Annotated in this window: 45 protein-coding genes, 1 rRNA gene and 1 pseudogene (1 of these 47 running past the window's edge); 28 read left to right on the top strand and 19 right to left on the bottom strand. The window is 61.8% G+C overall.

Features of this window, described 5'->3' with window-relative positions; all coding sequences use genetic code 11:
* From FVP60_RS10900 to FVP60_RS10880, 5 genes are all read right to left on the bottom strand, one after another.
* Nucleotides 1–1,436 carry the 5' end (the start) of a protein kinase domain-containing protein gene (locus FVP60_RS10900; RefSeq protein ID WP_147826321.1) on the bottom strand. The gene continues 2,593 nt to the left of window position 1, outside the view, so 1,436 of the gene's 4,029 nt are visible here — the first part of the coding sequence; its start codon is at nucleotides 1,434–1,436; the stop codon falls past the left edge of the window.
* Nucleotides 1,437–1,610: 174 nt separating this feature from the next.
* The gene (locus tag FVP60_RS10895; RefSeq protein ID WP_147826320.1) at nucleotides 1,611–2,648 is read right to left on the bottom strand and encodes a sigma factor-like helix-turn-helix DNA-binding protein; all 1,038 of its coding nucleotides are present in this window, start codon (nucleotides 2,646–2,648) and stop codon (nucleotides 1,611–1,613) included.
* 189 nt (nucleotides 2,649–2,837) lie between these two features.
* Nucleotides 2,838–3,281, bottom strand: coding sequence for a helix-turn-helix domain-containing protein (locus FVP60_RS10890; RefSeq protein ID WP_147826319.1), 444 nt, complete (start codon nucleotides 3,279–3,281; stop codon nucleotides 2,838–2,840).
* Between the two features lie 54 nt (nucleotides 3,282–3,335).
* The gene (locus FVP60_RS10885) at nucleotides 3,336–4,625 is read right to left on the bottom strand and encodes a vWA domain-containing protein (RefSeq protein ID WP_147826318.1); all 1,290 of its coding nucleotides are present in this window, start codon (nucleotides 4,623–4,625) and stop codon (nucleotides 3,336–3,338) included.
* A gap of 115 nt (nucleotides 4,626–4,740) precedes the next feature.
* Nucleotides 4,741–11,373 (bottom strand): DUF4011 domain-containing protein, encoded by a 6,633-nt coding sequence (locus FVP60_RS10880; protein WP_147826317.1) that lies wholly within the window; start codon nucleotides 11,371–11,373, stop codon nucleotides 4,741–4,743.
* A gap of 274 nt (nucleotides 11,374–11,647) precedes the next feature.
* On the opposite strand from FVP60_RS10880, the gene FVP60_RS10875 reads away from it, so the two are divergent.
* Together FVP60_RS10875 and FVP60_RS13160 are read left to right on the top strand one after the other, a co-directional pair.
* Nucleotides 11,648–12,844 (top strand): hypothetical protein, encoded by a 1,197-nt coding sequence (locus tag FVP60_RS10875; protein WP_147826316.1) that lies wholly within the window; start codon nucleotides 11,648–11,650, stop codon nucleotides 12,842–12,844.
* A gap of 155 nt (nucleotides 12,845–12,999) precedes the next feature.
* Complete coding sequence (locus FVP60_RS13160; RefSeq protein ID WP_222705929.1) at nucleotides 13,000–13,152, top strand: hypothetical protein; 153 nt, start codon at nucleotides 13,000–13,002, stop codon at nucleotides 13,150–13,152.
* 172 nt (nucleotides 13,153–13,324) lie between these two features.
* Here FVP60_RS13160 and FVP60_RS10870 read toward each other — a convergent pair whose 3' ends face one another.
* Entirely contained in the window at nucleotides 13,325–15,166 is a 1,842-nt protein-coding gene (locus FVP60_RS10870) for a DUF262 domain-containing protein (RefSeq protein ID WP_147826315.1), read from the bottom strand.
* Between FVP60_RS10870 and FVP60_RS13360 the strand changes: the two are divergent.
* From FVP60_RS13360 to FVP60_RS10855, 3 genes and pseudogenes are all read left to right on the top strand, one after another.
* Nucleotides 15,143–15,616, top strand: a pseudogene (locus tag FVP60_RS13360) (ADP-ribosylglycohydrolase family protein); the annotation flags it as partial. The gene FVP60_RS10870 and the pseudogene FVP60_RS13360 overlap by 24 nt on opposite strands.
* A gap of 179 nt (nucleotides 15,617–15,795) precedes the next feature.
* The gene (locus tag FVP60_RS13240; RefSeq protein WP_147826313.1) at nucleotides 15,796–16,248 is read left to right on the top strand and encodes a protein-tyrosine phosphatase family protein; all 453 of its coding nucleotides are present in this window, start codon (nucleotides 15,796–15,798) and stop codon (nucleotides 16,246–16,248) included.
* Between the two features lie 14 nt (nucleotides 16,249–16,262).
* On the top strand, nucleotides 16,263–16,586 hold the full coding sequence (locus FVP60_RS10855; protein WP_147826312.1) for a hypothetical protein: 324 nt from the start codon (nucleotides 16,263–16,265) through the stop codon (nucleotides 16,584–16,586).
* Here the strand turns inward: FVP60_RS10855 and FVP60_RS10850 are convergent, their stop codons facing one another.
* From FVP60_RS10850 to FVP60_RS10810, 8 genes are all read right to left on the bottom strand, one after another.
* Entirely contained in the window at nucleotides 16,587–17,342 is a 756-nt protein-coding gene (locus FVP60_RS10850; protein ID WP_147826311.1) for a DUF4839 domain-containing protein, read from the bottom strand. It lies immediately after the preceding gene.
* A 141-nt stretch (nucleotides 17,343–17,483) separates the two neighbouring features.
* On the bottom strand, nucleotides 17,484–17,792 hold the full coding sequence (locus FVP60_RS13290) for a helix-turn-helix domain-containing protein (RefSeq protein ID WP_222705927.1): 309 nt from the start codon (nucleotides 17,790–17,792) through the stop codon (nucleotides 17,484–17,486).
* An 820-nt stretch (nucleotides 17,793–18,612) separates the two neighbouring features.
* The gene (locus tag FVP60_RS10835; protein ID WP_147826310.1) at nucleotides 18,613–21,981 is read right to left on the bottom strand and encodes a DUF499 domain-containing protein; all 3,369 of its coding nucleotides are present in this window, start codon (nucleotides 21,979–21,981) and stop codon (nucleotides 18,613–18,615) included.
* Complete coding sequence (locus FVP60_RS10830) at nucleotides 21,981–24,653, bottom strand: DUF1156 domain-containing protein (RefSeq protein ID WP_187240645.1); 2,673 nt, start codon at nucleotides 24,651–24,653, stop codon at nucleotides 21,981–21,983. Before FVP60_RS10830 ends, FVP60_RS10835 begins: the two co-directional genes overlap by 1 nt.
* Nucleotides 24,650–28,138, bottom strand: a complete 3,489-nt coding sequence (locus FVP60_RS10825) for a helicase-related protein (protein ID WP_147826308.1) — start codon at nucleotides 28,136–28,138, stop codon at nucleotides 24,650–24,652. The genes FVP60_RS10830 and FVP60_RS10825 overlap by 4 nt, the downstream gene beginning before the upstream one ends.
* 70 nt (nucleotides 28,139–28,208) lie before the next feature.
* Nucleotides 28,209–28,391: a helix-turn-helix domain-containing protein gene (locus FVP60_RS10820; RefSeq protein WP_147826307.1), complete on the bottom strand. Its 183-nt coding sequence runs from the start codon at nucleotides 28,389–28,391 to the stop codon at nucleotides 28,209–28,211.
* Between the two features lie 216 nt (nucleotides 28,392–28,607).
* A complete protein-coding gene (locus FVP60_RS10815) occupies nucleotides 28,608–28,841 on the bottom strand; it encodes a GIY-YIG nuclease family protein (protein ID WP_147826306.1) in 234 nt (77 codons plus the stop codon).
* The gene (locus tag FVP60_RS10810; protein ID WP_147826305.1) at nucleotides 28,838–30,895 is read right to left on the bottom strand and encodes an ATP-dependent nuclease; all 2,058 of its coding nucleotides are present in this window, start codon (nucleotides 30,893–30,895) and stop codon (nucleotides 28,838–28,840) included. Before FVP60_RS10810 ends, FVP60_RS10815 begins: the two co-directional genes overlap by 4 nt.
* A gap of 288 nt (nucleotides 30,896–31,183) precedes the next feature.
* Here FVP60_RS10810 and FVP60_RS10805 point away from each other — a divergent pair, with 288 nt between their 5' ends.
* Together FVP60_RS10805 and FVP60_RS10800 are read left to right on the top strand one after the other, a co-directional pair.
* Nucleotides 31,184–32,086 carry a class I SAM-dependent methyltransferase gene (locus FVP60_RS10805; protein ID WP_147826304.1) on the top strand — a complete coding sequence of 301 codons (903 nt, stop codon included), beginning with the start codon at nucleotides 31,184–31,186 and terminating at the stop codon, nucleotides 32,084–32,086.
* Nucleotides 32,087–32,128: 42 nt separating this feature from the next.
* Nucleotides 32,129–33,295, top strand: a complete 1,167-nt coding sequence (locus FVP60_RS10800; protein WP_147826303.1) for a PDDEXK-like family protein — start codon at nucleotides 32,129–32,131, stop codon at nucleotides 33,293–33,295.
* Nucleotides 33,296–33,303: 8 nt separating this feature from the next.
* On the opposite strand, the gene FVP60_RS10795 is transcribed toward FVP60_RS10800, so the two are convergent.
* Nucleotides 33,304–34,068: an SDR family oxidoreductase gene (locus tag FVP60_RS10795; RefSeq protein WP_147826302.1), complete on the bottom strand. Its 765-nt coding sequence runs from the start codon at nucleotides 34,066–34,068 to the stop codon at nucleotides 33,304–33,306.
* A gap of 142 nt (nucleotides 34,069–34,210) precedes the next feature.
* Between FVP60_RS10795 and FVP60_RS10790 the strand changes: the two genes are divergently transcribed.
* The gene (locus FVP60_RS10790) at nucleotides 34,211–35,008 is read left to right on the top strand and encodes an enoyl-CoA hydratase/isomerase family protein (protein WP_147826301.1); all 798 of its coding nucleotides are present in this window, start codon (nucleotides 34,211–34,213) and stop codon (nucleotides 35,006–35,008) included.
* Complete coding sequence (locus FVP60_RS10785) at nucleotides 35,005–35,988, top strand: 3-hydroxyacyl-CoA dehydrogenase family protein (RefSeq protein ID WP_147826300.1); 984 nt, start codon at nucleotides 35,005–35,007, stop codon at nucleotides 35,986–35,988. Before FVP60_RS10790 ends, FVP60_RS10785 begins: the two co-directional genes overlap by 4 nt.
* 95 nt (nucleotides 35,989–36,083) lie before the next feature.
* Here FVP60_RS10785 and FVP60_RS10780 read toward each other — a convergent pair whose 3' ends face one another.
* Nucleotides 36,084–36,653: a PIN domain-containing protein gene (locus FVP60_RS10780; protein WP_147826299.1), complete on the bottom strand. Its 570-nt coding sequence runs from the start codon at nucleotides 36,651–36,653 to the stop codon at nucleotides 36,084–36,086.
* 3 nt (nucleotides 36,654–36,656) lie between these two features.
* A complete protein-coding gene (locus FVP60_RS10775) occupies nucleotides 36,657–37,205 on the bottom strand; it encodes an excisionase family DNA-binding protein (protein ID WP_246132575.1) in 549 nt (182 codons plus the stop codon).
* Between the two features lie 239 nt (nucleotides 37,206–37,444).
* Between FVP60_RS10775 and paaZ the strand changes: the two genes are divergently transcribed.
* A complete protein-coding gene (paaZ, locus tag FVP60_RS10770) occupies nucleotides 37,445–39,541 on the top strand; it encodes a phenylacetic acid degradation bifunctional protein PaaZ (protein WP_147826298.1) in 2,097 nt (698 codons plus the stop codon).
* 129 nt (nucleotides 39,542–39,670) lie between these two features.
* Nucleotides 39,671–40,069, top strand: a complete 399-nt coding sequence (gene paaI, locus FVP60_RS10765) for a hydroxyphenylacetyl-CoA thioesterase PaaI (RefSeq protein ID WP_147826297.1) — start codon at nucleotides 39,671–39,673, stop codon at nucleotides 40,067–40,069.
* Nucleotides 40,070–40,107: 38 nt separating this feature from the next.
* Here the strand turns inward: paaI and FVP60_RS10760 are convergent, their stop codons facing one another.
* Nucleotides 40,108–40,533, bottom strand: coding sequence for an HNH endonuclease (locus FVP60_RS10760; RefSeq protein WP_147826296.1), 426 nt, complete (start codon nucleotides 40,531–40,533; stop codon nucleotides 40,108–40,110).
* Between the two features lie 162 nt (nucleotides 40,534–40,695).
* On the opposite strand from FVP60_RS10760, the gene FVP60_RS10755 reads away from it, so the two are divergent.
* From FVP60_RS10755 to FVP60_RS10685, 15 genes are all read left to right on the top strand, one after another.
* The gene (locus FVP60_RS10755) at nucleotides 40,696–42,312 is read left to right on the top strand and encodes an HNH endonuclease signature motif containing protein (protein ID WP_147826295.1); all 1,617 of its coding nucleotides are present in this window, start codon (nucleotides 40,696–40,698) and stop codon (nucleotides 42,310–42,312) included.
* A gap of 454 nt (nucleotides 42,313–42,766) precedes the next feature.
* The gene (paaA, locus tag FVP60_RS10750; RefSeq protein ID WP_147826294.1) at nucleotides 42,767–43,732 is read left to right on the top strand and encodes a 1,2-phenylacetyl-CoA epoxidase subunit PaaA; all 966 of its coding nucleotides are present in this window, start codon (nucleotides 42,767–42,769) and stop codon (nucleotides 43,730–43,732) included.
* Nucleotides 43,729–44,034, top strand: coding sequence for a 1,2-phenylacetyl-CoA epoxidase subunit PaaB (gene paaB, locus FVP60_RS10745; RefSeq protein ID WP_147826293.1), 306 nt, complete (start codon nucleotides 43,729–43,731; stop codon nucleotides 44,032–44,034). Before paaA ends, paaB begins: the two co-directional genes overlap by 4 nt.
* Entirely contained in the window at nucleotides 44,031–44,900 is an 870-nt protein-coding gene (paaC, locus tag FVP60_RS10740) for a 1,2-phenylacetyl-CoA epoxidase subunit PaaC (RefSeq protein WP_147826292.1), read from the top strand. The genes paaB and paaC overlap by 4 nt, the downstream gene beginning before the upstream one ends.
* On the top strand, nucleotides 44,894–45,391 hold the full coding sequence (gene paaD, locus FVP60_RS10735) for a 1,2-phenylacetyl-CoA epoxidase subunit PaaD (protein ID WP_147826291.1): 498 nt from the start codon (nucleotides 44,894–44,896) through the stop codon (nucleotides 45,389–45,391). The genes paaC and paaD overlap by 7 nt, the downstream gene beginning before the upstream one ends.
* 1 nt (nucleotide 45,392) lies before the next feature.
* Nucleotides 45,393–46,529: a 1,2-phenylacetyl-CoA epoxidase subunit PaaE gene (gene paaE / locus FVP60_RS10730; RefSeq protein WP_147826290.1), complete on the top strand. Its 1,137-nt coding sequence runs from the start codon at nucleotides 45,393–45,395 to the stop codon at nucleotides 46,527–46,529.
* A 7-nt stretch (nucleotides 46,530–46,536) separates the two neighbouring features.
* Nucleotides 46,537–47,307 (top strand): enoyl-CoA hydratase/isomerase family protein, encoded by a 771-nt coding sequence (locus tag FVP60_RS10725; RefSeq protein ID WP_147826289.1) that lies wholly within the window; start codon nucleotides 46,537–46,539, stop codon nucleotides 47,305–47,307.
* Nucleotides 47,308–47,446: 139 nt separating this feature from the next.
* Entirely contained in the window at nucleotides 47,447–47,662 is a 216-nt protein-coding gene (locus FVP60_RS10720) for a hypothetical protein (protein ID WP_222705926.1), read from the top strand.
* Nucleotides 47,659–47,865 carry a hypothetical protein gene (locus FVP60_RS10715; RefSeq protein ID WP_147826287.1) on the top strand — a complete coding sequence of 69 codons (207 nt, stop codon included), beginning with the start codon at nucleotides 47,659–47,661 and terminating at the stop codon, nucleotides 47,863–47,865. Before FVP60_RS10720 ends, FVP60_RS10715 begins: the two co-directional genes overlap by 4 nt.
* A gap of 226 nt (nucleotides 47,866–48,091) precedes the next feature.
* Nucleotides 48,092–49,093, top strand: a complete 1,002-nt coding sequence (locus tag FVP60_RS10710; protein WP_147826286.1) for an SIS domain-containing protein — start codon at nucleotides 48,092–48,094, stop codon at nucleotides 49,091–49,093.
* 13 nt (nucleotides 49,094–49,106) lie between these two features.
* On the top strand, nucleotides 49,107–50,390 hold the full coding sequence (locus FVP60_RS10705; protein ID WP_147826285.1) for an ABC transporter substrate-binding protein: 1,284 nt from the start codon (nucleotides 49,107–49,109) through the stop codon (nucleotides 50,388–50,390).
* 95 nt (nucleotides 50,391–50,485) lie between these two features.
* Nucleotides 50,486–51,364, top strand: a complete 879-nt coding sequence (locus FVP60_RS10700) for a carbohydrate ABC transporter permease (RefSeq protein WP_147826284.1) — start codon at nucleotides 50,486–50,488, stop codon at nucleotides 51,362–51,364.
* A gap of 1 nt (nucleotide 51,365) precedes the next feature.
* Entirely contained in the window at nucleotides 51,366–52,301 is a 936-nt protein-coding gene (locus FVP60_RS10695; protein ID WP_147826283.1) for a carbohydrate ABC transporter permease, read from the top strand.
* 4 nt (nucleotides 52,302–52,305) lie between these two features.
* Nucleotides 52,306–53,211, top strand: a complete 906-nt coding sequence (locus tag FVP60_RS10690) for a PfkB family carbohydrate kinase (RefSeq protein ID WP_147826282.1) — start codon at nucleotides 52,306–52,308, stop codon at nucleotides 53,209–53,211.
* 18 nt (nucleotides 53,212–53,229) lie between these two features.
* Nucleotides 53,230–53,958 (top strand): GntR family transcriptional regulator, encoded by a 729-nt coding sequence (locus tag FVP60_RS10685; protein ID WP_147826281.1) that lies wholly within the window; start codon nucleotides 53,230–53,232, stop codon nucleotides 53,956–53,958.
* Nucleotide 53,959: 1 nt separating this feature from the next.
* On the opposite strand, the gene FVP60_RS10680 is transcribed toward FVP60_RS10685, so the two are convergent.
* The gene (locus FVP60_RS10680; RefSeq protein ID WP_147826280.1) at nucleotides 53,960–54,658 is read right to left on the bottom strand and encodes an IclR family transcriptional regulator; all 699 of its coding nucleotides are present in this window, start codon (nucleotides 54,656–54,658) and stop codon (nucleotides 53,960–53,962) included.
* Between the two features lie 134 nt (nucleotides 54,659–54,792).
* Between FVP60_RS10680 and FVP60_RS10675 the strand changes: the two genes are divergently transcribed.
* Together FVP60_RS10675 and FVP60_RS10670 are read left to right on the top strand one after the other, a co-directional pair.
* Nucleotides 54,793–56,667, top strand: a complete 1,875-nt coding sequence (locus tag FVP60_RS10675) for an FAD-binding monooxygenase (RefSeq protein WP_147826475.1) — start codon at nucleotides 54,793–54,795, stop codon at nucleotides 56,665–56,667.
* Nucleotides 56,668–57,554: 887 nt separating this feature from the next.
* Nucleotides 57,555–57,671: ribosomal RNA gene (locus FVP60_RS10670) — 16S ribosomal RNA — on the top strand; the annotation flags it as partial.

The raw sequence follows: 57,671 nt of genomic DNA, 5'->3' as shown, positions 1-57,671 counted from the left end.
ATGATGCGGTGCAGTTCCGAGAATGCGGTTGCCCGCAGGATCACGTCGGCGTAGGCGTCGGAGATCTCGGGCAGCACGGCTCGCGGATCGAAGCCAGCCGCCTCAGAGTTTAAGAGCGCTTCGAGCGCAGCGTGGTTTACGGCTGGTGGTCGACCCGTAAGTATGAGGAAGGCAAGCGCCCCCACGCCATAGACGTCAAGCGCCTGCGGGGACGACGAATCGGAGGCGTTCCTGAGCGTCTCGGGCGCAAGGTAACAGAAAGCGTCTTGGCTGACTGCCGCGGCGACGTCGGTTACGCCGCGAGAGATCAAGGTTTCGGTAGTCGTGCCTTCGCCCGGGCGCTTTCCGAGATCCCAGTCCCGGATTCGGACCTCCCGCCCGCCCGCATCGCTCGAGTGAACGCGAACGCTGCTGGGCGAGAGTGCTCGATGCGTAAGCCGCTGACCGTGGGCAAACCGCACCAGTTCCGCAAGATCTTGGGTCAGGGATTCCCGGTCGGCGAACGTGAGCGAGTCGCCATTTTGAGCGAGGTAGTCGGTGAGGCTTAACTCGTGCGCGTCGTAGTTGAAGACAAGAGCAGGACCCTCGTCTGTGGTCAGAAGATCGGCTGGGCCGATGATGCCGGGATGCCTGATGCCGTCGGTTAGACGGAATTCACGAGTCGCCCGCCGATCCGTCTCACCGCGGCTCTCTTTTGAAGCGCCCTTCGGATAGGGGAATAGGCGGATACGGCGCTTGGTCTTTGCTTGCGGATGCGTGACAAGGAAGTCTTGCCAGCCGACACCCTCGTCAAGCGTTTCGCTGGAGTCGAGTGCATACTGGCCAATCATGCGTTGCTTGGCGCGAGGCATCAGACCGGCGCGGTTCATGAGTTGGTCAATGTTGTTCGCGCGCGGGATGTCGATGGGATCCCGGAAGGCGGGCTGCGACACCAGGTCGGAGAAGTTGTGGCCGGCGCCAAGGCCTTGTACTTGGAAGCCGTCGAGTGCGAAGACTTGTTCAGCACCGTACTCATCGAGACGAACCGTTGATCCTTGACCGTGCAGGACGATCGCTTCGCCAACGAACGGAACAATGCGGTCGTCAATGCGATTCCGGCGAGCCACGTCTTTCAGCACCGATGCAAGGCGCTTTGCCTTAAGGTTCGCCAGACGGCGCGGATTACGCTGAACCCGTCCAGCGTGAACCCAATCCTGCTGGTTGCCATGGATCTCTCCATGCCAGCCTTTGAGCTCCACAATGTACATGCCGCCACTCGTAATGAGCAGAACGTCGACTTCATTGAGGCGGCCGCTGGCGTCGGTGAACGTCACGTTGGCCCACGCGCGCGCAATCCCGTCTTCGGGCAGTAACTCGCACACGCGGTCTAGCGCGGCAGCCTCCTGTGCTTGGGCCGCATCCCCCATGACACGCCAGAGCGGCGAACTACGCTTCAAAGTGCTCCCTGATCGCGTCCAAGTGCCCGCCCGAAAGGGCGCAACACGCTAATAACCGATTCTTGCAGACGGATGCCACCTTTTCGGGTGTTTGGTGCGGTGGCATACCAAACAGCCGCACCATGGTTCCGGTACCCGCTCATTCGGTGTTGAGATACAGCCGGAGGTACGAAGTCACTCGACCGAGAGGTTTGCCTCGGCGCTTCGCGCTGCCACGACCGCGTTGGCTTTGCGGAGTGCGGGGAGCCAGCCGTCGTAGAAGTTGCGCACAGATGCAGGCGAAGGGCGGCGCGTGCCATCGGCGGCCTGCTCCTTGACCCACTCGCCGTAGAACGCAAAGGTCGGCTCGGCTCCAGCGGCCGCCGCAGCCGAGATGAAGTCGATGACGGCGTTCGCGTAGTCGTCTTCGCTGAACGCCAGAAGCCCCTTCGGGCGGCCGAGGGACGCGGTTGCGAGGCCCATGGCTTCGAGCGCGTCGCTCCACCCCTGGTAACGCTTTTGAAGCGTCTGTCTGGTGGGCGGCCAGGGCTTCGTGCCCGTGGCAGACTTCAAGCCGATGGCGTCGAGGAGTTCGCTACGCAACTCGTTGTATCGCGCGCCCGTGATTGTGAGGGTGGGGTCAGACATGGCGGCGTTCTGAGCGGCGCCAATGATTCCGAGAACGGTGGCAAGCTCATCGGGCGTGACGGAGGCTTCACTCAAGTGCGTGCCCAACTCGTCGAGTAGCTCCTGCGGAAGATTCACGGCTGCCCATGCATAGTCGGGCTTGAGACGCAGTTCAGACCCGAGGAGGAACCACACGCCGGCCTCGAGGGCGACATTGGAGAAGACGTCGGTGTCGTTGTTCTGGTCGAAAACGATGTTCGACGCGCGCAGTGCCTCGTCGGCGACGTCGACATCGATGCTTGGGTAAAGCACCGAAATACGCGAAACGGTTTCAGCGCGTGTGAATCCCTGGTGGGCGAGGTTCGACGCGATGGCTTCGTACTCAGCGAGGAACTCAATCTGGGCGCGTTGTTCACCCGCTTCCTTGGCGGCTTGGCGGGCGGCGCGTGAAGTTTCGGCGTCGGCGCCACCGTGCTTGCGAACGATCTGACGCACTCGCTCGCGGGTCAGGTTGATGCCGTCGGCGATCTCCTGGAGAGTAGCGCCATCGGCATAGCGCTCAATCACATCACGGTCGCGGTCTGTGATCATAGGGGGCGGAGTCATGAGGTTTCGCTTTCGTTTGGTGCGCGGGACCCGTGCTGCTCTGCAGTGAGCCGGCGCGCAAAAGTTGGGAGATTGAGCCCGCAGATCATTGGGCTTGAAGGATTCGGCTCGTCACTAGGGACGTGCGCTTTCAGGAGTTGGCTTGCTGTCGTGGGGTATCCCACCCCGTCGCGGACCGAAGTCCGGCTCCTATCGCTGGGTTCGGCTCCGGTCTTCAACCACGCCCGCCATGACTTCCATCTGCACGCGGGAGAGCGCCTCGAGGCGGACCGACGCGGGGAGGGTCTCCAGCTCTCGTACGGCTCGATCGATCGCTTCATCGATCGATGGCCGCACACTCCGAGCGGGAGCTACCGCAGCACGCAATGCGGGGAGGGATTCGGCGGTGCCGAAAAGATCGTCGAGCGAGATTCCGAGCACCCGAGACAGTGTGAGTTGGTGCTTCGCAGACGGAAGTCGGTACCCCGTCTCGATCTGGGCAATGTGAGGGTACGAAAGCTCTGTCGCCGCGGCGAGATCCTTACGGCTCATACCCAGCTCCTCGCGGCGCGCGGCGATGCGGCGACCAAGCGCCAGATCACCCGTGCGCGGGGAAGAGCTGTTCGACGGAGGCGTCTGACTTTCGGGGGACATATTTCTATGCTTTCAGAACAGTTCACCTCATGCAATGCGAACTGCATCGGTGCATCAGTGCGTGCCAGCGTCCTCCACGTTTGGTTCCTCCGAGCGCCCGCGCTTGCGGTTCATCTCGTGATACGACGAGCGGCTGAGCTTCGACATGTACCGGGTGGACTGCCGATCTGCCATGTGAATCATCTGCTCCACCGTGGCAATCTCTCGACGAATGTCATCTGACGAGCTCGCCGGCGCGGTAGAAAGCGCACTGACGAGATGTGATTTCGCGCGTGCGAGGTGATCGCGCGCGGGGGAGACATGGTCGTTCTCGAATGCCTCGGAAGCCAACTTCTTGCACTCCTGTGCTTCCTGGAAGAGCGTCTCCGACACGACAATCGGGTTCGAGAGCCGCTCGGCAGCTTCACTACCGGGCACGACGTTGACCGCGATCGGGAGTTTGGCGACATGCTCGATGAGCGCTGGCAGCTCGATGTACTCCAGGGCAAGCGTTGCAACCTTGGCGGGGCCGAGCGTCGACTTTCCCGGCACCTTGAGCTTCAGAAGCAGGCGCCGCTTCTCATCGGCGTACAGATCTCCAATCTCGATCATGATTCGCCCGCCGGGGAGAGCGGCCGCGGGAAGGTCGTTGTAAAGACGGACCATCTTCACGCTCGGCTCGAGCTCAACGGTGAGAGTCATCGCTTGGAGCGCTTTGGTGAGAAGCCCCGTGACCTCGCGCGAAATTTCTGCGCCTGCATCGTCGGGGTTGCTAGCAAAGACGTGATTGCCAGCGCCGGCCTTGGCGAGCGCGGCCAGCAGCGTCTCGTCGTAGTGCTCGCCATATCCGAGCGTGGAAATGACAATGCCGTCACCGTAAGCACGGGCAGCGACGCCGGAGAGCTCGCCAGCGTCGCGGATGCCCGCGTTGATGTGCCCATCCGACACCACGAGAAGAGTGCCGCCCGCCGTGGCCACCCGCTTGATCTCTCGGAGTCCGCGAAGGAGGCCAGCGCCGAGATCTGTGCTGCCGCCGCTGGCGACCTGCCGGATCTTCGCGATGACGGACTCCTTGTCAGTGAGCGGGCCGGCCGGAACCACGACTTGCGCTTCGTTGTCGAAGGTCACGAGTCCGAAATTGTCGGTTGGTGCGAGACGCCGAACAAGCGCGATGAGTGCGTCCTTCGCGCCCTCAAGTGGTGCGCCCGACATTGACCCGCTCCGATCAAGGACGACCTGCAGTGAAGCGGCGGGTCGCACGAGATCTGCGGCGAGCGGAGGTGCCTCCAGGTCGAGCATGACGGTGACTTCATCGTCAGTGTCAAGCGCGATCAAATTGACGTCGAGCTGGGTCGTGATGTTCATGATGCCTCGATTCGCAGAGAAGAATGTATGCGCTGAGCATAGCACCAGTCTAACGCGTAAAGCAACGGGGAGATTATGCGCTTTGCATAATCTCCCCGTTGTGAGGAGTGTCCCGCTAATTGTCGGCGTCGTGCGGGAGTCGCGAATGAACGGCTAGCAGTCGCGTTCTGACGTGCGCGCCCAGCCGGGAAATTCCGAAGATCTCGGCCGTGCCGCGAATGAGCGCGTCGTCGTCAAACCCGGGATTCGCGCTCCGAACAGCCAGCATCGCGTTGCGAATCTCCTCAGGCGCGATTTCCTCGAGCGATCGCGAACCGTCAGCGTCAGCGGTGCGATAAGCCGTCCAGGTCGCGGGGTCGATCGACTCGGGCCACGCGAAAGTACCGAGGTCGCTCTTCTTCACGTGTCCGCGAGGCACGATCTTTGTAATGTGCTCGGCTCGCGCGGCGCGCACCGCATTCAGGCCAAAGCGTTTTGCAACGATGCGAATGAGGCGCCCGAGTTCGATCGGTCCTTCGAACTCAATGACATCGACAATTTGCTCCCGAACCTTCGCCACGGAGGCTCGGCGAGACAACGAATCGAGCACCTCGCGCGGGCCAACAACTTCGGTGTTCGCGGGCTCGAAGACGCGGACAACGTCAGTGACCCGCGGCTGGGTGTCGCCGGCGGGCGGCGCGCTCGCGATCGGTTGACGAGGTTCCACTACCCCGACTGAATCGGTGGCGTCTGTTGCTGCCGCTGCGAGGGATCCCGGCGTGGGCGCAGCCACGCGGAATGCCTCGACCGGCGATTCCAGAGAAGTAGGAGCCGCGCGGAGTGCTGTCGCGGGAGCGACCGCAACCTCGTCGACAACCGTCGCGTTTACGACCTCCTCGGTGCCAGCATCGTTTTGCCCAGCCTCAGCAAGTCCAAATGCCTGTTCCGCTTCGTCGACCTGAGACAGGATCTGAGCCACGACAAGGTCGCGGTTCTGCAGCCACATGGGCCACCAGATACGCGCAACGGCAGGCCATCCCATCAGCCCCGTGAGAACTTCCAGCGGGAGCACGTCGCGATCCGACACCGTGATGCGCCGGGTCCAGCTTTCGCCGTCGAGGAGGATGGGAAGCAGGAGGCGGTCGGGGGCATCGGGTCTCGCCAGCACCAGATCCAACCGGAAGTTGGACATGCCAACGTCGGTCAGAACGTGTAGTCCTGCCTCACGCAACGCCGACGCGATATCGTCGCGGTGGCGATCACGAATGGCGGTTCGGCCAGCGATCTCCGTGCTTGCGCCGGTCGCGCGGGCAGCTTCGAGGAGGAAGTCCTTGAAGTGCTTGGGGCCGTCATAGGCAGACCCGGAGACATCCAGGTCGGATGGATCGAAGCTACAGAACACGATGTCCTTGCGGCGGGCTCGCGTAACGGCAACGTTTAGGCGGCGCTCCCCGCCGCTATTGGAAAGCGGGCCGAAGTTCGTCGGAATCTTTCCGTTGGCCTGTTTTGAGAACGCCACCGAGAAGATGATGGTGTCTCGTTCATCGCCCTGCACCTGTTCCAGTGCCTTAACGAAGAGCACGTCGTTGCGCCCCATCTTCAGTTCATTCATGATGGTGCGGATGCCGGGGTCATCGCTGGCGATGAGCAGGTCTTCGATGAGTTCGCGTTGGCGCTCGTTGAACGTGACGATGCCGATTGATGGGCGACCCTCGGGGTCAAGACGGACCAGCTCGCGCACGGCATCGACGATCGCAAAGGCCTCAGCAGGGTTTGTATTAGCGCTCGCCGAAATGTTTCCGCCGAGGGAGATCGCCTTGCTGCCGGCGCGAAGGTAGCGGCCGTCATGGAAGCCTTCGGGCTTCTTGCGGTAGCCGCGCGCCTTCTCATGGGCGTCCTCGCCGGGCATTGCCACGCGCCGAAACTCGATTCCTGTCTCGGTCGACATGAGAGTCGGTGTCGGGAAACTGCTGAGATCGCCCTTGTAATACTTGTGGTTGCTGAACGCGATGAGTTGCTCGTCCTGGCTGCGATAGTGCCAGCTAAGGCTCAGCGCCGGCACGCGTGCCAACTCGCTCTCGGAGAGGATGGACTCCTGATCCTCAAACACCTCTTCGATGTCGGCGTCTTCGACCTCTTCGTCGGTGGCGGAACCGCCGACGCGTCGGGTGGGAGGCATCTGCTTGCTATCTCCCACGATGATCGCCGCGCGCGCCCGACCAAGGCTACCGATCGCTTCCGGCACCGTGATCTGCGAGGCCTCGTCAAAGATGACAACGTCGAACTCCATGAGCCGCGGATCGATGAGATCGACGACGGAGGCCGGGCTTGCCAAGACGAGCGGCGTGAGTTCTTGCACGACATTGCCGTACTTGCGCAAAATGGCACGGGTGCCCAGTCTCCGCGTGGTCTTCTCAAGCTCGCGGGCAAGGCCGCCGGTCTTAGTCCCGCGACCAGCGCCGCCCCGTTGCTCCAGGAGTTGAGCGGGAACGGCTGTCGACCATTGCTCCCGCACCTCGCTCTGAGCCGCCGCGTAGGACTGCGCGCGATGATTGTGCGCGACAGCATCAAAACGATCGAGGCCTGCGGAACGTACTCGCTCGCTCAATGAGGCGCGAGCGATTCCGCGCGCGAGTGCGTCCTCCGCATCCTCGGGGTGGAGGCGCCCTTCGAGAAGAGATGCGCGAGCGTCTGTCAGGCCAGCGACGCGCATGGACTCGACGCGGCGGACGAGGGCGCACCACTGCTGCAAACCAAGAAGTCGGTTGAAGCGTGCGTCCCGCGCCCACTCTTCCGCGTGTTGTGACGCAGTACGGAGAAGGGAGGAATCCCCAACCCAGGCACGGAGATCGTCGTCCTGCACATCGAGCTCCTGCACGAGGGCTACCCAATCGCGGGCGAGCTGAACGAGTTGGTCGCGGTAACCGTGCAGGTGTCCGCCGCCAGCCAGTTGTCGTACCTTCATGGTCCAGGAATCGGTGTTGCGGAGAACTTCCGTCTTCTGACGCAACTGTTCGATGCGGCGGTACGCAGCATCGAAAGCACCCGGACTGAACGGGTTGGCGGGCGCGGTTTGCGCAAGCCCAGGCATGTTGACGATTGCGGCCCGAATCTGACCGGCGACATTGCGTGCTGCGAGCAGGTCGCTCAGGATCTTTGGAGCGGATGCTGGCGTTACCTCCAGGCCCGCGGGGGCGGCTTCAACGAGCGGCGCTATGGCGGCGGCCTGACGGTTCTTGCGCCCGAGGAATCCTGAGGCGTTCGCAGCTTCGAGGTCTCGTGAGATCCCTTCGAGATTCATGTGGATGGTGTCGGGGGCAAGCCCGTGCAGTTGGTGGCGCCATCCATCAGCAGACTGTGCGCAGGAATGAATGGTGCTGGGGGCTCGGTCAAGCCACGCGGAGTCGAGGATCCATGCCAACTCGTCACCGATCGGTAGCCCGGCATCGGTAGCGGCGGCGAGAACGGTCAGCTGTTGCGGGTGAGATGCCTCTTCGAGGGCGGCCGCAAGCGGTGCCGGCACGTCCGTCCAGGACGTGGCTGCGAGGATCCCTTCGACAGCAAGACGCGTTCGCTCGACATTGAACGGTTCGCCAGCGCCTGGCCCGGCAAATCTCCAGGGGTGGTTCGGTCGCACACCCGCGGCGCTCGTCCATCGTTGGAGGTCCGCGAACACCTCCTTGACCTCGCTGAGTGCTGACGCCAGGCGGTCAACGGAATCCGTAGGAACGTCGACAGAAGGCCCGTCTCCTAGGACGAGCAACTCATCTTGCGCACTGTAGGCGGAGTGCCCGGCTGCATTGCGCGAGTGGAGCGCGGTTGGGTACTGCGTCAGTTCGAAGCGCGCATTTCGTAGCCGACGGCGCGCACTCTCCATGGCGAGAGCATCTGGAGTGACGCTGGCGGTGAGGGCGCGCTGCAACGAGGCGCGCACCTCCACAGAATTTGACCCTTCGTGGTGAAGGTTCAGCGCGAAAGGCGCAAGCCCGATGGAATCCAACCGACGTTGTACGACGGAGAGGGCGGTTCCCTTCTCCGCGACAAACAGCACACGGAGCCCAGCGAGAACGCATTCTGCGACCATATTGGTGATCGTTTGAGACTTCCCAGTTCCAGGAGGTCCCTGCAGAACGAAGGTGCGGCCCTGCGACGCCCACAACACCGCGCGCTTCTGTGTGGAGTCTGCGGGAACTGGAGTTTCAACCTTCTCGATATCCTCCGGTGTGATCTCCGGGGCAGCCGCGATCGCTGCATCGACGAACTCTTCAGCCGGGGTCTCCACAAGGTGGCGGATGAGCGGTCGTTCGAGATAGATATCGGCATTGGCATTCAGGTCTTGCCACATGCGGAACGTTGAGAGATCGAGCGTCGCCAAACGTGCTTCAGCGAGTACCTGCGCGCTGAGGTCACCATTGTGCCCCAGCAACGCGTTGCGAGCTTCGGAGAGAACCGCGTTCACGTCGATTCCCGCGTGGTCAGCAATCGGTTCCGCGAGACCGGGAATGGACAGACCGTGCTCTCGACGAAGCCACTCGATGAGTGCCGCGTTGGTCGTTGCTTGCTGCGTTGTGTCTAGTGAAAGCGTGAAGTCGCGACCACCGCGGCTTCCAACGAGGTTCACAGGCACAAGAATGATCGGGGCATCGGCGAGTTTGCCAGGACCGGGACTCCAGCGGAAGACACCGAGGCACAAATAGAGCGGGTTCATTCCGCGCTCTTCGCGGGCGGTCTTCGCATTGTGAGCCATCGTGCGGAGTTCACGAATAGTGACGTCTGGCGAGACAGCTCGCAGACCGTCTGCGACTCGTCGCAAGCGCTGGACATACAGCACCCTTGACCGGAGCATGCTGGTGAGCTCCGCGTCAGGATCACCGGCGTCGAGTATCTGCATGGCGTTGCGGGTGCCACGCGCGGTCCACACTTCGGGTAGGTCGAAGGCGCTGTGAACCATGAACGACTTGTCCTGATGGAGCATGTCTTCCAGCTCAGCCAGGTTGGTGCTGGGAACAACGAGCGGTTGAACGCGGGCGTTCATGCCGAGGTTCAGGAGGGGGTTGGTGGCATTCAGGCTGAACAGCGAGGACTTCCACGTTCGGTATCGCGGGGGGTGAGCATCAATGCGGCGTTCGCGGACGGCTGCTTCCGGTGCCTGAGTATCGACAACTGAGACCGTGGCCGGAGCATTCACACGGTACTCGAATACCTCCGTCACGCCGTCGGGCCGTTCCGTGACTGCGGGAAGCGGGGATACTCCCAACCTGCGTGCAATTGCGAGATCGATGAGCGTGACATCGTTTTCCGCGAGGGCATGAGCAAATCGAACGTGCTTTGCCTCCAGCCGCGCCTTTTCCGCGTTCATGTCAATGTCGACAGTAAGTGCGGTGGTTTCAATGAGGCCAAGGTAGCCCGCCTCGACGAGAGTCGCGATCTTCGGTGCGTCAGTGACTACCGGTAGCCGTGGGTGCCAGCTCGGGTGGCCCGAGGAGCCACTGGCGGTCAAGTCATGGCGCCAGTAGCCAATGAAAATATGATCACGAACAAGAACCAATACAGGGTTCAGGCCGACTTCTTCGATGACCGCGGCTGTGAGTACGGTGGTGTCCATACACGTGGCCAGCCCCCCGGCGGCGACGTCGCCGTGATCACGGATGCGTTGACCAGTTGTGTAGTAGTCCCACCCGGGGGGCGGCTCCGAATATGAAATCTTTCGAGCGCGTAATGCTTCATAGATGGCGGTGACGGATGCATCAACTGCACTGGGCGCTTCCGCTTCGGAGAGCTGGAACGCATGAAAAGAGGATTCGCCGAAAAGACTTGCACGGAGATTTGCGGCTTCTCGTGCGATAGCGCCGACTGCGGGGTGGTTGGGGCGAACGAAAGACGCGAGGAGCGAATGGCTGAGGGCATGTGGGTTCGGTTGTCCCTGTGCTGCGCGAAGCGGATCGCCTTTCCAATTCCATAGATCGCGTGGTTGAACATCGACAGCGGCCTCGTACCGCGCCAGGACTTGCCCGTCAGCTTCTAGGCTGACTTCGCAGACGGCTCCCCGACGGTCATCGATCTGCGACATGACGCGAGCGGAAAGTGGCACATGGATTTCGCCCGTGCGTCGTGCGCCAGCTTCGATAGTTCCTTCAAGAATGACGGCGCGGCCGAAGACAATATCCGCATCCACGAGCGAGACAACGACACGCGCGTTCTTGACCTTCTCGGCCAGATGGATCTCGATCTCAGCGATTTGAGGGATGCGCGCGTTCGCCGATGCCCAGGACCACTCTGGACTGACGGCAGCACGGATACGTGCGATATGGAGCGGTTCAACGGGAACTGCTTCGCTGCCTACAGGTTCATCGGCATCCGAAGAAGTGAGGTGAGGATCGCTCCGCGCAACGACAATCGCGGGAGGAGCGGCTTTCGCTGTGGTGGTCGCAGTGGAGTGCCAATAAGCAAGGGCGTCATCGAGATAGGTGATGATTAGGGCGGACTGGGAAGGCTCGACGATTGCTCCCGCATCGAGCACAATTTCGTCTGCATCATCGAGCCAGGAAGCGCCCGCAGACGTCACAAATGTCTGTTGCTTTGCTTCGTTGGAGTCGCCGAGAAAGGGAATGATGCGGAGTTCGCCACCTTCGAGTTCGGCAAACGCGAAGGTACTCGCCATTTCCTCAAGTGCGAGCCACCCTCGTGAATCATCCGCAATGACCTCGACTCGCCCCGTTCGCTTCGACGCGTAATCCGCAACGAGGGTGGCGATGTTTTGGTTGCCCATGACGGTGACTCCTGCTCTACCGCACTCAGTGAGCTGCGCGATGACCGCGTTCGGGGTCAGCTACGAGTGCCTGATGTCTTTGGCTCAGATTATCGGCACGCATGCGTGGGGGACGAGTAGGAACGGAAAGTTTCCCGCTGAATGTTGAAACTCATATTCGCTTTCATCTCGACACGGCCGCGCCTCGATGCGGCGGGCGCAATTCGCGTCCTTGTGTTCCAGTAATGTCCGCGGACGCTGGCAAGATGGTCCTACGTGCCAACCCGGAGGCAAAATGAACGCTCATGAGGATGCGGTTGTTGTTCCGCTCGTCCCGCTGCACAGCGAACCGACCACTGAGGTCATGTTACGGATGTTGCTAAATCGCGAAGCGCTTCTGATTGATCGTGTGGAAGCACCTGACCGCATCTATAAGTCAGGCATGGTGGCCCAATCTAGTGGTGCCTTCGCCAAGGCGCTCGGGCAGGCCGTCGGTCATGCCGGACGGGCCGTTGGCCAGGCCGGACGCGCGGTTCCCGCCGAACAGCTGTACCGCGTGATTCTCCCGACAGGTGCGATGGCACGTGACCTCGTTCCGGCCATCGGCGGAGGTTTTCGAGGGATGGTCCGTGCGGCTGGATCCACCAAGTTCGCTGGGCATGCAAGGCTCGTTCCGGCTGCTGGGGCGGCGGGAGTGGGGGGCGTTGCGGTCGCGGCTGGCCCTCTTATTGCGGCGGTTGCGCTCGCAACGGCCGGGGAGTTGCTCGCTCAGCATCAGATCAATAGAAAGCTCGATTCAATCCGTAGCGTGGTAATAGATCTAATCGTTCGGCAGGACGACCACGAACGGTCGGTATTGACGACAGCAAGCCAGCAGGCCCGCAAGGTTGCGAGCTACCTGCTGGATCAAGCACAGATTCCGTCCATTTCATCGGCGCCACATGCATTCGGTGAACTGGATACCCTCACGAACACATACATTGATCGCCTCGGCCGATGGCGTGACGCTGTGGCAAAACATGAGGGTTCCGATCGCGTTTACACCCAGGACCTCATGACGGCTCTCGTCGGAAAAAAGGACAACCCAATCCAGGAATTTGAACGCATGGTTGTGCAGACGTACGAGGCGCTGGCCCTCAGGGCTCGCGTCGTCGTACTCGAAAAGATTGCGACCGAGTTCTCAAATGCAGATCGATCGTTGCCTCACGTCGAGAGTGTGCTTCGTGATGAGCTGTCATTGCTCGCGGATCACCAGGCGGGCCTCGTTGGACTGTTAGACGACCTCAACGTGGTCCAGATCGACTCGAGCAGGGTGCCGATCGCGTTTGCCGGTAAGGGAACCTTGAACGCCCGCACGAGTTTCGGTCGCCTGTCTCGCGCCCTGCACGCCGCACCCGATAGCCTGCCGATGCTGACCAGCGCCGACCAAACTGTTCTCGAACTGAGCCCATCGCGGGCGGGATTTGATGTCGTAGTGCCGCAGACTGCCTGACTCAGCCTCCAACGACGGCCAAAGGCGCACGACCGGAGCTGCAATTACGAAGGTCTTACCTCCCGTATCGCGATTTGCTGCTGATAGCGGACATGGCGAAGAGAAACAGACCGTTGTCGACACGCTGACGGAGTTCTTCGAACCATTCTTTAGGCTTGGCTCGACGTAACCGCGCGGAGGGGCGGCCCGACACAAACGGCCCGCTGGACGCAACCCCCGGCGAGCTATCGCAGCTTCACGAGTTTCTGAAAACCGCGAAAGACCCCATCACCATCTGCCGCGACAAACAGTTCTGGCGCGGACTCTAAGCATGGAGACTCGACAGTTCCTTATCGAACCCCTTCTCTGCGACAGTACAGACGTTGCGGCACTCAGAACTGTTTCCAGTCGTCAATCGGCTGAAGAGTCCTTTCCTGTGCTCGAATGAACGCGGCGCTACCGGCTGGATCGCTTTGACCCACGCACATTGACGGTGAGCAGTTAGTCAGCGTCAGACTCGTCTTCGATCATCGCTTCATCCACGAACTGTGACGAATCCTCGCTTGCCTCGCCATTATCTACGTCACGCGGCACGGCCTTGCCCATCGCACGTTCCACAAGCCGACAGATTCGTTCGCGACGCTCGATGAAGAAGCTGTCGAAGTCATCTGTGCGCAGAAGTTCCGCCGGAACAAGGTGCGCCTCAAGAAGAGAGTCGAGACGCTCCGAATCGATCTGGGCCTTCTTTTCAATCACGCCCAGATACGACGACGGGGCCGCGCCAAGAATCGTGCGGTTCGTCGACGCCGCGATGGCTGTCTTGTTGACGATGCTCTCGCGCCGTTCGTTGTCGATGTCGTGTTGTGCACACCACTGCTTCGGGAAGATGTGGTGGATGTCGACGGCGAGTTGCGCGTACTGCACCATGTCGAGTGCCTGGTCGTACATCCAGTCACGCGCCTGGTTGCCAAGAAACAGGGCGTAGATGCCCTTGTATGCAGCACTGTTTCGGCTGCGTAGGGAGTGCAAGCGAGATTCGACGAAGGTCGCGTCGTTGATGGTGTTCGGAACCGTCGCGTTTGGTTCCTTTCGGGCCCACGCCGGCACCTGTTCAAGGTCGCGAACGAACCGCGTCTCGATGGTGCTGCCGTAGAGCTCGCCGAGGATTCCGCACCAGAACCACCGCACGAGGTGGTCTCGCACGCCGAGCAGATCTGCGTCTTTGCCGAGCACAACGCGGAGCGCCGCGAGCGGAACCAGTTGCTTCTGATACGGAAGGAATCCCTGGTCAAAGATGTGCTGATCTGCAAGAAACGTTGAAGCCCAGACGAAGGCTTCACGGAGTGGATCAACCCATTCGAGGTAGTCCGGCAGCGTGAGCTTGAGCACATCTTCACGTTTGGCGGAGACGGCAGGCGGGCGGTTGCTGGTGTCTTGCAGGTTGCGTTTGCGCGTCGTGAGGAGCGTGATGGCTTGCAAGAAGTCGGTGTTCTCGACGCCGTTGAGCACTCGATGAGGAGCGAACTTGTCTTTGGTCAGGAGCCAGTCGTCGTTGAGACGGAAGTCAGTGCCGTGTTCGTTGAAGTAGTCGGCGTCGCCGGCGAACGTTGCTGTCAACAGTTCGAAGACATTGAGGGGGAGCCCGCCGACGTTGACCTTCTCAAACACGGTCGCCACGGCCGCTTTGCTGGTGTGATTGTCCAGTTCGATGGCGGGGATGTTGTATGTGCCAACAGGGACGATGACCTTTTCGTTGAAAGCAGCCCCCAGTGCGCGATCTTCGATGTTGAACAGCCACGTCAATGCATCACCGAAGAGTCGATTCACGGGGAACAGCTTCTGCTCAATCTCCCTCTCCATCGTGGAGACGTCGCGGGTGATGTCGCGCCCGAAGTTTGTGCGTTCGATTCCATCGCCCGGAAGGGAGAGTACGGCTTCGTCCAGTCGGTCTTCGCCTTGGACGGCAAGCTCCATGTCGATGTAGTACTTGCGCTCGAGCAGCTTTCCGCGACTGTCTGTGGTGTGCACGACGCCCGTTCCCATGAGCGCTTGCGTCAGTGACGTGAGGCGCTGCTGGCCGTCAAGCAGGAGGAAGTCGGCGTGAGTGTCGGCGGGGAAGTCCGTGCCCTCAACGGCGCGGGGCTTGAAGCGGATCTGGTCGTTGCCGGTCTTCAGTAGCATCACGACGCCCAGTGGGTGCCCACGCAATACGGTTACGAGGAGCTGGCGGATGCGTTCGTCATCCCACTTATAGCCACGCTGAAAGTCGGGAAGCTGAATCTTGCCCGACGTCGTCCAGTTCATGTACTGGCGAAGCTCGTGAAGAGGCGTCTGAAAACCCATTCCACAGTCCTTTGTTCAACGCACGCTTCGTCGCGCACCTCGCTACCTCGCTCGTCGGGTGTGTCCTCGAGCAAGTATCAGCGGCGCTGCCCACACTATCGCGCGCCACGCGAAGAGCTGGCGAGCGCCGCCCGCGCCGTCTCCGAACTCACGCACTGGGAGGCCGACAACGCCTCCGCCTGCATCCTGTGGACCGTCGCGATTCGCCACGCCATCCTCACCGGTGAGCTCGACATCGCGCGCGGCCCCGACCTCCTGCCCGCAGACGACGCGTCGCGCTGGGCCGAGATCATCGACGAAGCGCTCGCGCCGGGCGCGCACCCGCGCGACTTCCGTGCCCAAAACGGCTGGGTTGTTCGCGCGTTTCAGGGTGCGCTCGCGGCGGTCGCCGGGGCAACGTCGCTGGACGATGCGATCGAGCGCGCCATCCGCGGCGGCAACGACACCGACACGGTCGCGGCGATCGCGGGCTCGCTTGCCGGCGCGTTGTGGGGCGGAACCGCGGTGCCGCTGAGCTGGAAGCGCAAGATCCACGGGTGGCCCGGCTACAACGCCAACGACCTCGTGCGCCAGGCGGCACTTGCCGCTCGCAACGGCCGCACCGATGGTTCCGGCTGGCCCTCGAGAAGATGGCGCAACCCGATGTCCGCCGCTCCGGAACCCTCGAGCAACACCCGGCCGACCCGGGCGTGCTGCTGGGTTCGGTCGCGACGCTCGACACCCTGCCGATCGAGGTTGATGCGGTTGTGTCGCTCCGCCGGGTGGGTGCGCAGCAGGTGCCCGCGCGCGTCGAGAGCATTCAGGTGTGGCTTGTTGATCAGCCTGACCGCAACGCGAATCTCGACTTCACGCTCGCCGAGGCCGCCGACATGATCGCCGCGCTGCGTGCTGAAGACAAGACGGTGTTCGTGCACTGCGCGGAGGCCCGCAGCCGCACGTCTGCGGTGGCTGCGCTGTACAGCGCGCGGAACCTCGGGGTTGCGCTGGATGAGGCATGGGCCGGCATCCGCAACACGCTGCCCGACTACGACCCCAAGCGCTTTCTGCGCGACGCCGTCGCCCGCATCGTCAGCGGCGAGTAGAGATTGGAACCACGATGAGCGTTCACAAATCAGCTGCGAACCAAGACCCGTCGCTGTACTGCGCGTACTTCGGCGGCCCGCGCGACGGATGGAAGTCAGGCGATTTGCCCGCGTTCATGTCGGGTCAGAAGCTCACCGGCATGGTGATGAAAGCCCCGCTCAGCCAGCCCCACGAGTTCAGCCTGTACGCCGTTTACGAGTGCACGAGCGAAACGCAGGTTGATGGGTTTTGGGTGTTCGAGTTCCAGCGGATGGAAGGGCCGAACGGGGAGACGCTGGTGGCGGTTGAGTCGACTCCGTTGCAAATCAAATCCGCCGCGCGCAGTGGCGGAGCCTGACTAACGGAACGATGTCTCCACGGGCTCGAGCAGGAAAAGGCATGACTGCTGCTCGTACTTCTCGACGGTGGCCACCACGTGCAGGTTGTCGCCCACACCGAAGGACTCGCGGTCGTTGTCCGTGAAGTTCAGATTCGATGCGTTCACGTCACGGAATTGAAAGGCGGGGCCGACCGACGCGGTCTCGCTGAAGTCGCCTGCACCAATCAGGAGGTCGTGGCGAGTGGTGAAACCCTCGTGGTTGTTCATCGCGCCGATGCTCGCGTCGAACTCGATCGTCTTCCCCTCATACTTTTCCGCGAAGTCAGACACGAGGGGTGAGCAGTAGTCTCCCTCCTGCAGGATCGCCGCAAACTCCGCGTTGTTGTCGACGGTGATGGTCTCGACGCCTGCTGTCTCGGTCGGCGTCGGGGAAGGTTCGGTGGATTCCTCCGGGGTCGCGGACGGTTCCGTGGGCGCCTCGGAGGAGCTCGGCGCGGTGGGGTCGGTTGCGGGGGAGCTTTCACCTCCGTTGATCGAGCTAACGACGACGCCGATGACCAGCCCGACGACAGCCAAGCCGCCAAGAATCGCGAATGGAATGATCGGGAACTTCTTCTTCGGCCGACGCAGTGCGATTTCGGTTTGAATCTTGCCAGGAGTCTGGGAGACGAGCTCCCAGCCGTCCTTCTCCCACTTCTCGATCGTTCGGCCCTCGCGTCCGCGAATGGACTTGACCGTCATGGTCTCGTACTTGATTTCCGTTGCCTCGGACACGTCTCTCCCCACGTCGGGTATTCGTTGGTCGGGCACCAACAAATCGAGCGTATCGCCTGCTGTCACGCGCTTCGCACACAGCGGTTCGGGGTACGAGCGTGCGCGGGCGAGTAGCGCGCACTGCTCGTAAGTGGGCGACGTCTACGCCGTCGCGCCTGAAGGCTTGTAGGACTTTTCGAGCAGTGCTCGATCGACCGTGAGCACCGGTGCAGAAAACATGTCCGAAGTCAGGTCGACGAGGAAGTCGCCCGGAGCAGAATCGAGCGCCTCGGCGATTCGAACCAGGGTGAACACGCTAAGCATTGAGCGCCCAGATTCATAACTCCGGATGTTCGAAGAATCGATACCGCTGAACACGGCGAGCTGATCTTGTGTGAGGGCTCGTGCCTTTCGTAGCGCGGCGATGCGCTGACCGATCAACGCAGCCGCAGGGGAAGGAGTTCGAGCCACTCTTCAAGCCTGTTCGGACACGGTGAAGTACACCAGGGTTCATGTCACCGGGTACGTGTACCCTGACAACCGTGGCAAGGGAGAATGATGCTGCCCCCGAGCAGCTTGTGAAGTCACGCCAGCGGGTCGCCGATCACGGAGAAGTGTTCACGCCTCGGTGGCTGGTCGACGACATGCTTGATCTCGTCAAGCATGAGACTGAGCGGATCGACTCGCGGTTCCTTGAGCCCGCAATTATGCGCAAATCGGGTGTCTCACGAGACATCAGGGCGAAGTCTGCTGACGTTGCGCTCTCCGTCAGTTCTCCCGCGTTGGGTCGTTTGAACCGCTCGCTTGGTGCGATGCGTTTTCATGGCAGAGCTTCGTCCACAAATGGCGCCAGACCGAGCCGTGGGAACAGCCATTCGTACACCTCCCGAGTCGCGCCATGATGCCACCATGCGGGGACTGACGACATTCTCACTGGGCCCCCCATTAGATCGGGGAAATGCTCGTTCGCGGGCGAATGTCCAACTCCAACGAAAGGTTCAGTGCTAATGCCCGGGAACTGGTGCACTGTGGCATCGATCGAAGCAACGACAGCATCCTCGGGCGCCAGCACAAGCCACGTGTGTGTGTACTCCGGACCAGATCTTGACACGAGGGACCAGTCCTCCCCGTGTCGTTCGAGGAGAAATCGTCCGATCGCAAAGGACGTGACCGAACAACTGCCCCGAGGGTAGTCCTTGAGCCAGATGTTGCTGGACTTGCCGGGGAAGCGTCCGATCGCCTCAACGACCGTTGTCATGGCAGTTTGCCAATGTGCTTGCGGTTGCATGGGTCAGTCCATCGACCAGTCGTCGTCGCTGAAGCCGAGCGTCTTGAGATTCTCGCGAATCGCCGACCGCTGGTCGTCGCTGAGGTTGGTGAGTTGGTTCGATTCGATGTCGATGGTGACGCGCACCGGAACGTTGGCCGCCACGAAGTGGGAGATGATTTCCTCGTAGATCTGGCCGGCATCGCGCACGACTCTGTTGACAGTGAGGTCCTTCGTCGCGTGAAAGCGCGTGGGCACGGTTACCGCGGGCCGTCCACTGGGCGTTGGCGCTGTCGACACCGGCGCGCCGTCGTGGGGCGAGGTTCCCGAACCGTCCAAGGAGGCGCCTGAGTCCTCGGAACCGCCATCGCTGCTGGCACCTTGCGCGTCTTCAGCGATCTGCTTTGATGCGATCACCGGGTCGACCAGGAGCCCGCTCTGGCGGACCGCGGCTGGGGTGGTAACCGTGAGGCCGTTGAATCGACCTTCCTCATACGAGTCGGCGTAGGCGAAACCATCGAGTTCTACAACGAGGGCGTCATTGAGATGCCACACCGCATCGACGATCACCTTAGGCTGGACCACCTTCGGCATATAGACGTATTGACTGAAATAGCCGACGAGGACGTCAAGCGGCACGTATGGCTTCTCACGCCACAGGTCTAGACGGTTGATCTGCATACGCAGCAGCGACGGTGAGAAGGTGCGGACCACGAACTCACCCGCATCGGCCTTCTTCGTCACCCGCTCGGCGAGCGTGCCGTCGCCGTTCATGAGGATGGACTCCAGTTCGATCGCAGAAGCGCCAGGATCCTGCGTCGGTACAAGGATCCAGCGGTAGGCCTCGCGGATGGAGTCTTTCACCGTCTGCTTCTGCTGGGCGACGCGTGACTCGGCAACCTTGATGTTGTGTTGGTCAAGATTGAGCGAGTCTCGATTCTCGAGGATGTACTCCCACGCCATGCGCTGGCGCACGGCGTTGAGCAAGATGTCGATGCGGTCGACCTCGGGAGCCAGGAAGACGAGCGAGTTCTTGTGGATACGCGCGTTGGTGCCACGCTTCGTCAGGAACTCGATCGCCGCGTCCTCGGCCACGGATCGCCCGCGCTTCGAGAACGGGCGGTCGGGCCCGAAGATCACGAGACCGATGCCCGGGTCGTCCTCGACGTCGATGCTGCCGTGCGGGAAGCGGTGGACACGCTCGAACAGTCCCTTGTCGGTCTCCTGTCGAACGACCTGGGCCAGCTCGTCGAACACCTGCTCCTCGTGGTAGGAGTCGGCGCGCTCTTGCACGATCTGTGCGACGGTCTGCTGCAGCGACAGCCAGTACCGGTCCTGGTCGCGGTTCATGTACTTGCCGAGGTCGCCGAGTCGCCGCAGACCGTCGGCAACATGTGCGGGGTTGTCACCCGGGTAGGTCGAACCGAGTACAACGCGCTTCTGCTCGATGCCGCGGATGGTCGCGGCGCTGCCGTCACGATTGCGGAGGTTGGCCATCGGTGAAGTGCCAAGGAACACACACCGCGCGGCGCGCTTGGTCGCCATGGACCGCCCGAGGATCTTGATGTCGCTGTCCACCACGTTGGCCGTCGATGTCTCGCCTGCGACGTCGGCGTCTACGATCGGCTTCCAAGAGTCATCCAGGTGGTTGGCAAGCTCGTCGAAAACCTTCGCGTTGTCAAGCGGGACCGAAGCAGGGAGAATCATCGGCGATCGGTCGCCGCTCGTCCAGAGGGCGTAGACAACCGTCGCCATCAGGCGCAGTACGCCGCGAGTGCGCTGGAAGCGCTCCAGGGTCGACCAGTCCTTGTAGAGCCGATCAAACAGCTCCGGGTGGATCGGGTAGGCAGTGCGCATCGATGCGCGGTAGCCGGGCTGCATAACCTCGCTCGGCACGTCAGATCCGTAGCGCATGTAATGATCCATGAATTTGTGAACGACCAGGTCGCGCGCGGCATCCTGTTCGCGCCCGAACGGCTTGAAGATGCGCCGCCTGACGATCTCGAACGACTCCTCGATCGTCGCCGGCTGCCAGGCGGACTCCAGACGGTGGATCACGGAGCGGAGGTGTCGCAATGCCTCCAAGCCCGCAGTGCCGCCAACCTCGTGCTCATTCTCGATCGGCGTCTCAGCACCTGGCATGTCGCGGACGACATCGGACGCCGGGAGCGAAACGACGAGGAGCGCGGTCGGGACGGCTTTCACCGCCTCGGTCAGCGACTGCACGAAGGTCATGTGGCCGTCGAACGTTCCGGCAGGCGCGACCTTCTCACGTGACCAGAGCTGGCGCAGATACGCGACCCACTCGTCGATGAGGATGATGCACGGCCCATACTTCTCGAAGAGGTCGACCAACGCGGTCGTCGGCGGCGGCACCGACTGCTCGTCGTACCGCTTCAGGAGCTTGTGCCCCTCGACGCCCCCGAGCTGGTACGCAACCTCGCCCCACAGCGTATTGACAGTGAAGCCCTCGGGCTTCGGCATGCCCAGGATCGAGAGGTCGTTGCCGACGAGTACCGCACGGTTGACGCTGGTGGGAAGCTCCGCGATGCCAATGCCGTCGAGCAGCTCTCGCATGCCCGGCATCCGCTCAGCAGGCACCCCTGCTGCTGCGTGGTAGACGGCCAGCAGCGAGTGCGTCTTGCCGCCACCGAAGGTCGTCATCAGATCGATGACAGGCTCCCCGCCGCCGCCGCTGAGGCGCTTGATCGCCTGTTCGAGCAAGTAGCGCAGACCGCGTGTGAGGTAAGTGCGGCCGAAGAACTCGACAGGGTCGCCGTACTCAGGGCCAGCCACGCCCTGGTGCACTTGGCGGAGGTCGGCGGCGAACTGGGCCAACTCGAACGTGCCACGGGCGACATCGTCGTGAGGCTCGACAACGTCGCGCCAAGCCGGGAGGCCGGTCGAATCCACCTGTACCGAGAGCGACTTCTCCTGTGCACGCTGGAGTCGCTTCTGGTCTTCCTCGAACATGAGGCGACGGAACTCGCGCCGCATCGCGTCGGCTCTATCTGCGTGTTGGACTGCACCGATCGAACGGAGGATGTGCTCGCCATCCATAAGCACGCGCTCGGTGCGTTCTGACGAGATGCGCTCCCCATGCGCCCACTCCTTGCGGGCGTCCCAGAGCGCAGAGATTACTCGCTTGTCCTCGAAGGTGAGTTGCTCCTTGAATACCTGGTGCCATTGCTTGTCGAATACCCAGAACAGATAGGCGGGGTCAGTGGGACTGGGCGACCCGTCTCGTCCTGTGAGTCCTGCCGTGCGTCCTACTTCAGACGCCCAGTCAACACCGTGCTTGGCCTCAAGGAGCGCGATCATCCAAGGGCCAAGCCCTTCGGCTACAAGGTCGATTGCGCGTCCGACGCGCTCCTTATTCGTTAGCGATGCCATCAGAACAAGCCTCTATCTGTCGATGCTGTTGACCCGAGCCGCAAGAGTTCGTTCCATGCGCTGATAAGTGCGTTGTAGCGCTCCTGATCCCCAGCGCGTGAGGCTTTCGCCGCCAAATCATGCAGACGGTAGACCAGTGCGCGTGCTGGGTCCTGTAGATTAGCAAGAGCCCCCATGAGCTGTCCTGCTTCAAGCTCTCCACGGCCATCGATTAGTCGGTCAGCCAGATGGTGCACCGCTTCCCACGCGGTTGGATTTGAATCTCGAGATGGTAGCCAGTCGCGATCGAGACCAGTCCTCCCGAGCAACTGGACCTTGTTCGCCTGACTTGTTGCTACCTGAGCGCGTACCACATCGTCGACACTTATTCCGAGGGGCCGCACCGCCTTGTCTGCTTCCCCGAAAGACGCCGCGGACCACCCGTACGCTTCCCACCAACGCACGGCGAACCTCGACTCCGGATCAAGTTCGCCTTCCTGCTCATCTAGTACCTCCCCAAGCGCGTCATTGATCAGACGCAACGCATGGTCGACAGGAACAGGGTTTCCGGCTTGGTCAAGAACCGCGCGGTATCGCGAGTAGATCTGCATCCCTGGCCCCATGGCAGCCTGCGCGAGGTCGACGGGAAGAATCGATGCCGCTTGAAGGTCACGCACCGCGGTACTCAGCTCACGACGCAGTGACCGCGCGAAGTCTGCAAGGCTGCATGTTTTCGCACTATCGTCTCGGGGTCTACAGACCATCGCGATGTAGGAGGAGACTGCGTTAGATCCAGCCGAACGCATTCGAGCCTCAGTCGTGCCCCGTATAGGCCAGGTGCCCGTGATCTCTAGTTTTGCGGCAACCATTGCCGACAAGATCGATGACCAACGCGTTTCTTCCTCACGACCTCCCTTTTGTTCCTTCGACGCATAAACAATCACTAATGGCACATCTGGTGTTGCAAGGTGCTGGAGATGCTCAAACGTCTCTGTGAACCCGTCGATGAACGCCGCGCGGGCAGCGTCCTTGGTGCCTCCGTGATGCCATGCAAAAGCGGTCAGCTCACCAGTCTTAGGCGTCGCAATCGTGCGGTATAGATCCGGGTGGACATTGCGCAACGCGCGACGATGCCACATGTAGAAGTAGTCTGATAGGTCAGCATAGCCGATCGCATCGAAGTAAGGCGGATCGGTTGCCACGACGACGGGGCGGTTCGATGCGATAGACCTCGCGTCAGCCAGAGCCACTCGCCCGCTCCCCATCGGAGCAAACTCAAGGGCACGGAGCAGGTTCTGGCACACGGTTGCCCATGACCCAACCGAAGAACCAAACGGGTACGTCTCGGCGAAGTCCCAAGTCATCGGCAAGTCAGCCCGACCGAACGCGCCAGTTGCTGCAGAAGGACCACGCCGTGTGCGAACAAAGGTCTGTGTCGAGTTGTACTGTGCCATCTTCCCGACAGCGAGGCCGAGTAAGGATGAGACGGCATCGGCAAGCTCCTTCGATCCTCCGTCCGTGATGACCTTTTCCTGTACTCGCGCGACATGGCTCGCGAATGTAGCGAGCGCCAGAGCCTGGCGCGAGGTGTACAAATCCAGAAAAGTCTCGATGCCGTAGCGCGGCGGTGCGATGTACTGGTTCGCCTCGCCAAGGGAAACCTCGGGCAGGTCCTCGGGAGCAGTCACGTTTGCCGCCAGGATTTCGGACTCTGTTGGCGCACGGAAGAGGCGCCGTGATCCGGTGTCGATGTGGACTGCGATCAGGCGTCGCCCCATCAAACCGTCTAGTGCCAACTGCCTAATGTCGGCCTCCCTGATCACCTGGGAACAGTTCAAACACTGAAAGTCGGCGCCCCGCCCAACTTTGGGGGATGTTGGCGCCTGTCCGTCTCGCTGACCAGAGATGACATCCAAGACAACCTCGCCATCCGCGACCGATGGCGAAACCCATGCGAGCTCTCCAACTTTTCGGGAGAGTTGCCACGTAGTAGTCAACACGGTCTGAATGCCGCAAGCAGGATTGGTACAGGGGACTGTACGTCCCCAGAGCCAGAAAATGACGGTTCCGTCAGACACGGCTGGGTAGGCTGGGCGCAGATCGCTGAGAGCCTCTTCCATTACCCAATCTGCGTAGTGGTGAAATGCGTTGATGACGCCCGCATAGTGTCCTCTGCGTTCAGCGGCAGCGAATAGTGTTCCAGCTTCATCTTCGGCTTCGAAGCTGGCATCGGCCGCCTTCGGCAACACTTCAGTAAGCGTGCGCGTGATGAGTGCGGGGACAGGGTTAAGGTCCGACCCAAGCGTTGACAGACCAAGACGCTGAGCCTCCACAAGTGTCGACCCACCCCCGCAGAACGGGTCGAGAACTGTGGGAAGCCCATCTGGGAACTGTGCAGCCAGAATATCGGTCGCGCGACGTAATGCTTCCTGCTCAGGTAGGCCAGCGCCATTCTCAACAAGACCCCTTACCACGTCCAGCAGTTCGGCACGACGAACTTCCTCTCCAGGGTCATCGACCAACGCCGCAAAGAGTATCGCCCGCCACGCCGGCAACGGCATAGGGGCGAACCACTTGTGAAGGTTGCGCAACGTACCTGTTTTCACAGCCTTGTCTGCGGCACACGCGGCATTGATCTCATCCAGCGGTAGCGCGACCTCGATCAGCTTCCTCTTACGAATTCTCTCGGTCAATGTTGACTCATCTCCGTTGCGTCGCTCCAGAAGGGCTCCCAGTCGTACTCGACGCGCGCCGCGCGAGGATCGATGGGCTGGTCTACAGGGTGTCGCAGGTAGCGCACTGTCGTCGTGTCATCCTCCGCGACCTGGACGAGCGCGAGCACCGAGTGCTCGGCCTTGTTCAGCGCAGTGACCGCTTCCTGCCGGGTGAGCACGAACGTCCGGCCACCGACGACACGGCCCTTCACCTCGATGAAGTCGAGACTCTGTCCAGTGTCGGACTCAATGTCGTAGCCGGGGTTGTTGTGGTGCATCTCTGTCGGATCGTGGCCGAGCGCGTGCTCGACTCGGAGAACGGCATCGACGGCCAGGCGCTCCACCCGCGTCGTCTCCCTGGCACGGTGAGCTGCGCCTTCAGGGTCGGTCTGAGCATCCAGCCATCCCTGCGTGACGACCAGACAAGCGCCGGTCACTCGTGGCGGGCGAACCGAAATGTCACGTTCTTGCTCAAGCTCTCGTAGCCGTCGGTCGAGTCGACGGGCCAGCGCTTCGGCCCGTTCCTGCATTTGAGATGCTGGGAGGCGGGTCTTCCTGCCCGCTCGCTCCTGCTCGCTCAGCTCAAAGGCGCGGCGGTCCCAGTAGTTGATCTCGCGAGTCAGGCGTTCGCGGACGAGGCGTTCGGTCTTGTCTACGCGCTCCACAGTGCGGTGGCTGACCTCCTCGGCGTGCTGGCGCGCGATCGTGACCGACGCCTCTCGGATCACGCGGCGATCGAGGTCCGTTGCTTGCGCCCAAGGTTCGGACAACAACGGCCGACTCAGGTTCAATTCTTCGTCGTCAGGGGTCTCGAAGTTCGGAATCGGCGAGCCTGTGAGCGGGGTGATAGTTCCGGCTTCATCGATCCGTACATACTGTGCACGACGGGATACGACGCGCGGCTGACCCTCAGGTGCCGCTCTCCCGTCAGTGACGTCGTGCTCGAGCAAACTCACGACGTAGGGCTGTAGCGACAAATCGGATCTGTCGACGAGGACCGCGCCGCGGCGGAGCGCATCGTTGTAACGGGCAGAGACGACGCTCATCGTGGCTGACATGAGCGGGTGGCCGGGGTGCAGGAGAGTTGCGACATGGTTGTTGCCGCTGACTCTGACATATTTCGGGTCGAAGGCGACGCGATAATACTCGTTGACAACGGGCTGGCCGTAGCCGGTGACGCGGTCGCGTTCCTTGATCTCGGCGGGCACGCGTCTGATCTCGAACCGGTGTCCTTCACGCATCCGCAGTTGGCCGCCGATATCAGCGAAGGCGCGATGGAAGAATGATTCGACGTGATGCGGCTGGAGCCTCGCGGCCTCCGCACGCTCCATCTCGCGTCGCATCACATCGATCTCGGTGTCACTCATGGCGGAGGGCACGAGTTGGTTCGCCTGCAACAGTTCGGGGATGCCGTCTGCGATCCGCGGATCGACAACCTCAGTCAGATAGCGCTGACGCTCGGGCTTGTTGGCCTCTCTGATAGCCGCGATCATCAAGTCGCGAAGCGCGTTGCCTTGGAATAGCTGGCCGAGCACGTCGTAGACGCGTCCGCCCAGGGTGGCACGTTGCTCTTCGAGTTTCTCCAGCAGTCGCGTGTAGACGTCGCCCTCTCGAGTGTCGTCCGCCACGAGCGACCACATGAAGCACGTGTTGGGCTGCCCGATGCGGTGTACCCGGCCAAAGCGCTGCTCGATACGGTTCGGGTTCCACGGCAGGTCGTAGTTGATCAGCAGGTGAGCGTTCTTGTGAAGGTTGACGCCTTCGCCGGCCGCATCGGTAGCGATCAGGAAGACGCACCGTTCATTCTGCTCGAAGGTCTCCTTCGCCTTCTTACGATCCTCTCGCTTCGTGCCGCCATGGATCGTGATCACTGCATCATCGCGGCCAAGATGCTGCGTTAGACGCATCACCAGATCATCGAGCGTGTCCTTGTGCTCCGTGAAGATGATCACCTTTCGCCGGGTGCCCGTGTCGTCGCGCATCTCGTCAGCATCGTCCAGGGTGTCACGCAGCGCGTCCCACTTGGCGTAGGTCGGTGACGACTTCACCGCCGACGACTTCACGAGGAGTTGATCAACGACGCGGATCTCGGTCTCGAGCTCCTCGGGGGTGCGGGCTGTCGTTGCTCCTGCGATCGCCTGGTCCTCGAGGGCTTCACGTTCCTCGTCGGTCAGATCTTCGAGGTCGTCCCAGTCTTCGGGGACATCGGGAGCGTCGGATCGCACCGCGGCGTAGATCCTGGCTTCACGCAGCTCGGACTCGAGCCGAGCCTTGCGGCGCTCGAGCGAGCGGTGGATTGCCGCCGGCGACGACGCGAGCCGGCGCTGGAGAGTCGTGAGAGCGAAGCCGACTGCGGTGCGTCGGCGGTTGTCGCCCGCGATCGCGTCAGCGCGGTTCATCTCCTCGCGGACGTAATCCGTCACCGCGACGTAGAGGTCTTTCTCAGGCAGGGACAGCTCGTACTTAACCGTGAATGCAAAGCGCTCCGGAAATAGGCGCGTCCCCTCGAAAGTGCGCAACTCCTCCTTCACGAGCCGACGCATCAAGTCGGAGACGTCGACCTTGCGACTACCCTCCCGAGCGACTCCTTCGAAGCGGTCAGAGTCAAGCAACGCCATGAAGAGTTGGAACTGCTCCTCCTTTCCCGAGTGGGGCGTCGCGGTCATCAGCAGGAGGTTGCGCGTGTGCTTGCCGAGCTCTTCGGCCATCTGGTAGCGCTTGGTCTTCTTTACCTCGTTGCCCCAGACCGTGGCCGACATCTTGTGCGCCTCATCGAAGATGATGAGATCCCAATCGATCTCACCGGCCTTGTCGAGAATGCCCTCGCTGTTGCGGGCCAGGACGTCGAGCCGAGCCAGCCACAGGCCTCCACGAGCGAAAGGATTGCCTTCGTGGAGGATCTTGTCGCGGGTGAGCGTCTCAAACTCAAGGCCGAACTTCTCCCGCATCTCCTCGTCCCACTGGTCGACGAGTACGCCCGGAGAGACCACCATGACGTTCGCGGCGTCGCCACGCAGTAGCAGTTCCTTGATGAGGAGCCCTGCCATCACGGTCTTACCCGCGCCAGGGTCATCCGCCAGTACATATCGCAGTGGCTGTTTGTGCAGCATGATCTCGTACACGGCACGGAGCTGATGCGGCAGCGGCTGGACGTCGCTAGTACCGAGCGCTGCTTGCGGGTCGAACAGATACGCAAGCTTCATCCGGCGCGCCTCAGCGGCAAGCAGGAACGCGTTGGGATCAGCATCGAAGCTGAAGGCTTGCCCGGCGACGACCTCGCGTACCTGAGAAATCGCGTTGGCGAAGACGATCCTTTCGGCCACACCAGTTTCGGTCCGATAAGTGACGTATGCGGAGTCGTCTGTCAGCCGTTCGACGGCGATGATCTTGACCGGGTCGGGGCCGGCAAGCCCCGTGAGCGTCGCGCCAACGCGGACGCGATCAAACAGCGATGATGTCGACACGGCTCTCGTTCACTCCTTCAGTTGGCAAAGTCGATCAGGCGGGGTTGGGCATGCTGGCATGCGGCGGGGGCTAATTCGGGGTTGCCGCGTCTCCGCGTCGCACCCAGTCATCAACCTCTCTGGTTTGGAACTTCCACAGACGCCCGACCTTGTGGGCTGGCATCCCCTTGTCGGCGATCCAGGCGTAGATCGTGTCCTTGGTTACGCCCAAGTAGTCCGCGATATCGTCGGCAGAGAGCCATGGTTCAGACACGCGGACTCCTCGAGGCAGGTTGAACCGGATCTTTCCGGATACGTCCGAGACTAGCCGGTCGATCCAGTTCCGGGGCGAGATGCTGGGCGAGGACTATGTGGCGGAGCCTCCGCCGCTCGAATCGTGGCGCTGTGATGCTCGGGGCAAAGTACAGAAACCCATAGGTTGACGACGTACTGGGCGCCTGGTGATCCGCACTCCTCGCACGTTTCGATGCTAGTTGAAGGTGTTGTCGAGCACGACGCACACCCAGTTGAGATGCTTCTTGGACTCTGATTCCAGGTGCTGCCGCATGCGGCCTTCAGCGTTGAGCGATTCGCCAACATAGACGTCCCGGTCGCTGTTCATCACGTAGGCAACTGGCCAGTTGCGGTGGCGCGGATCCGAATCGCCCCACACGCGCACGTCCTCATGCGTCAACGGGAAGCGTTCAAGCTCGAACGAGGTCATGAATCCAACTTGGTTGTCGAAGCCTGGAGATCTGAAACCACTTGGGGGGTCGACTTCAGGTAGGAACGGACGGCACTGAAAGCGGCCTCGGCTTGCGCCTTCATTTCTGGTTTCAGACGCTTGCCCTTCTCATCGAGCAACCCCACAACAGCCTCTTTGGCGCTTGCAGGCTTGTCGCGCACATCTGCGGCAGGAATCTCCTGCACGAGGTAGCCTGGGTGATTTGCGCGGATCCTGTCCGCAGTGTGGTGGACATTGTTGTCGAGAATCACTGCCACGCGCTCGAATCCGAGTTCGTTCAAAAGCGCTGCGAGCTTCTCGGGATTTCCTTCACCCCCGGATCCCCATCCGAATATTGTCCCCGGCATCTCGATTCCCACCTGCTCGAAGGCGCGCGGGAACAATGCGGCGTCCTCCTGACCCTCGACGAGGATCACGCCGTCATCGAGGAAAAGAACTTCGTTTGCGTCGACGCCAAGGATATGCGGGTTCCGCCAGCTTCGGCGTAGGTTGGCGACCTCCATGACCGTCACGCGTGTCGGCTGAGCAATCTTTGAATCGGGGCCCGACTTGTAGACGCGAGCAATTTCCGCACCATTCGCGATGTCGTCCCAGGAAAGGAGGTGAGGCGAGTGCGTGAATACGACAATCTGTCGGTCCTTTGCGAATCGTGCCAGCACTCTGCCAAGCCGTTTCACTAACTGCGGATGAAGCGAAAGTTCCGGTTCATCGAAGACGAGAAGCGTCTCGGGTTCTGAGTCGTAGAGCGCGTTCAGAATGAACAGCAGACTTATGATGCCATCGCCGAGACCCTCGCTCGAATGATCGACCCCGTCTCCAGTCGTCACTTTCAGGTAGTACGACTGACCGTACTGCCCTTCTCCCAGATCGATGGTCCATTTCAGTTCATGGCCAAGCACCTCAGCCATGAGTTGATCGAACTTCTCCTTCTTCGCATCGTCGTTGTGAAGATCAAAAAGCCTCCCCGTAAATTGGTCATTCTGACGAGACCTAGTGAAGTCGTTCTGTTGTGCCATCCAATCCCGTTGAGCTGTGCCGCCACGGCTGAACGTGGCCTGAAACTGTCGACGCGAGGGAACGGTGACGATTTCTGGTAACAGATTGGGTTGTGACGGGCTCCACTCATCTTTGGTTTCGCTGGTGTCGTTATTGCGGCTAAGGACTTGGTAACTGACGCCAGTATTGAAATCCATCCTTATGCGGATTCCATTGAGCGTCGCACGGTTGCGCCGACCCGCTGAGAATGACACGTCATTCTTTAGCTTGCGTGAGACCGCATCAAATGACTCCCAGACGGTTGACTTGCCAGCGTTGTTCGCGCCAACGACGAAGGTCAAACCACTTCCTTCGGCGCCGTCAGGGCATGCCATGCGAAGAGTGGCAGATTCGCGGAAGCCGCGGAAACCCTCAACTGAGATTGTGCGCGCATGTGAAGGGATGAGGTTCTCCTTGCTCGTTAGTGAATCCATTTGTTCAGCTGCCACCCGATTTTGAGTGTCGCGTTGGCTCATCTCGGGGATGCGTATCCGCAAATCCACGTCAAATCTTGAGGGTGGAATGCGGTGCGCTTGATCGTCTGCATATTGCGCGAGCTTCTCGGACGCACTGCCGATTGCGATGAAAGGGGCGCGCCCCGCGGCGCGATCTTCATGTGACCAGACGAGTGAAAATTCTCCGGGGAGGTCTTCGTTGTTGACGGTGTCCCATTTGATCCGGAACATCGTAGGGGAGCCGCGACGAATGTTCACAACCTCGAGCCGATCAAAGACCGAATAGACAGCATTGGAATACGAGCTCTCGTCGCGCACGAAGATGTCGATGCTGTCTCCCGGGCTCAACGGTCTCGGTCGAAATCCGTCGCCAGAGGTCGCTTTGAGAACATCCGAGAGCGTCGTGCGTTGCATTGCCAGCCCACCGAGCGTCTTGCCTGGTTTGGCGACCAATGAAATGAAGTCAATGGGGAACAGGCTTCGATTGAGCTTCACACTGATTGGCAACCGCCGAAGTGCCAACCGGTCTCGCACGGCGACCATAGCAAGCCTAGTCAGGGTCAGTCGTTGCGTGGTGAGCCATACAACCCTCCGTTTCTGAGTTGATTATGGCATCAGGCCACGCGTGAGCAGTGAGTGTGAGCAATCAGCTGGCGAACAACGGCCATTCACTAGCGGAGTTAGCGGCGCATACGTTCACGCTTGCCGGCCCCAGGCAGAGTCGAGAATGGCGGCGGATGACTTATCGGAAGGGAACCAATGTCCGCCGCCCCACCCATACTTGTCACGCACGGACTACGAGGGCCGTGTGTGACTAGTGAGGGATTGACTGTGATTACGAAGACTGACTTGACCTGGTGGCTGGAACTCGAGCGGGAGCTCGATTGGCAGTTCGCCACCACTTATGCCGAAGGCGCGCCCCACGAGTACGTTGTGGGTGGCAAGACGCCGGGTCTCTCGGAGGAAGACGTCGCGCGGGCTGCCCACGTCATCCGGACATACGGCGAGCCAATGAAGTTCCTCAAGAGCACGCGCATCTACCTCGTGACACCCATGGGTTGGAAGCATTGGGACATGCAGGGCGGAACGATCGAAGACGAGAGCGTCACCCTAATCAATCGCGGTCGTGTTGAACACGTTTACGGTGTGCAGAACATGCCGCGAACGAAGTCACCGTGCGGGACCGCATACGACGGACTGGCCACAACGTGGGATCGACACCACGGCATGACCGTTGAGGAGCAACAATCCGCGGTCGACTTGATTCGATCCACCTTCGGTGACCGACTTGGCCGCACGCTCGACGTCGGATGCGGGACGGGGCTTCCGGTGGATCTCGGATTGGTCGAGCCCGTCCGATACGTCGGAATCGACCCCTCGACCGCGATGCTGAACGCGCTCGTCATGAAACACCCCGCTATCGCGGGCGTGCATCCGATGACCTACTCCGAAGCGGAGCAGAAACACGTGCTCTGCGGAACCATCTATGACTCGGTGCTCGCAATTGGTGGTTCCGCCTCCCACCTCGCTGCGGATACCATCAATAGCCTGCGCGCACGCTCGAAGCGGGACGCACTTCTCATGCATTTTGCAGCTGAGGCGGTGCCGAGTACAGCGGGAATAGACGCGACCGTGGCAGCTGAGTCACTGGCGATGGCCAGTTCGCTCGCGGTGCGTCAGGTGCGGATAGGGCGATTCATTGCTTCCGTGATTCCGGGCACGCATGGTTACTAGACTCGGACTCAATCGCGCGATACGCCAGAATCCGGGGGACTCATGAGCGCCAATGAACTGCTGACTCAGTTGCTCCCCGTGCTCGGAAAATCCGAGGCGGTCGGATTCAACGTCTTCGACGTCATGCACCACGGCACGCATGAGAAGCAGCTGTCGAACATCTTCCGCTGGATCTTCGAGATCGGCGGAACGCACAACTTCGAGGGGCTTGGCCAAGATCTCTTCGTTGAGGTGATCAATGAGGAGCTCGGCGAAGGTCTGCCTGCGGGCCCCTACACGGTGCGGCAGGAGGTCAACACGGCCAAGCCTGGCCTTGAGTGGGACATCGCCGACATTGTGCTCGAGAGCGACTCCGCCGTGATCGTGGTCGAGAACTACGGAACTTCGGACGGACACGGCCACGAGTACGAGGGATACCTGGAGTTTGGCCGCCGCGGTGGGAAGCGGAGCGTCGTCGTTCTGCTGTGTGGCGAGGAAGACCGCGCGCTGCAGACAGACGGGTGGGAGAACGCACCTGTCGTGACGTACGAACGACTTCTCGACCGGCTGATTCGCAAGCTTGATGACGACTCCACCTACGCCAAGCGCAACGCCGAGCAATACACATTTCTCAGCCAGGTGCACCGGAAGTTTTCGAAAGGAAAGGCGCGCATGAGCGACAAAGACGTGCTCGACTTCATCACCGCAATGTGCGCGACAGGCGAAGCCCGGCGCTACCAAGAACGTGATCGCGACGTAGCGGCCGAGCGACTCGCAAGCGACCTCGCGCAGCAGGCGCGGGAACGCTACGGCGAGAGTCGCGATGTTTTGCAGCACGTGAAGTCTCGCCTGCTGACGTATGTCAACGGCGTGCTCAAGGGTCAGCTCAATGCGGCTTTCGGCGAGGGTCGCGTTGAGCGAGTCGTCGCGAACCACCAAGGCATCTACCAGTGGGCCGTGATTCTTGAGCCGGCACCAGGACACGATGCTTCGGGTAGCCCCATCCAGATCAAGCTCGGCCCGTCAGCTTGGTTTGTGAACGAGCAAGAGCCCACGTGGAGGCGGAAGGTAGACCCGCGCCTCGCCGACTACTCGCGTTTGTTCCTCACGTACGCAGGAAACCACGAAGTCCGGCAGTCGGCGGTGACATTGCATGAGGTGCTTTATGGCCTCGACGCTGGCGACACGCGACTGCTTGACGAAATAGTTGCGCTGGTGCGGGGCGAGTAGCTCACCGGCTAAGCACTCAACTCGTCGTGCGACCCAGCGAGCCAGTCTTCGAACGCGACGTCATCGAGTTTCGCTTCTGAGCTAGGCAAGATCGTGCCGTCGCGAAGGCCCTTGCCGAAACGGCCAGGAAGGGGCAACTCGAGCACTCGACGCTTGTCGCCGCGTGCAACGAGTAGCTCGCGCATGAGGTGGGCAATCTGACGTTCCTCCGGGCCGGCGACTTCGTGCACACCGTGCGCATCATTCGAAGCGCCCTGCACCGCCGACTCTGCGAGCCGCACGAGCTCGGCGGCGACCGACGCCGCAGCGATCGGTTGTGAGCGCACCTTGGGAGTCACCACCCACGGGCCGAAGGGCATCGAGACCTGATCGGCGAACTCAAAGAACTGGGTGGCGCGCAAAATCGTCCACGCAATCGATCCGGCGGTCACCACATCTTCTTGGGCACGCTTGCCCGCGTAGTAGCCAGCATTGACCTGTGCCGCACCGATGATGGAAAGCGCGACGTGATGACGAACGCCCGCGTCTGCTTCTGCCTTGAGCAGGTTTGTCGAAACCCGCTCAAAGAACTCGACGACATTGCCGCGCTCGCCCTTCGACGGCCCGGAGGCGTCGATCACGACGTCTACGCCGGTTAGGCTCAGCCCCTCGCCGCTAACGAGATCAACCCCTTGGGAGCGGGTAAGAACGACGGTCTCGTGACCCGCTTCACGAGCGATCCGCTCGACATGACGCCCGACAACTCCGGTTCCGCCCGCAATCGCGATTTTCACACCTTCACCCTACGCAGGCGCACTGGTGGTTAAAACCCCAACGTTTAGTTCTTGGGCTTTAACGCGGGAGGCCATCTTCCCCTCCACCAACAACCCCGCTACTATTTACTGAACGATCGGTCTGTAATTAGGGAGTTCGACGATGACGTCGCAACCGCTGGCACCTGACGAGCCGGTGATTCGCGCGCGCGAAGAAACCCACGGCGAAGCAGAGGCGCCACTCCTCACTGAGCACCACGCCGACCGCGTCGTCGCCACGCTCAACCGCCTAGATCATCGCAACGCGATCAACAAGGCGACGATCGACGCCCTCCACGACCTTTGTGCCGAACTCGAGCAGCGCCCCAAGACCCTCATCATCACCGGGGCTGGCCCACACTTCGCGGGCGGGGCCGACATCGCCGAACTCCGCGACCGCCGCGCCGCAGAAGCCAAACAGGGCATCAACCTCACCGCGTTCCAGCGCATCCACGCTCTGCCCATGCCGGTGATCGCCGCGCTCAGCGGCTATGCCCTCGGTGGCGGAGCCGAACTCGCCTATGCGGCCGACATCCGCATCGCATCACCCACGCTAAAAATCGGCAACCCCGAACCAGGGCTCGGCATCATCGCGGCCGCCGGCGCGACTCTGCGCCTCCCCGAAATCATCGGTCACGCCCGCGCCGCCGAACTCCTCCTTACCGGCCGCACCCTCACCGCCGAAGAAGCGCTCGCCTACGGCCTCATCACGAGCATCACCGACAACCCGCTCGCCGAAGCGCACGCCATCGCCGACCGCATCGCGAAGCTCGAACCCCGCGCCGTGCAGCACACCAAAACCGTGCTCCACACGCCGAAACAAGACCAGCCCAAAATCATCGGCGAACTCCAGGCCGAACTCTTCGACAGCGACGCCAAAATGCGCCGCATGACCGCCTTCCTCGAGAGGAAAACCCGATGACCGTTCCCTCCCACGTCGCCGTCGTCGGCGGCGGACGCATGGGCGCAGGCATCGCCCACGCCTTCATCCTCGCCGGCAGTCACGTCACCGTCGTCGAACAAAACGACGCCGCAGCCCTCGTCGCCCACGAACGCATCGCCACCCTCCTCGCCCGAACCGCCGAACGCGCAGCCCAACAAGCCACCGAACACGCCGCCGAACACGCACCCCAACACCACCCGCGCCACGACGCCGCCCCGCACGTGCCAGCCGATGGTTCCGTCGCCGCAGGTTTCGCGTCCAACGCAGCCGATGGTTCCGGAACCACGACAGTCGCCACAAAAGCGGGGGAGGGTTTCGAGACATCGGCAGACATGCATGCGCTCGCCGGCGCGCAACTCGTGATCGAAGCCGTGCCCGAATCGCGCGCGCTCAAGGCTGTCGCGCTGGCCCGCGTGAATGAGGTCGTCGCGCGCACGGCGGTGATTGCGACGAATACATCGTCCATCTCGATTGACGACCTCGCCGGCGCCATCGACAACCCGCAGCGGTTTGTGGGGATGCACTTCTTTAACCCGGTTCCGTCGTCGAGTCTCGTCGAGATTGTGCGCGGGGCGCACACCGCACCCGACGTGATCGCGCGGGCGCAAACGTGGGTCGACGACCTCGGAAAGACCGCGATCACGGTCGCGAATGCCCCCGGTTTTGCGTCGAGTCGCCTCGGCGTCGCGCTCGCGCTCGAGGCGATGCGCATGCTCGACGAGGGCGTCGCATCCGCCGCCGATATCGATACCGCGATGCAACTCGGCTACCGTCACCCCACCGGCCCGCTGCGCACCACCGACATCGTCGGACTCGACGTGCGCCTTGACATCGCGGAAGAACTGCACCGCGCGTACGGCGAGCGGTTTGCGCCGCCGGAGATTCTGCGGCGTCTCGTCGCGGAGGGGCATTTGGGCCGCAAAACCGGCCGCGGATTCTACGAATGGAGCACCGAATGACTGCCGGTTTGTGCGGCGTTGCTCAGGGGCTGGACATGTAAAGCCGATTGACATGTCGCCATGACGTGTAAAAAATTCGCCTAATTCTTTACACGTTATGGGGCGGTCGCCTCGGGTTGAGCCGCGTGCGCAAACCGAGGTGCACCGCTCCGCGCGATCTGCGCGAGGAGGGTCTCGATGTCTACTGGGGGAGCTTTCATGGACGCCGCCTGCTCGGCGATGACTTGCTGAACTACCGAGCGCGATAGTCCCAGCTGGTCCAGGAGGAAGTCATCGGTGCTGACGGCATCGATCCCGAACGGAGACAGGACCTCAGAAGGGAAGTCTTTTAGGTTCTGCGTGACAATCACGTCGGCGCGGCCGAGGATGGCGGCCGCGAGCACGTGCGCGTCCCCGGGGTCGGGGAGTGCGAGCCCCGTCGTTAGTGGCTCCCAGCCAGTGATCAGAGCATCATCAAAGGCTTCGTTCATCGAAGCGAACCGATACTGGAAGCGGTTCGGGTCGACGCCTGGATGAATTTTTTCCAGCGCGATTTGCGCTTCGTTGATCACCTTCTCAGACCATGTGGGGCGAAACAGCCCACGTTCCGCAAGTCGCAGCATCGTGTCTGCGGGCGCGATGGGAACGAGTACACAGGCGTCGAGGAAGGCGGTGAAGCGAGCCAACGGCTAGCCTTTCCGTGCTTTTCGGAGTGCTTCGCTGTAGTCCGTAGCATCCACGTCGTACAGGCCATCTTCTTGGGCTTGTCGGGTGAGCTCTTCAAGCCGGCTGCGGCGCTCGTCGCTCTTGCGATCGCGGTAGGCGAGCACGTCATTCAATCGCAGCCGACGATGCCGTGCTTCGCCGAATCGTTCGAAGGGGAGCTCCCGCTCCTCGAGCAGTCGAAGCAATGTGCTTCGACTCACACCAAGAACGGATGCGGCTTGTTGCGTAGTCAGTCGGCGGTCGACTGGCTGGATGCTCACGGAAGCGCCCCGCTCCATCGCATCAACAACTTGTTGCAACACCTGATAAATAGGCAGGGGGAGTGGGAGTTGCTCACCATCAGGGCCGAGCAGAATGGCTGGCGTTTCGTGGCTACCCAGAAACTTGGCCAGGTTCATCATCTCGTCGAGATCGACGGGAGGGTCGACAACAACAGAATCACGGGTGGGGGTGCTCATGACGCCAGTATGAACTAATTCGGCCAAATCGTCCATATCGATCAAATCGTTCACAGCCAGTTGGTGGCTGCGTGTTGATGCGGAATTCGTGGCAGTGAGTCTGCGCTCGCTGTCGCGGGCCATGGTTCCGTGCGCGTGTTCCGCACTCCTGGTTCCGCACCTCTTCCGCATCGGACTCAACGTCGCTACGCTCTTTACTGAACGATCGGTCTGTAATTAGTTCGACGACGATGTCGGATCCGCGCACTACCATCGCCGCAAGCTACAGGCGCGAACACGAAATGGAGCACCGAATGACTGCCATCCTGCCTAGTTTTGTTCGCGGCGAATGGGTCACGCCCACGGGCGATGACGGCGTCGACGTGCGTGATGCGTCGACCGGCGAGGTGATCACGCGCGTGTCGAGCACGGGCATCGACCTTGCTGGGGCGCTCGACTACGCCCGCACGGTCGGGCAGGCGAGCCTCGGAGAGCTCACTTTTCCGCAGCGCGCGATGCTGCTGAAGCAGATGGGTCAGGCCCTCACCGAGCGCAAGCAGGAGCTGTACGAACTCTCCAAGCGTGCCGGATCCACCGTGCGCGACTCGGGCGCCGACATCGACGGCGGCATCGGCGTGCTGTTCACTTACTCCGGCAAGGGGCGTCGCGAAATGCCCGCTGGTTCCGTGTACCTCGATGGCCCGGTCGAGCCGCTGTCGAAAGACGGAACCTTCATCGGCCGCCACATCTACACGCGGCTGCCGGGCGTCGCGGTGCAGATTAATGCGTTCAACTTTCCGATGTGGGGTGCGCTCGAAAAGTTCGCGCCCGCGTTTCTCGCCGGCGTGCCGAGCGTGATTAAACCGGCTACCCCCACCGCGTACATTGCCGAAGCGTGGGTGCGTATTCTGCTCGAAACCGGCCTCGTGCCCGACGGAACCCTCCAACTCATCAACGGCAGCATCCCCGGCCTTTTCGACCACCTCCGCCTCGGCGACCTGGTTGCCTTCACCGGTTCCGCCTCCACCGCCGACCGCCTGCGCACGCACCCCAACGTGCAGAACAAGACGGTGCGATTCACGAGCGAAACCGACTCGATCAACGCGTCGGTGTTGGGGCCCGATGCGGTGCCCGGAACCCCGGAGTTCGACGCGTACGTATCGCAATGGTTTGTGGAGTTGTCGTCGAAAGCGGGGCAGAAATGCACCGCGATTCGCCGCGCGATTGTGCCTGCTGGCCTGGTTGACGACGTGGTTGCCGCGTTGCGCGCGAAGATCGACCAGCGCGTTGTGCTCGGCGACCCCCATGCAGACGGCGTGACGATGGGCCCGCTCGTTTCTGTTGAGCAACGCGATGACGTGCTCGCGCAGGTCGCGAAGCTCGTCGACGCTGGCGGGGAGCTCGTGATCGGAGACGTCGCCGCACCCGAGGTGACAAAGGCAGACGGAACCAGGGGAGTGGTTCCGGAGGGGGCCTTCGTCGCGCCGATGGTGCTGACGTTCGCGGGCGCGGTGCCCGACGCTGTGCATGCGGTGGAGGCATTTGGGCCGGTGTCGTCGGTGATCGGGTATTCGTCACCGAGCGAAGCCGCATCGTTGGTGGCACGTGGCGGCGGATCCCTTGTCACCAGCGTCGTGACGCACGACCCGGCGTTCGCAACCGAGCTGCTCTCTGGTTCCGCTGCGTATAACGGACGCCTGCTTTTTCTCGACCGCGTTGACGCGAAGACCTCGACCGGGCATGGCGCACCGGTTCCGCATCTCGTGCACGGCGGGCCCGGGCGTGCGGGAGGCGGCGAAGAGCTGGGCGGCATTCGTGCGGTTTTGCACCACATGCAGCGCACTGCAATTCAGGGCTCACCCGACATGCTGACCGCGCTCACGGGAGTGTGGCACGCCGGGGCTTCGGCCGTGAATGACGGGGTGCACCCCTTCCGCAAGTCGCTGGCCGAATTGCGTATTGGTGACCAGTTCGCTTCGCCGCTGCGGGCCGTGTCGCTGCAAGACATCGAGACGTTCGCGCACTTCACCGGCGACACGTTCTACGCGCACATGAATGAGGAGGATGCGGCCGCGAACCCCTTCTTCCCTGGTCGTGTTGCCCACGGCTACCTGCTCGTTTCGTGGGCGGCCGGACTCTTCGTCGACCCCGCACCGGGCCCGGTGCTAGCGAACTACGGACTCGAGAATCTGCGCTTCATCACGCCGGTGTCGCCCGGCGATTCGATTCGAGTCACGCTGACTGCGAAGCAGATTTCGCCCCGCGAGACCGACGAATACGGCGAGGTGCGGTGGGATGCCGTGATCCACAACGATCGTGATGAGGTCGTGGCGCAGTACGACGTGCTCACGCTGGTTGAGAAGCGGGTCGGGGCCGCGGTGGGCGCTGCGGTTTCGGTGATGGAGGGGTGATGCGGCGGTGCACCCGTTGAGCGAGCGTAGCGAGTCGAAACGTCTTGACCTGACCGATCGCGCCGGGATACCCCGATTCGTCTCGGTCGCTGCGCGTCGTCGCTCAGCGACCCATGGTTCCGGTGCCTGATGACTTCAGCTGACCGACTCATGCGCGACGATTACGCCTCGCAGGCGCTTGGCATCGAGATCGTCACCGCCGAACCGGGCGATGTGACCCTCCGCATGACGGTGCGCCGCGACATGCTCAACGGATTCGGCATCACGCACGGCGGCATGGTGTTCGCGCTCGCCGACACCGCGTTCGCGTTCGCGTGCAACGAGGGGGAGACCGTGACGGTCGCGGCCGGCGCTGACATCTCCTTCCTCGCGCCCACCCGCGAAGGCGACGTGCTGACCGCGCATGCACGCCGCGTTTCACTGCGCGGCCGCAGCGGAATCTACGACGTCACCGTCACCACGGCCTCGGGTGATGTGATCGCCGAATTCCGCGGACGCTCCCGCACCACCAACACAGCCATCGACTAGCAGCGCAACCACATGGTTCCGCTCTCCGCCTTGCGGTGTCAGCCCATGGTTCCGCTCTCCGCCGCTCGGCGATCGTCGGGGGTTCCGCTCTCATCCACCGCGGCGAGGAGTGCGCCGAGGATTTCTGCGTGACGGAGGAGGAAGGCGCGTTCGTCGAGCTTTTTGCGGCGCAGCCACGATGTGACTTCGCTGTTGTGTTTGCTCGCGTTGCATGATGCGCACGCCGGAACCACGTTGCTGAGTGTGTAGCGTCCGCCGCGGGAGACGGGCTGAACGCAGTCGCGCTGCAGTGGGACGTCGGCGGCTTGGCAGTAGGCGCACGCGCTCCAAGCGGTGCGGATGCTGCTCCATTGCTCGGGTGTGAGGTCGTTGTCGACACGGGCGAGGCGATTTTGCCGGCGCTTGGCGTAGCGCGCGCTGGTCGCCGCGGAGCGCTTGGCGGGGAATTTGCGGCGGGTCGTCACGGCTCAAACCTAGCTGGGCTGGTGTCGGAGGGTGGGTGTTCCGTGGTCTTGTTCTGATGTCTGCGTGATGGTACTGCTGGCGGTTTCGAACCATCTCAGACTTCTTTCCACAACTTTATAGAAACTATTTACTAATGTCGGTGACTCATGCGAGAATAAAGCATGGTACTTTTAACCGACGTTGCGGCGCTGATACCCACCCTGTGTGGGCACGGCGCGGTCGGTGATGCGCCTGCCATCGGTGCCGCGATTGACGAAGATGCGGTGGCGGCTTCGAGTGAGATGCAGTCGCGCATGCTCACGATGAATGACGCTGAGATTCACGCAGTGATGCAAGAGGCGTCGATGCTGGAGCGCCAGGCCGCGCACCTGCGGCAGATCGCGACGGGCATCGCGTCGGCGCGATCGAGCCGGCAGTTTGGTCACGATGGGCTCGCGGCGAAGCGGGGCCATCGCTCGGCGGTGTCGCTCGTGCAGGAGGTCATGGGTGTGACCAAGGCTGAGGCGGCCCGGCAGGTTCGGGTCAGCGAGTCGCTTGTTGATGCCGCCGGTCTTGCGGCGCTTCCCGACAGTGCCGTCTCGGCTGAAGAGCGCGGGCTCGAATCGGTTGAGGAGTCTCCCGACTGCGCTGTCGCATCGCCGCCGCCTCCGTGGCATCAGCCGCTGAATTTCGCCTTACGCGCAGAGTTGCTCTCGTCGGCACAGTACGACGCGATTAAGAACGGGCTGGGGGAGCCGCCCCGCATTGAGCGACACGTATCGGGCCGTGGTGTCGGTACTGGCGGCGTGATGTCGGCTGATGAGGCCGACGAGTACGACACGCAGGCTCGCGAGGCCTGGTCGGTCGCGGCCGAGGTGCTGATTGCGGAGGCTCCCGTCACGACCGTTGGCGACCTTCATCAGCACGCACGCACCATGCGCGATCAGCTCGACCCTGACGGCGCTCGGCGCCGGTTCAATGAGCGCTACGAGGGGCGCTCGTTTCGCCTGTATCAGCTCGAAAATGGTGCTACTCGCGCCACCTGGACTCTCGACGACGAGACCGCTCTGTTCATCGCGTCGATTCACGATGCCGCGCTGCGTCCGCGACGGGGCGGGCCGCGATTCGTCGACTCCGCGGAGCGTGCGCACGCCGCCGAGCTCTCGGCCGACCCGCGAACCAATGATCAGCTCGCGCACGACCTGATGGTCGACATCCTGCGGGCTGGTGTGCTCGCCGACGCCAAGGCGGTCTTCGGAACCAGGCAGGCCGGCGTGAGGCTGGTGCAGGTTATCGACGGGGCTGGTGAGCGCGCGAACATCGCGCACACCGAAGACCGACTCGTGTCGCTGCCCGGTGGGGTCGCTGACCAGCGGTTGTGTGACAGCGAGAGCGTCCACGTGACCGTTGATACGCACGGCAACCCTCTCGACCTGGGCCGCGCGAAGCGCATGTTCTCGGCGGCACAGAAGATTGCACTCTCGATTCGCGACGGTGGTTGCCGCTGGACCAACTGCGACCGCCCAGCCTCCTACTGCGAAGCGCATCACATCGATCCTTGGTCAGAGGGCGGAACCACCGACGCCGACCGTGGCATCATGCTCTGTCAGCATCACCATATGAACCTCCATAACGGAGGCTGGCGCATCACCCGAGAGGGCAAGGGGGAGTTCATGCTCACCCATCCTGACCATCCGCCGCGCGAGCTCCCACCCAAGGCTCCGCTCGAACATGCGTGGCGAAACGTCACGCTGCCATGCCCGCGATTCCGCCCCGCCGAACACGCCGACGCGGCCTGACGATGCGGGTAGTCCGGTCGTTGAGCGAGGGAGCACAGCGACTGAGTCGAAACGCGCCGAGGTTTTCGAGGCAACGTCACCTCGTTTCGTCTCGCTACGCTCGCTCAACGACCACGCGGGCGCGGGTAGGTCGCCCCGCGAGGGAGCGTGGGGCCGAGGCAGAATGCACCGGGGTTTTCGAGGAGCGTCGCCTCGTTTCGTCTCGCTACAGCTCGATCAACGACCAGGCGGCCCGAGCTGCACCCGCGTGCCCGCCGCGCCACCCGGTTCCGCACCCCCATTCCTAGCCCAGCATCACCAGTGAACCCCACCCAGCCCCTTGGTTCCGCACCCCCCATTCCTAGCCCAGCATCACCAGTGAACCCCACCCAGCCCCTTGGTTCCGCACCCCTTCCCTAAACCCAGCACCCGCCGTACACTATTTACTGACCGATCGTTCTGTAAATAGGAGTCGATGATGACTGCCGCACAACTCGCCGCCGTGGAATCACCCGATGAGCAGCAGGCTTTCGACGCGCTCATCGCCGCCGAACAGCGCATCGAACCGCGCGACTGGATGCCTGACGCCTACCGCCGCACGCTCATTCGACAGATTTCGCAGCACGCGCACTCCGAGATCATCGGAATGCAACCCGAGGGCAACTGGATCACCCGGGCTCCGTCCCTCAAGCGCAAGGCGATCCTGATGGCGAAGGTCCAGGATGAAGCCGGCCACGGCCTCTACCTCTACTCCGCAGCCCAAACCCTTGGCATCACCCGCGACGAAATGACCCAGCAACTCATCGACGGCAAAGCCAAATACTCCTCAATCTTCAACTACCCAACACCCACCTGGGCAGACATGGGGGCGATCGGCTGGCTCGTCGACGGCGCTGCCATCTGCAACCAGGTTCCGCTCTGCCGCGCATCCTACGGACCGTACGGACGCGCCATGGTGCGCATCTGTAAAGAGGAATCGTTCCACCAGCGACAGGGGTTCGAAATCCTTCTGACCCTCATGCAGGGCACCGAAGCCCAGCGCGACATGGCACAAGACGCCGTTAACCGCTGGTACTGGCCGAGCCTCATGATGTTCGGCCCGCCCGACGATGAATCGCCTAACTCGGCGCAGTCGATGGCCTGGAAAATCAAACGCTTCTCGAACGACGAACTGCGCCAGCGCTTCGTTGGCATGCTCGTTCCGCAGGCTGAGATTCTCGGCATCACGCTGCCCGACCCCGAACTTCACTGGGACGAAGACCACTGGCACACCAGCGAGATCGACTGGACCGAATTTCACGAAGTCCTCTCCGGCCGCGGACCCATGAACGGAACCCGACTGCAGAACCGCCGCGCGGCACATGAAGAGGGTGCCTGGGTGCGTGAGGCCGCCGTCGCCTATGCCGCAAAGCAAGCCAAGAAAGCAGAGGCCGCAGCATGACCTCCCCCGGATCAGACAACAAAGACACCTGGCCACTCTGGGAAGTGTTCGTGCGATCCAACCGCGGCCTCAGCCACGTGCACGCCGGCTCACTTCACGCACCCGACGCCGAACTCGCCCTCCGCAACGCCCGCGACCTCTACACCCGCCGCAGCGAAGGCACCTCCATCTGGGTGGTTCCGGCCGACGCCATCACGACGAGCGACCCCGATTCCCGCGGCGCCTTCTTCGAGAGCCCTGCCGGCAAAAACTACCGCCACGCCATCTACTACACGGCGTCCGAGGGGGTGCCCCACCTATGACGAGCGCACAGAACGGAACCACAGAGCTGGCTCCCGAGGATAGTGAGAACCCGCACGGTGCCGTCACCGTTGACCAACTCGACCTCGAAGCAGAACTCGCCGGCGATGCCGATGCCATCGCGACCCCCGAGACCGCCGAATACGTACTCTGGCTCGCCGACGACGCGCTCATCCTTGCGCAACAACTCAGCCGCTGGATCGCACATGCACCGGAGATCGAAGAAGACGTCGCGCTCGGAAACATCGCGCTCGACCTCCTCGGCCATGCCAGATCACTCCTTCGCTACGCGGGATCAGCCAGCGGCCGCACCGAAGACGATCTCGCATACTTCCGCAACGAACCAGAGTTCCGGTGCAGCTGGATGGTGCAGCAAGACAACGGCGATTTCGCCCACACGATCATCCGCCAACTCGTCATGGCCACCTACATGTTCGCCCTCTACACGCGCCTCGCGGACTCCACCGACCCGACCCTCGCCGCGATCGCCGCGAAAGCAGTCAAAGAGGTCGAATACCACCGGGACCACGCCGTGCAGTGGACCCTCCGACTGGCCGGCGGCACCGACGAATCCCGCACCCGCACCCAGCGCGCGCTGGAAAATCTGTGGCCATTCGTCGGCGAACTGTTCCGCGACGACACCTCGATAGAACCGCTCATCGCACGCGGCATCGCCGCGCGTCCCTCCAGCCTCCAAGAAGAATGTGAAGCCATCTTCACCGCCGTGCTCGCCGAAGAAGATCTCGAAGTTCCGCAGCCCCAACCATCCAGCGCCGGAGGCCGCCATGGCAGCCACTTCTCAGCGCTCGGCTTCATCCTCGCCGAAATGCAGGTGCTCGCCCGCCAACACCCGGGGGCGACATGGTGACCACAACCCAACTCGACCACGCCCGGGCCATCGCGGGTGCTGTCGCAGACCCCGAGGTTCCGGTGCTCACGATCGCCGACCTCGGAGTCCTCCGCGATGTCGGCATCGAACCAGAGACCGGCACCGTCACCGTCACCATTACGCCCACTTACTCCGGCTGCCCGGCGATGGAGACGATCCGCGACGACCTACACCTCGCGCTCGAAGCCGCCGGCTTCACCGACGTCGTGATCGACCTCACCCTCACACCCGCCTGGACGACCGACTGGATGAGCGACGAAGGCAAACAAAAGCTCACCGCCTACGGCATCGCCCCGCCCACCGGCCGATCGGCGGTCAGGGGCCCCATCCCGCTGACGCTCGCCGTCAAGTGCCCGCGCTGCTCGTCACTGCGCACCAAAGAGCTCGCACGATTCGGATCCACATCCTGCAAGTCGCTCTGGCAGTGCGAAGACTGCCTCGAACCCTTCGACCACTTCAAGAATCACTGACATGGCAACCGACGAAACAGCCGCCACGCTCCTGCAAACTGCAGTCGGAGGCGCCCCCGCCCGCCGCCGCGCCCGGTTCCACGCGCTCGAAGTTGCCGAGGTGCGTCCGCTGACGGAGAGCTCCGTCGAGGTGACGTTCGTGGTTCCGGAACCATTGGCTGACGAATACGACTACTTGCCGGGGCAATATGTCGCGTTACGCGCGCACTTCGAGGGCAAAGAGGTGCGGCGCTCCTATTCGCTGTGTCGTCCGCCGACACCCGGCAGCCTCTCCGTCGGCATCAAACGCGACGACGGCGGCGTCTTCTCCACGTGGGCACAGACCGAACTGCGCCCCGGCGACACGATCGACGTGATGAGTCCGCAGGGCATGTTCACGTCCACCCTCGCCGACGTTGACGGCACCCACGTTGTGGGAGTTGCCGCTGGTTCCGGCATCACTCCCCTCATGGCGCTCGCAACCGCCATGCTCAAGCGATCAGCGACGTCGCGATTCACCCTCATCTACACGAACCGATCTGCCCACGACATCATGTTTTTGCAGGAGATCGGCGACCTCAAAGACCGGTACCCGACGCGTTTCGTCGTGCACCACATCCTGTCGCGCGAGCAGCGGGGCGCTGAACTGCTGTCGGGCCGCGTCGATGCCGAGAAGTTCCACGCGATCGTCGACCGACTCGTGCTGCCGGAGACCGTGGACGAATGGTTCCTGTGCGGCCCGCTCGAACTCGTCTCGATGTGCCGCGCCGTGCTCACTGAGATCGGTATCGCGCGCGAACATATCCGCCACGAACTCTTCACGATCAACGCTGATCGCGGCCCCGCCCGCCCCGTCATCACGCGCACCGACGAGCCCACGATCACGATCGACTTCACCCTCGACGGCCAGCGCGCGACGGTCGCCTCGCCGGTCAGCGCGCGTGAGGCAATTCTCGACGCGGCGATGCGCGTGCGGCCTGACGTTCCGTATGCGTGTGCGGGAGGGGTCTGCGGAACCTGTCGTGCGCTGCTGAGGGAGGGTGCCGTCACGATGACGGAGAACTATGCGCTCGAGCCCGCCGAACTCGAGCACGGATACGTGCTGACCTGCCAATCCCACCCGACGACCGATCGCGTCGTCGTCGACTACGACGTGTGAGGTTCTCATGATCGAGCTGACCATTGCTGACCGAGTGGCCACGGTGGTGCTGAACGCCCCCGACAAACTCAACGCCCTGAACGAGGAGGCGCTCGCGGAACTGAATGACGCGTATGACGAGGCGCAGGGTGCCGGCGTACGCGCTCTCGTGTTGCGCGGTGAAGGTCGGGCGTTCTGCGCCGGACGCGATATCGCCGGAGTCGACCCGCGCGACGACGACGTCTCCGGATACCTCGGCGAATTGGTCACACCGCTGCTTCGCAAGATGTCGTCGTTTCCAGCCCCAACCTTCGCGATGGCTCACGGCGCGTGCCTCGGCGTCGGACTCGGACTATTGATCGCGACCGACGTCGTATACGTCGACGAGAACGCCAAGATCGGCTCCCCCTTCGCCAACCTCGGCGCGACCCTCGACTCGGGTGGTCACGCCCTCTTCTTCGAGCGCCTCGGAGCACACAAGACGCTCGACCTCATCTACACGGGGCGACTCATGACGGGTGCAGAAGCCGTGCAGTCCGGGCTCTTCTCCCAAGTGTTCCCGGCAGGGGAGGCGCTCGCGGCAGTCGAAGCCGCTGCCGCCCGCACCGCCACCGGAGCCACCCACGCCTTCGTCGCCTCGAAGAACCTCATCGCCCAACTGCGTGACGAACGCCTCGGTCTCTGGGAGTCCGTCGCCGACGAGAACGCCGCCCAGGCCGCCCTCTGCGACACCGACGACTACCGCGAAGGCTTCGCCGCGTTCCAGGAGAAGCGCAAGCCCACCTTCCGCGGCAACTGACGCGCTCGACCCGGCGTTCCGTGAGCCGGCGCCAGCGTGTTATCGTTCCGAAACTTGGCGTTCGTGGGGAGCGTCGAGGCGTAACCGGGGGCGCATGAATGTGTTGAAGTTTGTGGGGGCAGTCGCAGTCTTGGCCAGTATGAGCCTGGTGATGTCGGCATGCACGAGCGGGACTCCGATGCCACAGACGGAACCAGCGGTCGCCGTTACGATCGCCATCGACCGTGACGGCGAGGCTGATATCGAGATGTTTAGCGTTGACGCGGTTGAGTGCTCGGCCAAGTCGATTGCAACCGCGCGAGCAGGCAGAGTGTCGAATTACCTCGATGTCGAGTTGTCGGGCGGCCAGGTGTGAGCATCGTCGCGTCGTGGGACTACTTCCGCTTCACCGGTGATGGCCTTATTGAGCCCACCGCGAGCGGCTTCACCATCACAGCTGATGGCGAAGTGGAGGAGCCAGACGCCCAGATCAGAAACTCGAGTGCACTGCGCCCGCTCGATGCGCCGGTCTTCAACGACGGTTCACTCACCGCGACCGTGCGCCGCGAGAGCGACTGAACGTCGTATCCGTCGTCTGACGAAACCTCGGCGGATAACCAAATGTGTGTGCGAACTGCGCGGCATGGAGCATGAATCAATACCGAAGGAGCCCGGATTCCCCGGGTTCCTTCGGTATTTGACTTGCAAATCGCGCCATCGCAAAGAGTCAATTTGAAAGAAACTCTTGCCCATTCATCATAGGACGTGTTAGAACGTATTCACACGTTATAACGAAAGGGCAAACGTGACTGTCACTGTTTCAACCGAATCTTCCGTCATCGATCAGCAGCTCGCAGAGGCGCGCGCAGCCATTGCGGCGCTTCCCACCCTCGAGCGCGTCTTCTTCACCGCATGTGGCGGCTCCTACGCCGTCATGATGCCAAACGAGTACTTCGTGAGCTCGCGATCCACGTCACTAGAAACAGCAGCGTTCAATGCTGCTGAGTTCACCGCACGGGCGTCGCGCCGCGTCAATTCGCAGAGCGTTGTCATCCTGTGCTCGCACTCCGGGACCACCCCTGAGACTGTTGAGGCCGCTCGCCATGCGCGTGCAGCGGGCGCGCTCACGGTCGCGTTCACGCACGAACTTGGATCACCGCTGGCCGAGGCTGCTGAATACGTCATCGCTTACCAACACGGCGAGGGCAAGAGCGAAGCATACGTTGCTCCGTCACTAATGCTCCGTCTTGTCGCTGGCCTCTTGGACGACCACGAAGGTTCGACGCACGGGGCTGCGGTCGATGCGGCTGTCGCATCGCTACCTTCCGTGGTTCCCGCCGTAAAGGCGAAGTATGCCGACGCCGCCGATGCTTGGGGCTTCTCGTACCGTCGCGAAGAGCTCATCTACACGATGGCGTCGGGCTCGAACTATGGCCCCGCCTATTCCTTCGCGATTTGCCTTCTGCAGGAGATGCAGTGGGTTCATTCAGCGGCTATCCATGCCGGCGAGTACTTTCACGGTCCCTTTGAGATCACCGATGTCGATGTCCCCTTCATTGCGCTCCTGGGCCTCGACGAGACTCGTGCTATCGAAGAGCGCGCCGTCAAGTTCTTGACGGCGCACTCGGAACGAACCCTCGTGATCGACGCGAAGGACTTCGGCCTCGACCACCTTGACGAATCGGTTCGCGGTATTGCCGCCCACCTCATCTTCGGCGTCGTGCTCCGCACATTTGCTGACGCACTCGCCGACCACCGTGGACACCCACTGAGTGTGCGTCGCTACATGTGGCGCATGGACTACTAACCCGAAAGGAACCATGATGCGCAAGACACATCGCGCAGTTGGAGCTGTTATTGCAATCGCCGCCCTCGCGCTGCCGCTCGCTGCTTGTTCTTCCTCATCGGGAGATAGCGAGGGTCAGGTCGAGATCAGCTTCTTCCACCGCTGGCCGAATGAGCCCAAAAACTCATACTTCGCTGAGCTTGTTGAGGAGTTCGAAGCCGAGAACCCCGATATCAAGGTCAAGGTTGAAAGCGTTCTCAACGATTCGTACAAAGACAAGGTGAAGGTTGTCGCAGGAAGCGATAACGCACCCGATGTCATGTTCTCGTGGAGCGGCTCGTTCATCACCGAGCTTGTCGAGGGCGGCAACGTCATGGATCTCAGCGACTGGCTCGCCGAGAACCCTGAGATCAAGGACCGGTACTACGAGAGCCAGATGGAGCCATTCCAGGTGAATGGCGGCCAGTACGGCATCCCGGTCGGCATGCAGGCCAAGCTCTTCTTCTACAACAAGGATGTGTTCGCAGAGCTGGGACTCGAAGCTCCGGAAAGCTGGGATGATTTTGTGTCTGTGCTCGAAGCCGTTCAGGCCGACGGCATGACACCGATTCAGTTCGGTGCACAGGAGCAGTGGCCGATTGCGCACTACGTCGGCACATTGAACCAGCGCATGCTCCCCGCAGACGTCTTCGAAGCCGACCGCGATCCGTCGAAGGGCGAATTCACCGACCCCGGATACGTCAAGGCTCTTGAGGTGTTGCAGGAGATCGCGAGCTATGCAAACGCAGATGCCACGGCTGTTGGTCATGAAGCTGCGCGAAATGCGTGGATTGCGGGCGAGGCCCCGATCATGTACATGCAAGGTTCGGAGATCGCGTACTTTGGCGATGCTGCCTTTGAGTACGGAACCTTCAACTTCCCGGCTGTAGATGGTGGCAAAGGCGACCCGCTCCAGCTCACCGGAGCTCCTGAAGGGTTCGCGGTGGCCGCGAACACCAAGCACCCGGAGGAGTCGTTGCGGTTCCTCGAGTTCATGCTCAACAAGCAGAATGGTGTGGCCTACACGGAGAAGACCGGCGAACTCAGCGCGGTCGTCGGAGCCGTGGAAGAAGCTGACGCCCCCGCCAGCCTCAAGGCAATCTCGTCAGAGATCGTGGACGCGAGCGCGATGACACCGTGGCTTGACAACGCGTACGACCCGCAGATCGTGCAAGCGTATTTGGCAGAGACGCAGCTCATGCTCGCCGGCCAGCAAACACCGGAGGGCGTGATGGCCGCTGTGCAGGCCGCCGCTCAGCGGGTTCGCGACGGGGCGTAGCCCATTGGAGGTGTGGGCTGGTCGACACGTTTCCCGGTCCACACCACCTCTCTCGTATACGCGAGGCAACGTCGCCTCACACGAAGGAGCTCATTTTGGTTAAACGCTCACACTTGTTCCCGCTACTATATGTTGCCCCCGCGCTGATCCTCATCGGGCTATTCGTCTACTACCCGCTCATCGCCAACATCGGGTTCTCCTTCTTTAGCTTTGGGGCTGGCAATGCCGAGATGACATGGGTTGGCGTCGACAACATCACCCGCCTGTTCGGGGATCCCGTCATCCACACGGCGCTGAAAAATAACCTCCTCTACGCGGTCGTATCCGTGATCGTCCAAGTGGGCGGTGGCCTCGTAGTCGCTGCGTGGCTCACGCACCTTCTCGGACGTCGCATGGGTGCGTTCCTGAGAAGTGTCTACTTCATGCCAGCGGTGATCTCCATGACCGTTATCGCGTTGCTGTTCACGTTCATTTTTGATTCGCGCAACGGGCTTCTTAACGCGTTCCTTGGCGTTGTTGGTCTTGAGGGGTTGCAGACTGCGTGGCTGGCCGACGTAAACACCGCGATGGGTGCCGTGATTGCCGTTTCACAATGGCAGAGCATCGGCTACATCTGCATGCTCTACGTCGTCGCCCTACAGCAGATACCGACCGAACTTTATGAAGCTGCTGCGCTTGACGGCGCAGGTAAAGTCCGACAGTTCTTCCACATCACCGTTCCGCAGGCTAAAGAGATGATCTTCGTCGCCATGATCTTGACCGTTTCAGGCGCATTCACCGTGTTCAACGAACCGTACATCCTGACCAAGGGCGGCCCTGGCAACACCACTCAAGTGCTGGCCACCTACATGTACAACCAGGGCTTCTTCCAGAACCAGATGGGCTACGCATCGGCGATCGCGACCTTGATCTTTGTGATCACGCTGGTGCTTTCGGTCATCCAACTGGTGTCGTTCCGAACAGGAAAGGACTGACATGTCCACCAACCTTCGAGACACGGTTCTTGGTGACCTTGACGCCACACCGCAATCAGGCCCGCTTGACACGACTTCCGTTGCGACGCTCGGCCGCCAGAAACGGACGCGCAAGCACACATCGACGCCATGGAATATTCCGGCGTATGTGATGCTCGCGGTCTATGCAATTGCGATCGCATATCCGCTGTTTTGGATGGTGATCTCATCGTTCAAGACGTCGAGCGAGGTCTACCAGAACCCGTGGGGCCTGCCGAGCGAATGGCTCGTTAAGAACTATGCAGCGGCGTGGGAGCGAGGTATCTCGGACTACTTCGTCAACTCCCTCATCGTCACGATCGTTTCTACGATCGCGACGGTGGCAATCGCTGCGCTGTGCGCATACGGCATGGTGCGGTTGAGGTCCCGCGTTAGCGATGTGATCCTGATCGTCTTGATGGGCGGGCTGGTCGTTGCTCCGCAGGTGAGCCTGATTCCGCTCTACAAGCTTCTAGATTCGATGAATCTACTCGACACATATTGGGCGATGATTCTTCCCTACGTAGCTTTTCGCCTGCCGATGGCGATCATCCTCATTCGCTCCGTCTTCCTTAGCGTCCCGCTCGAACTCGTAGACGCCGCAACGATTGACGGCTGTTCATCGCTGAAGACCTTCCGTCACGTCTACTTGCCGCTGAGTCGTTCGGTGCTGGTGACGGCTGCCGTGCTGACCGCCTACTTCGCGTGGAATGAATTCCTATTTGCGATCGTCTATGTCGACAGCGACGCGATTAGAACCATTCCCGCGGGCCTGATGTCTTTCCGCGACGCACTCTCCACCGACTGGGGCGTACTACTTGCGGGCCTGGTGATCGCCGCGCTCCCCATCATCGTGGTATTCCTCCTCCTCCAGCGGTACTTCGTCGCCGGCGTTGCAGCCGGTAGCGTGAAAGGCTAGTTCGATGTTCACTCCCGACCAACTCATCGAGCAGCTGTCGACAGTTGCGTCGCCATCAATCGCTGGCGTTGGCGACAATGTTCTCGACACCTACCTGCACGAAGATCTGTCGTACCCCGGCGGAAATGCGCTAAACGTTGCCGTGTACAGCAAGCTCTTCTTCCAGGCGAAGAGCGGCTTCATCGGAGTGATGGGCACGGATAGATTCGCCGATCACCTCCGCGCCGTTCTTGACACGACTCACGTCGACTATGCGCGTTCACGCCGAATGATCGGGTCGAACGGCATGGCATTTGTCGCATTAGATGATGACGGGGATCGTCGATTCGTCGGATCGAACTGGGGTGGAGTGCAGAACGAGGTGCGACTTCGACTAAACCACCACGACTTCGCCTACCTTGAGGAGTTCAACCGGGTACACACGTCCGTATACTCGGCCATCGATGGCGAGCTCGGGAACCTCCGCGAACGGGGAATTCGTGTCTCCTATGACTACTCGAATGATGCGCGTCCGGAGACGATCGTTCACTCAGCCGAACATGTTGACGTTGGCTTCTTTTCCGGTGGCGGACTCTCGGAGGGTGAGGTCCGGGCGCTCGCTGACTTCGCGCTTGAGTCGGGCATGCAACGCGTCGTTGTTACGCTGGGGGCACAGGGCTCGAGAGCCTTTGAAAGTGGGGCGTCGGCCGCCGTCGGTATCTTCCCCGTTGAGGCCCTCGACGCGCTCGGCGCTGGCGACGCATTCATTACCGGTTTTCTCGCTGCCACTGAGCAGGGCTCTGAACTCGATGATGCGATGAATATTGCGGCGATGACCGGGGCGTTAGCGTGTACCTACCGGGGGGCGTTCGGATACGCTGTGGACGCAGGAGATGACGCCCGCGCGCAGTTGCTGCGACGCATTGACTGACCAGAGAAAGGCAGATGCGTGAACCGACCTGTTTCGATGTCGCTTCATGAGCAGGTGCGAACCACGTTGCTCTCCGAGATTGAACGTGGCGCTTTCTCCGACGATCGACTTCCGCCAGAACCCGAGCTATGCCAACGCTTTGGAGTGAGTCGAATCACTGTGCGGCGTGCGGTCGCAGATCTCGAAGAGCTCGGTGTCGTCACCCGGCGTCAGGGGCTCGGCACTTTTATATCCCCACGCTTCACGCCTGTCGCGTCCATGTCTGTGGGAGGGTTCGCTGATTCGCTCACCGGTAAGGGAGCGATCTCTCGCACCATGATTCTCGCGGAGGAGCAGCCCGCCGATGAAGAGACCGCTCGTGCACTCCGCATTGAGGTGAACGCGCCGACCTTCCGACTCGTTCGAACGTTCTTGCTGGACGGCGTCCCGCTGTCGATGGACGACAGCCGCTACTCACTCGCCCGCTTTCCGGGGTTTTCAGAGAAGGTCACGCCACAGAGCAGCACCTATCAAATTCTCCGCGATGACTATGGGGTGATCTTTCACAGCGTCGAGCGTCGAATCGGCGTGAGTTTTACAACGGAAGAGTCGGCAGGATGGCTCAAGAGGCCTGAGCATGACGCACTTGTGCTCATTGAGAAGGTGGCAACCGATCGCACCGGTGACGTCATTCACGTTTCCCGCGTAGAAACCGTGCCAAGCCGGATCGAACTGAAGATGGTGGCGTTGGAAGACGAGGCCGACTGAGTCACTGCCCCATTTCGGCGCGAATCACAGCGGCCGACGCCGTAAGGCGGGCGCCAACCGCGGGTGCATCGGCATCTTTACCGACGTAAATCACCGAGATCGCCGCCGGACGCTGCCCCCGCAACGCGAGCGGAACCGCAATCGCCTTCACCGTCGGAATCACCTCATCGTGACTCACGGCGTAGCCCGATCGATGCACCGCATGCACTTCGTCACGCAGCTCATCGGAGATATCCGCGGGCCAATCCGACTCTGGCATCGCCGCCAGAATCGCCTTACCCGTCGCCCCCAACCGCACCGAGTGCCGTGCGCCCGGATGCTGGGCCACCGAAGCGATCGAATGCCGTGGAGTCACCGTCGCAAGAGTCACGGCTTCCTCCTGGTCGAGCACGCCCAAGAAGCACGTCATGCCCAGTTCATTCGCGATCGCGGTGAGCTCGGGCAGGGCCTGAGACTGCAGATCGCGCGCGACGCCGGCGGCCAACGCGGCCATGCGCGGCGCCAGTTCGATCACACCGTTGGCGTCGCGCGTGACGAGACCATGCTCTTCGAGCGTGCGCAACAGGCGGTACGCTATGGACCGGTGCACGTCGAGTTCGCGCGCGATATCGGCGATCACGAGCGGTTCACGCGCAGCCGCCAGGATCTCCAGGATGCGAATGCCGCGGCTCAGAGTCTGCGATGCCGGCGCCTCAGCCATGTCACTCCCACTTGTCGTATACGAAACGCTCGCGTACCATGCTCGTGTTCACTATACGAACGTCGCGTTCGATAATAGAACACAATAACCCCGAAGACAACACTCAGCGATGTCGCTGATTAGGGATGACAACGATGCAGTTTCACCACCACGGATACGTCTCAGGCGAGCCCCGAGTTCTCCCCGCCGAGGGCACCGGCCTCAACCGCCCGACCGACCTCCCCGACGAGACCGACGTGCTCATCGTTGGTTCCGGCCCCGCAGGCATGCTGCTTGCCGCCCAGCTTTCGAGGTATCCGAGCGTCACGACACGAATCATCGAGCGCCGCCCTGGCCGCCTCGCGATCGGTCAGGCAGACGGAATCCAAGCCCGCAGCGTCGAGACCTTCCAGGCATTCGGCTTCGCCGAGCGCATCGTCGCCGAGGCCTTCCAGCTCTCTGCGATGAACTTCTGGTCACCAGACCCCAACAACCACGGCAGCATCATCCGCACCGCGATCGCCGAAGATGACCCGCACGGCATCAGCGAGTTTCCGCACCTCATCGTCAACCAGGCCCGCGTGCTCGACTACTTCGCCGAGTACGCAGCCAACGGACCAGCACGCATCCACCCCGACTTCGGCTACGAGTTCGTCACCCTCAGTGTGGAGGAGGGCGAATACCCCGTCACCGTGACGCTCAAGCACACTGACGGCGAGAAGGTCGGCCAAGAACAGATCATCAAGGCGAAGTACGTCGTCGGCTGTGATGGTGCCCGCAGCGCCGTGCGCGAGTCGATCGGACGCAAGCTTGTCGGCGACCAGGCATTCCATGCCTGGGGCGTCATGGACGTGCTCGCCAACACCGACTTCCCCGACATCCGCACCAAGTGCGCGATCCAGTCGACCCACGGTTCCATCCTGCTGATTCCCCGCGAGGGCGGATTTCTGTTCCGCATGTACGTCGACCTCGGCGAGGTTCCGGCCGACAACAACGGCGAGATTCGCAAAACCACGATCGAGCAGATCATCGCGAAGGCGAACGAGATCCTGCACCCCTATACGGTCGACGTGAAAGACGTGCCGTGGCACAGCGTCTACGAAGTGGGCCACCGCGTTACCGACAAGTTCGATGACGTCTATGACGAAGAGCGCACGCCCCGCGTCTTCATCGCCGGCGACGCCTGCCACACACACTCCGCGAAGGCGGGCCAGGGCATGAACGTTTCGATGCAGGACGGCTTCAACCTCGGCTGGAAACTCGGCCAGGTACTCGAGGGCCGCAGCCCCGAGTCGTTGCTCGCCACCTACTCGAGCGAGCGTCAGGTCATCGCGCAGAACCTCATCGACTTCGACAAGGAGTGGTCGACGCTCATGGCGAAGAAGCCCGAAGAGTTTGAAAACCCCGACGACCTCGCCGAGTTCTACACGACGACCGCGGAGTTCCCGGCAGGCTTCATGACCCAGTACGAGCCGTCGATGATCACGTCGGGCGCCGCCCAGCAGCAGCTTGCCACCGGGTTCCCGCTCGGCAAGCGCTTCAAGTCGGTCATGACTACGCGTGTCGCCGATGCGAACCCGATTCACATCGGACACCACCACCGCGCTGACGGACGCTGGCGCGTGTACGCATTCGCTGACGGAACCACGGGGCAGTCGCCGAAGCTGGACGCGTGGGCAGAGTGGATGAACACGTCCCCCGAATCCCCGATCGCCCGCTTTACGCCGGCCGGCGCCGATAAGGATGCGGTCTTCGATGTCAAGGCCGTGTACCCGACGCGCTATGAAGACGTAGACCTCACCGCAGTTCCGCGCCTCTTCTTCCCGCAGGTGGGTCCATTCCAACTCGATGACCACGAGAAGGTGTACGCCGTGTCGCCCGACGCCGACATCTTCGCCGAGCGCGGCATCGACCGCGGCGGTGTCGTCGTCGTGGTGCGCCCCGACCACTACGTCGCGCACATCCTTCCGCTGGATGACGCGACCACCGAGCTCGCGACCTTCTTCGCGGGGCTCATGATCGACCAGTAAGACCAGCTCGCGAGCACTGCGCTCGCGAGGATACGTGCGGCGCCCGGGGTAAAGATTCCCCGGGCGCCGCATTTGTCCTTCCGGGTGCATCTGTCTATCCGGGTGCATGGGTCTTTGCGGGTGCATTGATCTTTACGGGTGGTCTTCCCTCCTCTTTAGCCGAGTCCCTATGGTTCCGCTGCGCAATCCTGTTCTGCACGACGGGAGTGCGCGCACGCGTCGAAATCGCGGCGTTTCGTCGGATCGCGGTCGTTTCATCGTGCAGAACAGGGTGAGCGTGCTGAGGCCAGAGCGGTCAGATATGGCCCTGGGTGGCGGGTAAAGACCGCCGAGTTGGCGGAGATTCATGGCCTACTCAGGTCTTTTCGCCTCGCCGCCGAACGCTACACCCAAGGCGACACGCCCGAGGGTTGAGTCTGATTTGCCGGAACCCCAGAACCCGCGTAACTTATTACTTGTTCGCCCCACAGGGTAGAGCGAAAGGCCGGAAGGCCTGGCTCCCCTCAAGCGGCGGACCACCTCCCAAAACACACTTCACACCGAAGAAATTCGGTTGAGTTTGTGTTGGGAAATCTTATTTCGCTTGAAACTGTCGATTTGACAGCGAGAGCGAAACATATAAGATAGAGAAGTTGCCCTTTGGCAGGCCAGGAATGGTTTGGTGGGGGAGCATCCGATCCTTGAGAACTCAACAGCGTGCACTTGTCAAATGCCAAATTATCCTCGGGCAGTCTTTTTGGGCTGTTTGAGAATTCCTTTGGATCAAAGACCTAGCCTTCTTTGTGGAGGGTTAGGCAATGGATAGTCAGCAATGATTTATCTCTTTGGTCATGATTGAACTCGCTGCATTTCCTGCCTTTTTCCGGTGGGGGTGTTGGCAATCGTTTTTTACGGAGAGTTTGATCCTGGCTCAGGATGAACGCTGGCGGCGTGCTTAACACATGCAAGTCGAACGGTGAAGCAGAGCTTGCTCTGTGGATCAGTGGCGAACGGGTGAGTAACAC

This window comes from Microbacterium mitrae (genome assembly GCF_008017445.1).
In the GTDB taxonomy this organism is placed as follows: Bacteria; Actinomycetota; Actinomycetes; order Actinomycetales; family Microbacteriaceae; genus Microbacterium; species Microbacterium mitrae.
Note: the sequence above shows the minus strand (reverse complement) of the source record. Positions and strands in the feature narration are given on the sequence as shown.

What these genes read in the sequence shown, in the direction of transcription:
- FVP60_RS10680 (WP_147826280.1), bottom strand. Translation starts at nt 54,658, where the DNA reads ATGGCTGAGGCGCCGGCATCGCAGACTCTGAGCCGCGGCATTCGCATC.
- paaE (WP_147826290.1), top strand. Translation starts at nt 45,393, where the DNA reads ATGGCAACCGACGAAACAGCCGCCACGCTCCTGCAAACTGCAGTCGGA.
- FVP60_RS10895 (WP_147826320.1), bottom strand. Translation starts at nt 2,648, where the DNA reads ATGACTCCGCCCCCTATGATCACAGACCGCGACCGTGATGTGATTGAG.
- paaZ (WP_147826298.1), top strand. Translation starts at nt 37,445, where the DNA reads ATGACTGCCATCCTGCCTAGTTTTGTTCGCGGCGAATGGGTCACGCCC.
- FVP60_RS10885 (WP_147826318.1), bottom strand. Translation starts at nt 4,625, where the DNA reads ATGAACATCACGACCCAGCTCGACGTCAATTTGATCGCGCTTGACACT.
- FVP60_RS10785 (WP_147826300.1), top strand. Translation starts at nt 35,005, where the DNA reads ATGACCGTTCCCTCCCACGTCGCCGTCGTCGGCGGCGGACGCATGGGC.
- paaB (WP_147826293.1), top strand. Translation starts at nt 43,729, where the DNA reads ATGACCTCCCCCGGATCAGACAACAAAGACACCTGGCCACTCTGGGAA.
- FVP60_RS10790 (WP_147826301.1), top strand. Translation starts at nt 34,211, where the DNA reads ATGACGTCGCAACCGCTGGCACCTGACGAGCCGGTGATTCGCGCGCGC.
- FVP60_RS10855 (WP_147826312.1), top strand. Translation starts at nt 16,263, where the DNA reads ATGAGCGTTCACAAATCAGCTGCGAACCAAGACCCGTCGCTGTACTGC.
- paaC (WP_147826292.1), top strand. Translation starts at nt 44,031, where the DNA reads ATGACGAGCGCACAGAACGGAACCACAGAGCTGGCTCCCGAGGATAGT.
- FVP60_RS10690 (WP_147826282.1), top strand. Translation starts at nt 52,306, where the DNA reads ATGTTCACTCCCGACCAACTCATCGAGCAGCTGTCGACAGTTGCGTCG.
- paaI (WP_147826297.1), top strand. Translation starts at nt 39,671, where the DNA reads ATGACTTCAGCTGACCGACTCATGCGCGACGATTACGCCTCGCAGGCG.
- FVP60_RS10695 (WP_147826283.1), top strand. Translation starts at nt 51,366, where the DNA reads ATGTCCACCAACCTTCGAGACACGGTTCTTGGTGACCTTGACGCCACA.
- FVP60_RS10890 (WP_147826319.1), bottom strand. Translation starts at nt 3,281, where the DNA reads ATGTCCCCCGAAAGTCAGACGCCTCCGTCGAACAGCTCTTCCCCGCGC.
- FVP60_RS10835 (WP_147826310.1), bottom strand. Translation starts at nt 21,981, where the DNA reads ATGGCATCGCTAACGAATAAGGAGCGCGTCGGACGCGCAATCGACCTT.
- FVP60_RS10720 (WP_222705926.1), top strand. Translation starts at nt 47,447, where the DNA reads ATGAGCCTGGTGATGTCGGCATGCACGAGCGGGACTCCGATGCCACAG.
- FVP60_RS10815 (WP_147826306.1), bottom strand. Translation starts at nt 28,841, where the DNA reads ATGACCTCGTTCGAGCTTGAACGCTTCCCGTTGACGCATGAGGACGTG.
- FVP60_RS10870 (WP_147826315.1), bottom strand. Translation starts at nt 15,166, where the DNA reads ATGGGTTTTCAGACGCCTCTTCACGAGCTTCGCCAGTACATGAACTGG.
- FVP60_RS10875 (WP_147826316.1), top strand. Translation starts at nt 11,648, where the DNA reads ATGAACGCTCATGAGGATGCGGTTGTTGTTCCGCTCGTCCCGCTGCAC.
- FVP60_RS10675 (WP_147826475.1), top strand. Translation starts at nt 54,793, where the DNA reads ATGCAGTTTCACCACCACGGATACGTCTCAGGCGAGCCCCGAGTTCTC.
- FVP60_RS10705 (WP_147826285.1), top strand. Translation starts at nt 49,107, where the DNA reads ATGATGCGCAAGACACATCGCGCAGTTGGAGCTGTTATTGCAATCGCC.
- FVP60_RS10755 (WP_147826295.1), top strand. Translation starts at nt 40,696, where the DNA reads ATGGTACTTTTAACCGACGTTGCGGCGCTGATACCCACCCTGTGTGGG.
- FVP60_RS10880 (WP_147826317.1), bottom strand. Translation starts at nt 11,373, where the DNA reads ATGGGCAACCAAAACATCGCCACCCTCGTTGCGGATTACGCGTCGAAG.
- FVP60_RS13240 (WP_147826313.1), top strand. Translation starts at nt 15,796, where the DNA reads ATGGCGCAACCCGATGTCCGCCGCTCCGGAACCCTCGAGCAACACCCG.
- paaA (WP_147826294.1), top strand. Translation starts at nt 42,767, where the DNA reads ATGATGACTGCCGCACAACTCGCCGCCGTGGAATCACCCGATGAGCAG.
- FVP60_RS10725 (WP_147826289.1), top strand. Translation starts at nt 46,537, where the DNA reads ATGATCGAGCTGACCATTGCTGACCGAGTGGCCACGGTGGTGCTGAAC.
- paaD (WP_147826291.1), top strand. Translation starts at nt 44,894, where the DNA reads ATGGTGACCACAACCCAACTCGACCACGCCCGGGCCATCGCGGGTGCT.
- FVP60_RS10800 (WP_147826303.1), top strand. Translation starts at nt 32,129, where the DNA reads ATGAGCGCCAATGAACTGCTGACTCAGTTGCTCCCCGTGCTCGGAAAA.
- FVP60_RS10810 (WP_147826305.1), bottom strand. Translation starts at nt 30,895, where the DNA reads ATGGTCGCCGTGCGAGACCGGTTGGCACTTCGGCGGTTGCCAATCAGT.